Origin of the sequence: Anaerococcus lactolyticus S7-1-13, assembly GCF_000758765.1 — a bacterium.
GTDB lineage: Bacteria > Bacillota > Clostridia > Tissierellales > Peptoniphilaceae > Anaerococcus > Anaerococcus lactolyticus.
Window position 1 is genome coordinate 1 of the sequence record NZ_JRMW01000041.1, and the last position, 57671, is coordinate 57671.

A 57671-nucleotide genomic window follows, 5' to 3' on the forward strand; every position below is an offset into this window, starting at 1 on the left:
ATAGTTTTTTTGAGTCTTTTTGACGTATCCTTCTTCATCTTTATCGAAGACAAAATGCTTATAAACTCATTAAAATGCAGGATTTCTAAGTTTACATCTTTTGTATCAACGCTATAGCCTCCAAATGTCTTGAATTAGGGAATTGATCATAGATTTCGTAATCTTTTATTTCATATCCCTTTTCTATAAAGGTTTTTAAATTTTCCATTTGGGTTTTTGGATTGCAGGAGATGTAGACAAACTTTTTGCAGTCTATGTTTAGGATTTTTTCTAGAGATGCTGGGCTAATTCCAGCTCTTGGTGGGTCTAGAACTACAACATCATACTTATTTCCAACTTTTTCAATCTCTTCAAGAACATCCCCACACAAAAAGTTTACATTATCAAGACCATTTATTCTTGCATTTTCTTTTGCTTTTTCTACCGCTTCCTCTACTATTTCTATGCCTGTTGCGCTCTTTGCAACACTTGCCATCAATTGTGTAATGGTGCCTGTTCCCGAATAAAGATCAAGAACATCCATAGTCTTATCAATTTCTGCCAAGTCAAAGGCTTTTTGGTAGAGTTTTTCTGCAGTAAATACATTAGGTTGGAAGAAGGAAAATGGTGATATCCTAAATTGAAGACCCATCATCTCTTCTGTGATGTATTCTTTGCCATAGATTAGTTTGATTTTTTCTGGTATTACTGCATCTGCTACAGAATCATTTAGGACGTGGTAGACTGAAAATATTCTGCCGTCCAAATCTATATCTAATAACATATTTAAAAACAATCTAAGTCTTGTGTCGTCAAATGTAGAATCACTTGTAGTTACCAAAATCACCATGATTTGGTCAGTATGCATGGCTTTTCTAATGACAAGATGCCTTAATAGCCCTTCCTTAGCCATTTTGTGGTAGAAGTCTGTTTCTTTTTCCCTAAAATATTCCTGTACCTTAGACCTTATAGTATTAAAGTCAGAATCCACAATATTGCAATTCTTACAATCAACTATTTCATAAAATCTTCTTTTTCTATGGAGGCCTAAAACAAGAGGTCCACCCTTAATCGAATCACCAAAGGTGTATTCCATCTTATTTCTAAATCCACTTGTTATCGGTGACCTATTTATGCTTATGTCATTATTATATTCAATACCGTTATCTTTAAATAGGTCTTTTATCATGCCGTGTTTAAGCATAAGTTCGGTTTCATAGGCAAGTTTTTGGTAAGCACAACCACCACAAATTGCTGCTTGTGGACAAAATTCCCTAGCGTTTTCAAGCTTTGATTCTTCAAGGAGTTCTATGTATTTTGCTTTTATCCTATCCTTGTTTTTCTTGCCTGCCTTAACTCTTACAGTTTGCCCCAAGAGTCCACCTTTAAATTCAACTTTTCTATCATTATCATCAAAACCAATCGAAATATTTGGATATTTCATCTGAGTGATTTTTATATCTTTAGTCGGTCTTTTCTTCATCTATACTCCAAAATTTATTTATAATTTGTTCAAATTCTTGTTTATTATTAACCATTACTTGATTTGTCCAATGTTTAGGGAAAAGATTAATATATTTTTGCCAAGAATACCTATCATCTAAAAGATAGATTATTCCCCTATCTTCTTCCCCTCTTATAACCCTGCCAGCAGCCTGAAATACCTTATTTAGGCCAGGATAGGTATAGGAATAGTCAAATCCATTGTAACCTTCTTTGTCAAAATGATACTTAATCAAATCTCTTTCCTTTGACACACCAGGCATTCCAACTGAGATAATCATAGACCCAATAAGTCTATCACCGATTAGATCAACGCCTTCAGAAAAAATCCCACCAAGAACAAGAAAACCGACCTTGTTAGATTCGTAGGTAAATTCATTTAGAAATTCGCTCCTAGATTCGCCTGTCATAATTCTTTCTTGATTAAGTATATCATTAGTAAAGTTATCCCTGTAATATTCTGCCACATCTTCCATATAAGAATATGATGGAAAAAATATAAAATAATTACCTTTTTTGCAAGTAACAAATTCGTTAATAGCTTCTGCTACCAAGGCAAGGTTTCTATTTCTATCCCTATACCTAGTGGATAAATTTTTCTTCAAAATCAAAAGATGATCCTGATTAAAAGGCATTTCTAATCTCAATTTTAGTGATTCTTCTCCTGCCAAAGCCTTCACAAAATAAGTCATAGGCGATAGGGTTGCCGAGAAAAATATAGCAGACCTAGCGAGTTTGTATTTATTTTTAAGTACTTCCCTCGGATCAACACACTTTATCTCAAAGCTTCTCTCCATACTTTCTGAGTCATAAGAAATCACATTATAAAAACCCTCAGTAAAATAATCTGAGATTTTCAAATACTTATTTATTTCAAAGTAAAGGTCAAGAACTAAATCATAAGCATCATGGTCAATTTTTTCTACCAAAAATCTCTCCATTATTTTGCTTAAAGATAATAAGTCCTTATCTAAAGCGTCTATATAGTCACTTGTAAAATGATACTCCCTTTTGCTGATTTCACCCAGCTTATAAAAATCATCGACAATTTGTCCTAACTTTTTTCTTAACTTTTTATCCTTCTTTTCATCTAAAAGTTCAATTAATGATGTGAATGTGGTATCTTTAAAAGAATAGGAATACATATCCCTAGTTCTATCTAAAAGGTTGTGAGCTTCATCTATCAAAAATACATAGGAATCTATAACTTCCTCAAAAAACCTCTTCAAAAATACATTTGGATCAAAAACATAGTTATAATCACAAATAATAAAATCTGAATAAAGGCTTATATCAAGCTCAAATTCCAAGGGACAAACCATATACTTTTTCGCATACTCAACAATTATATCATAATCTATGATATTTTCATTCTCTAAAATATCTTTTAATGCATCATTAACCCTATCGAAGTGACCCTTAGCATAAGGACAATCGACAGGGTTGCATGATACTTCTTCATTTAAGCAAATTTTTTCCTTACTTGTTATGTGGAGAGCTTTTACAAAAAGTCCCTTATTTTTAAGAAGATTAAGAGTTTTTAAAGCTTCGTTGGCTATGGTGTTCTTGCTTGTAAGATAAAAAACCTTGTCTGTCAGACTCTCTGACATGGATTTTATAGTAGGAAATATTGCAGAAATTGTCTTTCCTATCCCCGTAGGCGCATCCACAAATAAATTTTTCTCATCCAAAATTGCAGTATAAACTGCCACAGCCATCTTCCTCTGGCCTTTCCTATAAGATTTATATGGGAAATCCAAGTCTTTTATAGATATATCTCTTTTTTCTTTATTAGTTGCCAAAATTTTTGAGAATATTATATATTCATCCAACAGCTTAAAATAAAACTCATTAAGCTCTTCAAAAGTAAAAGATTTTTCGAATATCCTTGCCTTGTAATCATCCACCGACACATAAGTTAAAGAAATAATCATCTGACCTTGCGACTTATCTAGAGCATAAAAATAAGCATAGCACATAGCCTGAGCCCAATGGAGTTTGTTATCACCGTCTAAATCATCGAGTTTTCTTGATGTAGACTTAATCTCATCTATTAAGTAAATTCCATCTTTTTTGCCAAGCCCATCTGCCCTACCTTCAACCTCAAAAACTACATCCTTATAGGAAGTGGTATTCTTAAGTTTATATTCTTTTTTATAAGTCTTATCATACTTAGCTTGAATTTTTTGATGGGCCCTGATACCTTCTATCATCCTGGTATTGTCCCTAAACCTGTTATCAATATCACCAGACCTCATTACAAATTCAATTAAGTTTCTAACAGATGTCCTTATTTTCATAACTTCTCCTAGGTTTATTATACTCCTTTGGGTATAAATTAAGAAAGGAGATAAAGATGAACCAAACAATTAAAAATCAATTAAATCACAGGACAATTAGAGAATTTACTGGTGAAATAATAGACGAGCCTACAATAAAAACCCTACTTGATGTAGTTAACATGTCTGCATCATCAAATGGCATGCAAAATATGTCGATAATTAGGGTTACCAATTCAGAAATAAAGAAAAAATTAGCAGAAAATGGTAACCAGGCCTACATGGCAAGGGCGACAGAACTTTGGATTTTCATTGTAGATTTAAAAAGAAACTACGAAATAGCTAGGGAATTAGGACTAGAAAATGATACAATGATAAGCTTTGATAAATTTATCCAAGGCTTTACTGACGCAATTATAGCAGCCCAAAATTTGACAATAGCAGTTGAATCTTTGGGTCTTGGAGCGAATTATTTTGGCAATATCCATAACGGTACAAAGAAAGTTATCGAAATATTAAAGATGCCAAAATTAACATATCCTGCTGTTGGGGTCGGTTTTGGAGTTCCAAACCAAAATCCACAAATAAAACCAAGACTTGATATAAACTTAAAAACTTTCGAAAATTCCTATAAGATTTATGATTCTTACCTCGATTTAATCAAAGAATACGATGAGGAAATGACAACCTATTATGATCTAAGAGATTCTGGTAGAAAAAGTGAATCCTTTTCTAGCCAAATCCCTAAAAAGCAAGGAAGTATTGTAAAAAATAGAAATAAAATGTTTAAAACCCTTATGGATCAAGGCTTCAATATAAATCCGGATTAAAATTTTGAAATTTTCCTCAAATAGTTTATAATTAACATATCAGAGTAGATAAAGAGCGATTAGTGCTGGAAAATGGGTTGTTGTTTCCAGACGAAACTTCCGATTCTTTATCGCAACCGCTGACCTCTGATAGAAAGGGGAAAAAATGAATAAAAAAATTAGTGTTGATTCACTCGTGAAGGCTGCAATGCTTACAGCTTTATCAATTATCTTTTCAAGATTTTTTGGTATTTTCATCACACCTTCAATTAAGTTTTCTTTTGGCCACTTGCCATTAATGCTAGCAGGTATTATCCTAGGCCCACTTCCTGGTGCCCTTGCTGGACTTGCTGCTGACTTAATAGGTGTTGCTATAAACGCTGGAGGCACACCACACTTTGGATTTACCTTGGTATCTGTTTTGACTGGTCTAATTCCAGGACTTATTACAGTATATGGTAAAAGAAAAAATATTTCTTTGAAGGTGCAAATAGGCCTTATGGTATTTTTTGTATTTTATATCTGCCATATGTTCTTAAATACACTATGGTTAAGCCAGCTATTTAACAATCCTTATAAAGTTATGTTAGCCACACGTTTTATAAAAGTTTTAATAGACGGAATCATAAACTACATCTTGTTGTATTTTATAGTAACTAAACTTGTACCAAAAATAAAATAAATATTTTAAAATAGGCGAGGAATAAATCCTCGCCTTTTTCAAGTGTTTATAATTTAAAGAGTAATAAATTTAATACCATATTTAAAATAATAAAAATGGGACTATAATTCTATTTTTGACCAACTATTGCAACATAAGATCCCTTATCATAGCCTTCTTGGGCTTCTTCTACATAATCATCAGAATAAGCAGGATCTGTGGTTAGGGTTTGATAAAATTTAAAATCTTTAAAACCAACCTTTTTAAGTACATCACGTTTATGTGGAGTTGTTGTCATGACTGTATTTGTAACAAGTTCAATTGGGTATGGTGATTTTGGTAAAATTCCCTCAAAATTTGCTAAATCAAAAGTTTTTGCATGAGCTGCAAATTGATAAAGGATACCGAAGGAACTTTCCTTAGGAACATCTATTACGACAATGTGTCCACCTGGTTTTAGGGCTTTGTAAACAGTCTTGTAGGCGCTTTCCAAATCTTCTATATAAGTTGATGAACCATTTAGGTAAATGCAATCATAGTATTCATCTTCTAATTTTGCATCCTCAATTATTCCAATTTTTACATTTAATCCTCTTTTTTCAGCTATTTCAGCCATATCTTTTGAAGGTTCCAAACCATCAGTGATTGTAAGCCCCCTATCTTTTAAAGAAACTTCGAATAAACCACTTCCACAACCTACTGAAAGAGATTTTTCTGTGTTGACACTTTTAAGAGCCATTTCTACAACATTTAACTCTGTTAAATACATATTTTCATTTTCCATAAACCATTGATCGTACTTATTGGCTAATCCGTCAAATTTTGCTTTCATCTTATTCTCCTAATTTCGAAATTTTTTTAATTAAAAAACTCTTTTTTCTTATATTCGGAAAAAAGAGTTGAAATCGCTTTTTATTTCCCTACGAAACTACTAAGTTTATCAGGTTAGCGGGTATAATCTCAGCACTTGGCACCCCGAATACAAAAGAGATATTTAATTGTTAATTATATTATATCAGCTTTATGGAAAATTTAAAGTAAAAACGGGTATGATTTAGGTATTGGAGGACTTATGAAATTTATTGACTACTTATATGAACAAACAAGAGACATCTGGCAAGACCTTTATAACCACCCCTTCATAGAGGGTTTAATAAGGGGTGACCTTGAAATATCAAGATTCAAATACTATCTTGAAGAAGACTACATTTACCTATGGGAGCACGTGAAGATTTTTGCCATAGGTCTTGCAAAGACTAATAATAAGGAAATAATCAGAAAGTTTGCCTATCTCATAAACAATTGTATGGAAAATGAAATGGCAATCCACCGTGGCCTTATGAAAGATTTTGACATAGATATAAAAGAAATCGAAAATCGACAAGCAAACCTAACCAACCTTTCCTATTCAAATTACAGAATATCCCAATCCATACTAGGTGGTTATGAAGAAATATTAATGGTGCTTATGGCTTGTGATCTGGGGTATGTCAATATTTTTAGGCACATAGACAGGGTTAATCCTCAAGCCAAAAACCACGAAGTTTACGGGAAATTTATAACAGGATACCTTGATCCGGTTTATCTTTCATATGTAGATGGGACAGTTAATGAAATCAATGAACTCAGCAAAGAAATGACAAAAGAAAAAATGGATGCTTTAATAGAAATTTTTAAAAATTGTTTAACTTATGAGCTTAAATTTTGGGATATGGTCTATAATAAGGGCGATTTATTTTAAAAAAGAGTGATGCGAAGAATAGTTTTTTTATTCTTAAGCATCACCTTTTAAATTAAAATTAATTTTCTGCCATAAATTTATTTATACAATCTACAACTTCTTTCTTAAATGAGTCATCACCTGCGTAACCAACTACCAAGTGGCCATGCTCCTTTACTTTTCCAACAACCATCAGGTTTCTATAGAGTTTATTCTCACCTGTACCAAGATATCTCATATCTGTGATTATCCCGATAATCATCCTTGGAAAATCTATTCCATGGTCTAATTCAAGTTCTCTCATAACGCCATGGGCCATAATCTCAGCTGCTACTCCATCATCGATTGTTAATCCGTCAAGATTTGCAATTAAGATATTAGCTTCCTTAAGATGAGCAGTATCAGCCTGAGATATTTTTATATCAGTAATTATCGCATCGTTATTTTTCTTATCGTTTATATCTGCATTTCTTTGTGGAACATAAAGTTCAAGCGATGTATTATTTTCTATATATTGGGCCAAATCTTCTGTCCACCTAAACATTGCATCATTAAAAAAATGACTAGCTACGTATCCTTTCATTTATTCTCCTTAAAAACTTCTTCCAGCACCGCCACCACCAGATGAACCTCCACCACCCGAAAATCCTCCACCGAAGCCACCGGATGAACCTCCTCCAAAGCTAGAGCCACCCCAAGATGACCATCCCGGACCAAATCTTGGATAGGTGTAACGTCTTCTTCTGAAGCCGCCCCCACCTCCTCCACCAAAGTAATTATTTCTATTTATAATTGATGAGACTATTATAAAAATAATTAACAAGATGAATATTGTCTTAAGTGATAAGCCATCTTCTGAATTTTCATTCGATAGGTTGTTTTGGTAACTTGTATAATCTTTTTCTAGTTTTACATCATATTCTGCTGCTATTTCGCCAACAACAGCGTTAAATCCTTCATTAAGGGCTTGGGAGTAAGCTCCATCCCTAAGCCTATCAAGCATAAAATTATCGATTATTCTACCAATTTTACCATCATTCAGCCTACCTTCTATACCATAGCCTGTAATGATATTTATTTGGTTATGACCCTTTTGCTTAGACATCGATAGCAAAATCAGAACACCATTGTCTTTTTCCTGATCTCCTATCTTCCAAGCATTAAAAATTTCTGTGCCATAATAATTACCTTCAAGATCATCTGGATTAGGTAATGTCATTACCACAACTTGGCTTCCTGTCTTATCCTCTAACTGCTTATTAGTTTTGTTGATATTTTCCTTGGTGGCTTCATCTAGAAGATTCAATTTATCGAGGTAATAATTATCCGTTGGTGACGGTATGCTTGCGTATGTCTTGGATTGAAAAAGGCAGAAAAAAATTATTAGTAATAGCCAAAGCTTTTTGAATCTTGCCTTTCCCATAATAACTCCTTAGTCTTTTCTAGTAATAATCTTAATTGCCAAAGTTTACCTTTGGTGCTTCTTGTGCACTTGCATCTGCCTTGAAGTATTCAGCTGGTTTATAACCTGTGAATTTCGCTATTAAATTAGTTGGAAATCTCCTAATATCAGTATTATAAACTTGGACAGCCTCGTTGTAGTTCTTTCTTTCTGTAGATATCCTATTTTCACTTCCTGCTAATTCATCCATTAATTGGACAAATTGACTATCAGCTTTTAGGTCTGGATAAGCTTCTACAACAACATTAATATCGCCAATAGCTCTTGTAAGTTGGTCGTTTGCCTCTGCAAGTTCTTTTGGATTTGTTGCATTTTGAACTCCAGCTCTGGCATTGGTCACCTTTGTTAGGGTGTCTGCTTCATGGTCAGTGTAACCCTTTACTGTGTTTACAAGATTTGGTATTAAATCTGCTCTTCTTTGAACAACGTTTTGTACCTGGGCATAAGCTTGATTTACATTCTCATTACTGCCTGCAAGTCTATTATAGGTTGGTACAATCATCAATAAGCCAATTACAATAACAGCTATTATTGCAATAAGTATCCCTGCTGCACCTGATCTTTTATTTTGATTTATCATTTCTTCCTCCTAATTTATCTTTATCTATTTATACCCATTTAAAATGACTACTTCATTATTTTCCAAAGATTTCTTTACATCAATTACTCTTTGATTAGAAGATCCTCGAAATTTAAGGCTTAAATCTTTTAATTCTTCAATAAATTCTCCATCAACTAGGACATCAATTTCTTCAAGAATTTCCCTAGCTAATGAAATATTAACTAAATCATCATAGACAAAACCGGAATAAACCCAAATTGACTTACTGACTTCTTTTTTTATATTCCTAAGGGCTTGTAAAAGACCAACGGGATTTTCAAATGGCTCTCCTCCAAGTACTGTAAGCCCCTCTACTTGATTGAGTTTTAGGTAAGAAATCACTTCTTTTTCAGCCTCTTCATCCCATTTTTTGCCATGATTAAAATCCATATAGTCAGTATTAAAACAATTTGGGCAATTTCTATCACAACCTGTGAGGAAAAAAGTGGTCCTGATACCAGGACCATTTGCTACATCATATTTTCTTATTTGTGCATAGTTCATATATGGAGCACTCTTGCTTTTATTTCCTTAGTTCTTCCTTCATTCCAGAAATTTTCACCAAGGTAACCACAAGTTCTTCTTACAACTGTGAGAGTTGCCCTATCGTGGTTGCCACAATTTGGACAATACCATTGGTTGTTATCATCAAGAAGAATCTCACCATCATAACCACAATTGCCACAATAATCGCTCTTAGTATTAAACTCAGCATATTGAATGTGGTCGTAAATATACTCAATCATAGTTAGAACTGCTTCAATATTGTTAGTCATATTTGGAATTTCCGCATAGGAAATACATCCACCTGTAGATAATTTTTGGAATTCTGATTCGAAGTCAAACTTATCAAATACAGAAATATTCTCCCTAACATCTACATGGAAGGAATTTGTGTAATATCCCTTGTCTGTAACATCTTTTATATCGCCAAATCTTTCCCTATCTATAGATGCAAACCTATGGGTTAAGCTCTCAGCAGGTGTGCCGTAAACAGCAAATGCAATACCGTATTCTTCTGACCATTCCTTTTTCTTGTCATTTAACATTTCCATAATTTTCATGGCAAAGTCATGGCCCCTCTTTGTAGTATGGCTTTCTCCTATAGTTAATTTTGTGGCCTCATATATTCCAATGTAGCCAATTGTAACTGTAGCATAGCCATTTTCTAACAGTGGTTTTATTGATTCATGCTTTTTAAGTCTTGCGATAGCACCGTGTTGGAAGTGGATTGGAGAAGAATCGCTTGTAACCTTGGCAAGGTGATCATATCTCAGAATCCCTACCCTTTTTACAAGGTCAAGTCTTTTTTCTAATATTTCAAAGAATAATTTTTCATCTCCGTGTGCCAAAATTCCAATTTGTGGAAGGTTGATTGTACAAACTCCCATATTAAACCTACCGTCAAACTTGTATTCTCCATACTTATCTTTGTAAGGTGGAAGGAAAGCCCTGCAGCCCATTGGAGCAAACACATTGCCTTCGTAGTTTTCACGCATCTTTTTAGCTGATATATAATCAGGATACATTCTTTTTGCAGTACACTTAGCTGCAAGACTAGTTAGGTCGAAATATTTAGAATCTGGATTTATATTGTTTTCATCAAGAACATAAATCAACTTTGGAAAAGCTGGTGTTACATATACGCCTTGATCGTTTTTGATACCTTGGATTCTTTGTTTTAAGATTTCTTTAATAATCTCAACAGTTTGATCAAGGTAAGGATCGTTTTCATCAGTGTGCATGAAAAGTGTAACAAAAGGTGATTGACCATTTGAAGTCATTAAGGTATTTATTTGATATTGGATGGTTTGGATACCGCTTTCCAAATCTCTTTGGGTAAGGGCATCTGCCATCTTTTTGGCTTGGTCATCGTCTTTTAAAATTTCACTTGCGAGTTTTAAATTCTTTTCGAAAGACTTTTCTAAGTAAGGACTTAGGCACGCAATATTAATAGATTGTCCACCGTATTGGTTTGATGCAATCTGAGCTATAATTTGAGTCATTACATTGCATGCTACCTGGAAAGATTTTGGTGATTCAATCATCTTTTCATTTACAACTGTTCCATTATCAAGCATATCTTTCATATCTACCAAACAGCAATTGAAAATTGGTTGGATTAGATAATCAAGATCGTGGATGTGAATAGCACCTGAATCATGGGCTTCCACTAAATCTAGTGGGATAAGCTTTCTTTTTGCAATATCCTTAGCTACCTCACCTGCTATTAGATCCCTCTGAGTTGAAGCAATGATTGGATTTTTATTTGAGTTTTCATCCATTACATCTATGTTAGTTTGATTTAAAAGACCGATTATTTCATCGTCAGATGTATTTTGCTCACGTTTATAAGCCTGAACTGACTTATATGACTCGTAGGATTTAGCTGTAGCAGGATTTTTTCTATCTATTAGTTTATAGTAGACTAAATCTTCGATTTCATAGATAGAGATTTCTCTTTTATTTTTAGATCTCTCCTCGATTTCACTAGCTATTTCTGCTGCCTGACCTTCCACATAAATACCACTTGGGGAGTGCATGGCTTTTTCAATAGCTATGGTAATCTTATCTTTATTAAAATCGACTTTAGTCCCATCTCTTTTAATAACCTGTAACATTTTTACCTCCGAAATTACACTATAATCATACCATATTTCTTTTCTAAAGTAAAATAAATTATACTATATATAGTGGTCTATTTTCTCGTTTTACTACATATAGTATAAAATCGCACAAAATAGCCAAAACAAAAACGGAGCAATCTATTAAATTACTCCGTTATTAATTCTACTTATCTATTCTTAGCTATTTAGTTTTAAACTCTAATTGATTATCAACAAGGTCAAGAATTGCTGTATCCCTATCAGCTACTTTTCCTTCAATAATTAACTTACCAAGTTTTGTTTCTACATTCCTTTGTAGGTATCTCTTAACAGGTCTAGCACCATATTCTACATCATAAGAATTGGCTAGAATATATTCCTTAGCTGCTGGTGTAATCTCTAGTTTGATATCCCTATCAGCTAGTCTCTTCCTAATATTATCAATTTGTAGGTCAATGATTTTATAAACTTGATCGCTTGTAAGTGGTGTGAACATTACAATATCATCAATCCTATTTAAGAATTCTGGTTTAAATGAACGTCTTAGGACTTCATCTACTTTCTTTTGATTTTCTTCTTTGATTGTACCATCTTTATTTAGACCATCTATCAAGAATTCTGAACCGATATTTGATGTCATAATGATTATAGTATTTTTAAAATCAACAGTCCTACCTTGACTATCTGTCAATCTTCCATCATCTAATACTTGTAACAAAATATTAAATACATCTGGGTGAGCCTTTTCGATTTCATCAAAAAGAATAACTGAATATGGTTTTCTACGAACTGCCTCTGTTAATTGGCCGCCTTCTTCGTAGCCAACATAACCTGGAGCGGCACCGATTAGTCTGGATACAGAATATTTTTCCATATATTCACTCATATCTATCCTAATCATATTATGTTCATCATCAAACATCGCTTCTGTTAATGTCTTTGCAAGCTCTGTCTTACCAACACCTGTTGGACCTAAGAAGATAAAGGAACCTATAGGTCTGTTTTGTTCTTTTAATCCTGACCTAGCTCTAATTATCGCATCAGAAACGGCCTTAATTGCTTCATCCTGGCCTATTACCCTTTCGTGTAAAGTCTCACCAAGGTGGAGAATCTTTGTCCTTTCTGTTTCAACCAATTTTGAAACTGGAATATTTGTCCAACTAGATACAACATCTGCCACATCTTCATCTGTCACTTCCTCTTTGATGGAAGATTCGTCATTATTAGTTGAACTAGCTTCTTTTAATTTATTTTCAAGCTCAGCTAGCTTGCCGTACTTTAATTCGGAAAGTTTTTCAAAATCATAGTTTCTTTCTGCTTGGTCGATTTCTACCTTAACCTTGTCTATCTCTTCCTTGATTGATTTTACATCATCAATAGCAGATTTTTGTTCTTTCCATTTTAGGAAATCCTCATTAAAGGTATCTGAAAGATCTGCTAGTTCTTTTTCAAGATCAGCTAGTCTCTTCTTAGAATAATCATCTTCCTCTTTTTTAAGGGCTGTAATTTCTATTTGAAGTTGAAGAAGCTTTCTCTTTTGCTCATCAAGATAGGCTGGCATAGTATCAATTTCAGTCCTTACAGTTGCGCAAGCCTCATCCATAAGATCTATCGCCTTATCTGGCAAAAACCTATCAGAAATATACCTATCAGATAATTCTGCTGCAGCTATTACTGCCGAATCTTGAATTCTAATGCCGTGGAAGATTTCATATTTTTCCTTAATACCTCTTAGGATTGAAATTGTATCTTCAACACTTGGCTCTTCTACCATTACCTTCTGGAACCTTCTCTCAAGAGCTCCATCTTTTTCGATATATTCCCTGTACTCATTTAAGGTTGTTGCACCGATTACCTTGATTTCTCCCCTAGCAAGCATTGGTTTCATAATATTTGATGCATCCATAGCACCTTCGGACTTGCCAGCACCTACAATAGTGTGGATTTCATCGATAAACATTATAATTTGACCATCAGATTTTTTGACTTCTTCAATTACTGCCTTTAGTCTTTCTTCAAATTGTCCCCTATATTTCGCACCTGCAACTAAAGCACCCATATCAAGGGAGAAAATTCTCCTGCCTTGTAGAGGTTCTGGCACATCGTTATTTACAATTCTTTGAGCAAGACCTTCTACAATTGCTGTTTTACCAACACCTGGCTGACCAATCAAAACTGGGTTATTTTTCTTACGACGAGATAGGATCCTTAAAGCATTTCTAATTTCTGCATCCCTACCGATAACTGGGTCAATTTTTCCATCCCTTGCCTCTTGTGTTAAGTCTCTGCCGAATTTTTCAAGTGGGTTTGAAGTTTCTTCCGGATTATCAGTAGTAACTTTTTGACCATTTCTGACTTTTAAGACATAGTCTTTGAAAACCTTATAAGAAATGTTAAATTCCTTATTGATTGGTGACATTTCAGTATTTTCCTTAAGTAAGGAAAGAAAGATGTGTTCCACAGAAATGAAGGAATCTCCCATAGCATCTGCCTCATCTTCAGCCTTTAAAAATATCCTTTGAAAGACTTGAGATGGGTAAGTATTAGCATTACCTGATTGTTTTGGCAAATTTTCTACCTTATCTTCAATTTTCTTTTTATAAGCATTTACATCTACTCCCATTTTGGATAGGACCATTGATACATAGGAGCTTGGGCTATCGACTAAGCTTAGGGCTAAGTGAAATTCATTTACTTCTGGGTTAGCATCTTTAATTGCCATTGAATTTGCGTTATTGATAGCTTCGATTGATTTTTGTGTTAATTTGTTGTTGTCCATATTATCCCTCGATTTCTTTTAGTTTTTTGTATAATTCTACTTGTTCTTCGTTTAGGTCTGGATTTTCTATCAAAACTTCTAGGATTAAATCTCCTGTCTGATTTTTCCTATCAGTATAACCAAGATTCTTAAGTCTAATTTTCTTATTAGAAGTGATTTTCTCTGGAATTGTTACTAAGATATTGCCTTTTATGGTTGATATTTTTTTCTTTGTCCCAAAATAAGCATCCCAAGGACTAATCTTTACTTTTTTAATAAAGTCAATTCCATCTAGTTTTAAATCTTCTGTTTCTTTTATCTTTACACAGACATATATATCAGCATTTAATCCGTATTTGGAGCCATCAATTTTAATCTTGTTTCTATTCTTAATTCCCTCTGGAATATTAACTTCTATATCTTTTATACCGGCTTCAGTTTTTACGGAAATTTTTCTTGTTGTACCCTTGATAGCTTCGTCGATTGAAATACTAACTTCAGTATCTAGTTTAGTCTTTGCTTTTTTACTAAATCCACTTCCAAATCCTTGATTAAAACCTCCAAAGCCTTGAGCTTTTCTTGAAGAAGTATTTCCAAAGCCGCCAAAAAGTGTATCAAAAAAGTCTGAAAAACCTGAACCATTTGAACTTGTATATGTGTAAGAGCCATTACCGAAGTTAGAAAAATCAAAACCAAAATCTCTTGGGTCAAAATTTTGTCCACCAGAGAAGTTCGCATTAGCACCAAAGGTGTCATACTTGTTTCTCTTTTCTGGATCTGATAGAACCTCGTAAGCCTCATTTATTTCTGTAAATTTTTTATTTGCACTTTCATCATCTGGATGAAGGTCTGGGTGGTATTTTTTTGCTAGCTTCCTATAAGCTTTTTTTATTTCATTAGCACTAGCTTTTTTATCAACTCCTAGTACTTCATAATAATCCCTATATTGCATATCTACCTCCATCTTATTTCTTTGACCATCTCTGACCTTAATAGTACTATACGTTGTCCTACGACCATTTCAAGTGTAATTTTAAACTATTTAATGCAAATATTTATTTTTTTATCTATGTAAGGGCTCGTAAATTCAAGCATTTAAAAAGAGATTTCAATTTGAAATCTCTTTGTTTTTAGTTTAATGATCGTATTCAACTATAGATATAACATCATAGTCCTTTAGAACTTCCCTGCCCTTTAGAGATGTTAGTTCAATTAAAAATTCAAAGCATACTACATCTCCGCCTATAGCTTCCACTAGTTTAGCAGCAGCCTTTGCAGACCCACCTGTAGCTATAAGGTCATCGATAATTACAACCTTATCACCCTTTTTAAGGGCATCTCTATGAATTTCTAACTCATTTGTACCATATTCTAAATCATAGCTAACTTTTTCAATTTCACCAGGTAGTTTCCCAGGTTTTCTTATTGGAATGAACCCCTTGTTTAATCTATCAGCTAGGGGTGCACCAAAGATTAGGCCTCTAGATTCAACACCTGCTATATAATCAAAGTCATAGCCTTGAAGTTTTTGCTCTAATAAGTCTATGGTTTCTCTAAAACCATCCTTATTTTTTAATAGGGTTGTTATATCCTTAAAGGATATGCCCTTTTCCGGGTAATCTTCTATTACTCTTATTAATGATTTAATATCCATATCTCCTCCATCTTATACATATCTATTATACCCATTTCCTAATTTCTTAAAAATGAATTTAAGTAAGTAGTCCTTATATTTTCTATTGACTCTGGATAAATTTTATAATATGAGATGCCTCCCATATTAAAACCCTCACCCTCAAGCCTTACCGAATTTAATTTTGATGAATCGACTGATTTAAATTTCATGGCAAGTGATGATAGTTCTTTAAGACTCATGTTTGTTTTAATATATGGTTTCATAGCCTGATAAACTTTAGGTAGTTTTGGCAAATTTTCTATCTTGCTGGATTCTTTTATGAATTGCTTTAGAAAATCCTGTTGGGTATTAATCCTTCCAAGATCAGCATTTTGATAGCCTTTCCTAAATCTTACATAACTAAGCACTTGATCTCCTGTCATCTTGTGGACTCCCGGGCTTATACCCATAGCAGCACCGACTTTATCGCTTACATCTACATCCATACCACCAAGTGCATCAATTCCCTTAATAACAGCTTCAAAAGATATGACCATGTATTTATCCAAGTTAATGCCTAAGAAATTCCTAACAACATCCATAGTTAAATCAATCCCACCATAAGAGTGGGCTGCATTAATCTTATCCATTTTTCCGTTTATAGATACATAGGAATCTCTTGGAATAGAAATCATATCTACCGAATTATCTTTACTATTAGCCTTAATAAGCATGAGGGTATCTGTCCTTGTCCCTGTATCTTCACCAGTTGAATCAACACCTGCAAGCAAAATTAAAGACTCATCTTTTTGCCCTACTATATCAGCTAAAGGATTATCAATATTTTGGCCCTTAAAAAAACCTAATAAAAGAAAACCAGCTGCAAATACAACAACAAAAAGCAAAAATATAATTATTGATTTTATTATTCTAATAAATTTATTTTCCATTTTATCACCTAGACTTATCATACACCCAAAAGAATAATTTACCTTACAAAATTTTTAAGTTAAGCTATAATATTAGTGGAGGACATATGTTAAATAAAATTATTGACGATTACCTTAAAGAAAATTACTATCCCTTCCACATGCCAGGTCACAAGAGGTCAAAGCTTTTAAATCCAAAACTTGGCTACGGAAGAGATTTTACAGAAATAGATGGGCTTGATAACCTAAATGACCCCAAAGAAGTTTTTGTCGAAATGGAAAAGAAAATTGCAGAAATATACGCTGTAAAAGATGCGATAATTTCTACAAATGGGTCTACTACTGGAATCTTAGTTAGCATTAGAGCCATAAGCCAAAATAATAAAAATATCCTAATCCAAAGGTCATCCCACAAGGCAGTTTACAATGCTTGCCTAATTAATAAGTTAAAAGTCGACTACCTTGGCGTAAAGACAAATGATATCGGAGCTATAGTCGATATTTCTTTTGAAGACTTAGAAGATAAATTAAAAAATAAAACCTACTCGGCTGTTGTGGTGACTTCACCATCTTATGAGGGATATATTTTAGATATAGAAAAAATTTACAATATATGTAAAAAATACAAAGCAAAACTAATTTTAGATATGGCGCACGGGTCTCACTTATTTTTAACAGGAGCATATAAAAATGCCTTTGATATAGCCATAACTTCCTTTCATAAAAACCTACCGGCCCTCACTCCAGGAGCTGCAGTTTTAGTTAACGATGACACTATGATAAAAGATTTGAGGTTTGCCATGGCCATCTTTCAAACTTCATCTCCTTCCTACCTAATTTTACAATCAATTGCTTATATTTTTGAAAATATAAGTGAATTAGAAAATTTGAATCAAGAATTAAAGCCTAGACTTAGAGATCTTTATAAAATAAAATTAAAAAACTTAAGCTTATATGATTCAACCAATAAAGACAGGTCAAAAATATTAATTTCAACTAAAAATACTAATATAAATGGAAAAACCCTAGGAGACTTATTAAAAAAGGAAAAAATCGAAATAGAAATGACCTACCCTTCCTATGCTTTATTAATAGCAAGTATATATGATACTGTTGAGGGCTTTATAAGGCTTAAAAATGCCCTAATAAAAATTGATGAGACCATAAACAAATCTGAAAATTCTTTCAAATTTACCTACCACAACCCTAAAAAAGTTTACGACCTATATGAGGCCATAGATAAGCAAGCAAAATTAATTGATATGAAAAATTCTATAGGAAGAGTCGCTAGTAATTTTACCTACGCCTACCCACCTGGAATTCCAATCCTAGCGCCTGGGGAGCTTATCGATTCTAAGGTCTTAGAGAATATGGAAAACCTACAAAAAAACAATATAAAGCTAAATCTTGATGGTACTTCTATTGCAGTCTTGATTGACAAAATGGATGAAAACTGTTAATATATTAGTTGAATAAGAAATTCTTATCGATAAGGAGATTTTAATATGAAAAGAATACTTACACTTAACACAAGAAATCTTCACAAGAGCCAAAAAGATGGTGGTTGCGGCGAATGCCAAACATCTTGCCAATCTGCTTGTAAAACATCTTGCGGAGTTGCCAACCAAGAATGTGTTAGCAAAAAAGAAAATAAATAGGAAGATCTCTATTTAATGACTTACTTACATTTATGTAGGTAAGTTTTTTCTATTTAATACTTTTATAATCCTAGTAGATAAGTATAATATTAAGGATTTTACATATGAAGGAGATTTTATGATACACCAATATAAAGCTAAGGGTTTTAATATTGTTTTAGACATATACAGTGGGTCGGTTCACTTAGTTGATGACGTTACCTACGATATTATTGAAAATTATAAGAATATAGAAATTGAAGAACTTAAAACCAACATAAAAAATAAATACAACCTAGGCGATAAGGAGCTTAAGGCAGCTTTTGATGAGGTTTGTGACTTAATTTCTACAGGTCAACTTTTCACCGAAGATAATTTTAAGGACCTGGCTATAGATGTTACAAAAAGACCAACCAATATCAAGGCGCTTTGCCTAAATGTTGCCCACACCTGTAACTTCACTTGCGATTACTGTTTTGCCAAGGGTGGAAAGTACCATGGACCAGATGCAATCATGACTAAGGAAGTTGCCAAAAGAGCAATTGACTTTTTACTAGAAAATTCTGGTAGACATCACAACCTCGACATTGACTTTTTCGGTGGTGAACCTTTAATGAATCTTGGCGTTGTAAAATATACAGTTGATTACGCAAGAAGCAAGGAAGAAGAATTTAATAAACACTTTAACTTCACCCTAACTACAAATGGCCTCCTATTAAATGACGATACTATCGATTATTTGAATGAAAATATGAAAAATGTTGTATTATCCCTAGATGGCAGAAAAGATAAGCACGACCACTTTAGAAAAACTCTCGCAGGTACTGGTTCTTTTGACCTAATCGTTCCAAAATTTCAAAAGTTAGTCGAAAAACGTGGCGATAAGGAATACTACATGAGAGGTACCTATACAGCAAACAACTTAGACTTTACAGAAGATATCAAAACCTACCTAGACCTTGGTTTCAAACGTACTTCGCTTGAGCCAGTTGTAGGCAGCTCTGATAATGAATACGCCCTAAAGGAAGAACATCTTCCTATTCTTTTTGACCAATACGAAAAACTTGCAGATATGATGATGGAAGCAATAGACAAAGACGATAAATTTATCTTCTACCACTATATGATTGACCTTGAAAATGGTCCTTGCATCCACAAGAGGCTATCAGGCTGTGGGTCAGGAACAGAATACATGGCAGTAACTCCAACTGGAGACCTCTACCCTTGCCACCAATTTGTAGGTAACGATGAGTTTAAAATAGGAAATATTTTTGAAGGAGTGAAAAATAAAGACCTTGTAAACCAATTTAAGACCTGCAATTGCTATTCAAAATCAGAATGTAGGGAATGTTGGGCAAGCATGTACTGTTCTGGAGGCTGTGCAGCAAATAACTACAATGCTACAGGCGATTTAAACCACACCCACGATTATTCATGCAAGCTATTTAGAAAAAGAATCGAAATGGCTCTTGCAATCAAAATATATGAATTTATGAAGGAAAATGAAGCCTGTCAAGCATAAAAATAAGCCAGGAAATCAAATGATTTCTTGGCTTTTATAGTACCCTTCTTTCAGATGCTAGGGTTAGGATCTTTATATCTTTTACATTCGCTTTTTCTAAAACTTTTATAATCTCTAATGAAGTATTGCCAGTCGTAACAAGATCATCTATTATCAAAACCGATTTTCCAGTCAGATCTTTGTCCAATTTAAAAGCACCTATTAGATTTTTAGACCTATCTTCCTTACCTAAATCATGCTGAGCCTTGGTATCCTTAATTTTTGAAAATCCATCAAGATAAACTGGTCCTATTTTTTCGATAAAATCATCAGTAATCATCCTAATATGGTCAAATCCCCTATGTAGTAAAGTTTTTCTTGAAGATGGAGCAGGCAAAATATAATCTACATCAAAAATATTTTTCTCTATCCCATAGTTGTAAATCATCTTTGAGAATAATTTTGAAAATTCCGTCTTTCTTTCAAACTTATAAAGACCGATAACTCTTTTGAAAAATTCATTGTAAAAGTAAATAGAATAACAATCATAATCTCCAACTAGAAATTTATTATCTACATAGTCTAATTTATCAAAACAATCCCTACAAAGTCCATACTTATAGATGTATTCGCTCTTGCAAAAGATGCAGGTATTTTTATCTAAAAATAAATAATTAATCAGCAAGGATTTTCTCCATTTCACTTATCCAATAAGAAAGATTTGAATTTCTGTCATTTGACCTATTGTTGTCAACCATTTTTTTTATATTACGCTTATCCCCTAGCAAAATAACAAGCTTTTTTGCTCTAGTCACAGCAGTGTAAAGTAGGTTTCTGGTTAATAGCATAGGTGCAACTTGCATCATTGGAATGATTACACACTTAAACTCAGAGCCTTGCGACTTATGAACCGTGATAGCATAGGATAAATCTAAGTCTTTTACATCTTCTTTTTTGTACTTAACTATTTTCCCATCATCAAATTCTACCTTGATACTCTCCTCATTTGTATCAATATTAATTATGATACCAATATCACCATTATAAACCCCATCATCATTTGCAACGTTGTTTACGGCCTTTAAATCATAGTTATTTCTTATTTGCATAACCTTATCATGAAGTTTAAAGAGCCTGTCGTTTATCTTTAGAAATAATTTTTCTTTATTTATGACTTCTTGGATAGATTTATTAATTGAATCTACTCCCCAACTTGTCTTTCTTGATAAGGCAAGAACTTCTATATCCTTTACAGGGTCAAACTTATAAAATTTTGGCAACCTATCCTTTATCAAACCCAATAAATCTTTGTTAAAGTCTTCTCCACTTGTATCTATAAAGAAAAAATCCTTATTCGGTTGATTCAATACCGGGTATTTGCCTTCGTTTATCCTGTGGGCATTTATTATAATATTTGACTCTCCTGCCTGCCTAAAAATTTTTTTAAGTCTAATTGATTTTGCAGGCGAATCTAGAATATCAGATAAAACATTTCCAGGACCCACAGATGGTAGCTGATCACTATCTCCAACTAAGATTAGAGCTGTAGATTCTCCAACAGCATCTAGTAAATTTTTCATAAGGAAAATATCAACCATGCTCATTTCATCTACTATTATGTAGTCTTTTTCAATTGGATTTTCTTCATTATATTCAGCTATTGGCATATCTGGCCTAATACCCACTAGCCTATGGATAGTGTTAGCTTCGCTGTCAGTAGCTTCTTGCATACGCTTAGCAGCCCTGCCTGTTGGTGCAGCTAGGGCAAAGGATAAACCATTTTTTTCTAGGATAGTTGTAATAGCGTTTATTATTGTAGTTTTACCTGTGCCTGGCCCTCCTGTTATAACTAAAAGCATATTGGCAAAAGCACCTTCAATCGCTTCTTTTTGCTCATCAGAATAAGCCCTTAAATCTTCATTTATTTCTACATCGAAAATATAAGCTTCACTTATTTTTTTTGCAAGCGACATTGCAACAGATTTTTCAGCCTTGTAAAGACTTCTGGAATAAACGTAAGATTTGCCCTCAATTTCTACAAGTTCCAGTTTTCCAGATAATAAATCTTCTTGGATTTGATCTTCTATTAAATTTTTATCAGCTTTTAAAAGTTTAGATGCTTCATCAATGAGGTATGACATCTCAAGGCTAGTGTGACCGTTAAAATCGGCCTCGTTTTCAATTACATAAGTAAGACCAGCTGATATCCTAAAGGCAGAATTTATCTCCATTTGCATGTTTCTAGCTAAACTATCTGCCATTGTAAAACCGATTCCTTTAATATCTTCTATTAGTTTATAAGGATTGGATTTAACAATATCAACTGTATTTTCACCATACTTATTATAAATTTTCATCGCTAAGTTATAAGAAATTCTAAGACCTTGGAGAAATTCCAAACTCCTCCTTGAATCTCTTGTTTCTTCTGCAGATAATTTTATATCTCCTAACTTCTTTCTACCTATGCCCTCAACCTTCAAAAGTTTATCAGGATTTTTATATAAAACATCTAAAGACTCATTGCCAAAAACAGCATAAATTGCCTCAGCCGTCTTCTTGCCTACCCCTCTGATATTACCACTAGAAAGATATTTTATTATAGATTCTTTGTCGGAAGGTTTTTTAAGTCTAACGTTTTTTACATTTATTTGCTCACCATATTTATAATGGTAGGTAAATTCACCTTCAACTTCTATCCTGTCGCCTTCATTAAAAAAGGGCATAATTCCAACAATAGTTATATCAGAATCAAGAGTTTCAAGCGTCATTACGCTATATCCACTCTTATCATTCCTATACCTAATGTTAGTTACTATGCCTTCTAATTTCATTATTAATCTACCGTTACTCTCTTTATATCGGCACCAAGCTTGGTCAATTTATCAACTAGGTTTGAATATCCCCTATCTATGTGATATATATCAAAGACTCTTGTTGTACCCTTAGCAACAAGACCTGCCATAACAAGGGCAGCGCCAGCTCTAAGGTCGGTTGCTCTTACATCTGCACCATGAAGTTGTTTAACACCTGCTATAGTTGCCCTATTACCAGATGTAGCTATTACAGCTCCCATTTTCATAAGTTCTTCAACATGCATAAACCTATTTTCAAAAACAGTTTCTTGAATCCTACTTTCTCCCTCACAGACTGTCATAAGAGCCATGAATTGCGCCTGAGCATCTGTTGGAAAACCTGGATATGGGAGAGTTTGAATATTAGTTGACTTTAGTCTTTTTGGAGCCTTGACTATTATCTTATCCTCATCCTCAATTTCTTCTACATCAACACCCATTTCTACAAGTTTTGCTATAACAGGTCTGATATGAGAACCGATAACATTATTTATTAGAACATCTCCCCTAGTCATAGCTGCAGCTGTCATATAGGTAGCTGCCTCTATCCTATCAGGAATAATAGTGTGGCGAGTACCAGTAAGTTTTTCTACACCTTCGATTACAATTGTAGATGTTCCTGCACCCTTAATATTTGCTCCCATCTTTGAAAGGAAAGATGCAAGATCGACTATCTCTGGTTCTTTTGCAGCATTTTCTAAGGTTGTCTTTCCCTTTGCTAGGCAAGCAGCCATCATTATATTTTGAGTAGCACCAACAGATGGAAAATCTAAGTATATCTCTGTACCTACAAGACCATTCTTTGCAACGATGGCAATTTCATCATCATTTACAGTATTTACTGCTCCTAGGGCTTCGAAGCCTTTTAAATGAAGGTCGATTGGACGGCTTCCAATATTACAACCTCCTGGTGCCTTGGTATGGGCAGCATGAAATCTTGATAAAAGTGGACCCATAACTACAAAGGACGCTCTCATTTTATCCATTAGTTCATAAGGTGTTTCACAAGTGTTTATACCTGCGGAATTAATACTTAAAGTGTTTTGATCTAGGTATTTAACCTCACTGCCTAAATGCTTTAAGACTTCCACCATTATTTCTACGTCCTTAAGCTCAGGAACTCCATCTAATATTATCTCTTCTGTACCTAAAACACAGGCAGCAAGAATAGGAAGTGCTGAATTTTTCGCACCCGATATGCTCACCTCACCCTTGAGAGGTCCATTAGATTTAATAATTAAAATTTCTTTTTTCGCCATTTCTATTCCTTACTTAGTTCCAAACAATCTATCGCCAGCATCTCCTAGGCCTGGAACAATATAACCATTCTCATTTAATCTTTCATCTAGTTGAGAAATATAAATCTTAACATCTGGGTGCTTTTCTTCAAGTAGTTTAAAAGCTTCAGGAGCTGCTATAATTGACAATAATTTTATAGACTTGCATCCATATTCCTTTAACCTATCTATAGCATCGCATGCAGAACCACCTGTAGCAAGCATAGGATCAACAACTAGGATATCTCTATTTTCAACATCACTAGGAAGTTTACAATAATATTCTACTGGTTGAAGGGTTTCTTCATTTCTATACATACCAATATGACCAATTTTGGCTGCTGGCAAAACTTCAAGTACACCATCTACCATGCCAAGACCAGCTCTTAATATTGGAACTATACCAATCTTCTTACCTGTAAGCCTGTAGCCTGTTGTCTTTGCAACTGGTGTTTCTACATCATATTCTTCAAGTTCTAGGTCTTTTGTTGCTTCATAGGCAAGCATCATAGCTATTTCGGTTACCAAAGACCTAAATTCATTTGAGCCCGTGTTTTTATCTCTAAGAATTGAAATTTTATGTTTGATTACTGGATGGTCTAATACTGTTACGTTTTTCATATCTACTCCTATTATATAAAATTTACATCATTTGCTGCTGCTTTTTTCATCCTATTCATTATACTCTTACCCAAATGTTTTTCCTTAACACCTTCTGCAAGTATTAAATCAACTCCGAGTCTGTCCATTTCCCTCAAAGATGAAAATAAAACGTGACTCATAGTTGATAAATCTTTTCTTGATCCCAAGGAAATATAAGGATAAGAATTAAACTTCTCTTTATCTTCTTCAAATGCTAATATACCGACTTTTTTGCCATCAGACTTATATTTTTCTGCCTCGCTTAGTAAATGTGTAGGTACATCTTCTCCAATAAAAACCCTAAGTTTCGCCTTGGGCGCATAGTGCTTGTATTTTTGTCCAGGCGATTTCGGGATTTTTGATGAATCAACTAAACTATCATCAAGCCTCATGTCGCTGAGTATATCTTTTAGAAACTCATAGGTATAAAAACCCGGTCTTAGGATTATAGGTTCATCTCCTGATAAGTCAATAACAGTTGATTCAATACCTATATTTGATTCGCCACCATCTATTATTACTGGAATAATACCATCCATGTCCTGGTAAACATCTCTTGCCTTAGTTGGCGAAGGTCTCCCAGAAATATTAGCAGATGGTGCTGCTATCGGTGTATCTGCTTCTGTAATCAAAGCTCTTGCTATTTGATCCGATGGAAACCTTATTGCCACAGTATCTCCTCCAGCTGTTACTGCATCTGGAATCAAATCCGATTTTTTGAAAATCAAAGTCATTGGTCCTGGCCAAAGTTCAAATAATTTCCTATGTTTATCGGTAATTTCCTCTACTAAATTATCTAACATAGATATATGGGAAATATGTAAGATTAGAGGATTATCGATAGGTCTCCCCTTAGCTTTAAAGATTTTTCGACAAGCTTCATCATTTAGTCCATCTGCACCTAACCCATAGACTGTTTCTGTTGGAAAGGCAACAAGCTGGCCACTTTTTATAAAATTTGCAGCTTTTTTTATAGCATCTGTATCAATATTTTCTCTGTCAATTTTTAAAATTTCAGTTTTCATTTAACCTTCTTAATCTACTATATTGTATGTTGGATCTGCATGAAGGGTGAGGATAACACCAGTTTCTTTCCTAATCTTTTTTTCTATACGGTCTATTTCTTTATGAAGCTCTGCAACTGTAAGGTTACCTGGAACTTCTACATGGCAAGACCCAGCTATATGCCCCTTACCATATTGGTGAATATCTAGGTGGTGGAAACCTATTATATAATCTCCACTTAAGAGAATCTCTGAAATTTTCTTTTCTATCTCTTCATCAATTCTTTCTCCCAGAAGGTATCTAACAGTTTCGTTAAATAAATCTATGCCAGGTTTGGTTACGAAAAATGCTACAACAACCCCCATAGCTGCATCTAGGTTGAAATTAACATACCTTTGCAAGAAAACACCTAATATAATAGCAGTAGTAGAAATTATATCATTTCTTGCGTCAAGCAAAACCCCCAAATTTAAATCTGATTCTAAATCTCTGTAGAGTTTTGTGTTTAAAAGATAAATATATACCTTAAGCAATATGCCAGCGAAAAGTATGACAAAAGATAAAAGACTAAGTCCATTAGGATTTGGGTCATTAAAACTTTTTGCAGAATTAATAAATAAATTTATACCTACATATATAATCACTATAGATACTAAAAGCGCCATTATATATTCAACTCTTCCGTGACCGAAAGGATGTTCCTCGTCTGCTGGTTTTTTTGAAAAACTAGCACCAAATAGGGACATGATTGACACGACCGAATCTGAAAGGTTGTTAAAGGCATCATTTAAAATCGCTGTGGACCTAGTATATATTCCCAAAAATATTTTCGATAAGAATAGGAGAATATTCATACCTATCCCCATGATAGAAGATAGACTTATTAAATTGAGTCTAACATCAGGATTATCAATATTTTTATAATCTTTTACAAATTTTTTTGCTAAAAAATTAAACAATTATTCTTCCTTGCCTACTTTTTCAAGTTTTCTTGTTTGATCTTCCGCTATTAGAGAATTAATCATATCTTCTATATCTCCATTTAGAAAATCATCTAGCTGGTAAATTGTTTTATTGATTCTATGGTCGGTAATTCTTCCTTGTGGGAAGTTGTAGGTCCTAATTCTTTCAGACCTATCACCAGTTCCAACTTGGCTCTTTCTGTTGTCAGCTATTTCCTTATTTCTCTTTTGCTCTTCAAGTTCATATAGCCTTGCCCTAAGAACTCTCATAGCCTTTTCCTTATTTTTTATCTGACTTTTTTCATCTTGGATAGCTACTACAAGGCCTGTAGGGATGTGAGTAAGTCTTACTGCTGAGTCTGTGGTATTTACAGACTGACCACCATTACCTGAAGACCTATAAACATCTGTCCTTATATCATTAGGATCTATGTGAAGCTCAACTTCATCAACTTCTGGTAGAACTGCAACAGTTGCAGTTGATGTATGGATTCTTCCACCAGACTCTGTCTCAGGCACCCTCTGAACCCTATGCACACCAGATTCATACTTTAATTTAGAATAAGCGCCTTCGCCTCTTACAACAAAGGTAGCATCTTTTATACCACCAACACCTTGGGTATTAACTTCTATTTCTTCTGTCTTAAAGCCAGCCTTATCAGCATACATGTTATACATCCTATAAAGATCACCTGCAAAAAGACCTGCCTCATCTCCACCAGCTCCTGGTCTAATTTCAACGATAACGTCTTTTTCATCATTAGGGTCTTTTGGGATAAGAAGAATTTGCATTTCATCCTTCAACACTTCTAATTTATCCTTATTTTCCTCAATCTCATCTTTTAGCATTTGGATCATATCTTGATCATCAGCTTCATTTATGAGCTCTTGGTTTTCAGCTATAGTATCTTCAGCATTTTTTATTTCTTCATATTTCTCAACGACAGGTTTTAAGGAATTATATTCCTTAGACACCTTCCTAAACTGATCCATGTCAGCTAAAACTGCTGGGTCAGCGAGTTTCGCTTCTAACTGTTTGTAATTTTCTCTAACATGTTCTAAATTTTCAAACATAATTTATCCTTTCTGTGCAATAATAAACCTATCAAAATCATTAAAATCTTTTATATTTTCTATATTCACAAAGCCTTGGTTTACTAGAAGCTTATTTAATATATCTTTTTGATTGTAACCTATCTCGAAAACAAGATGACCTTCTTCACAAAGATAGGCACTTGCATTTTTTATAATTTCCCTATAAAAATCCAAACCATCTTCGCCCCCGTAAAGAGCTGATTTAGGCTCAAAGTATAGTTCTTTTGCGAGAGCTTCATAATCTTTTTTATCAATATAAGGCGGATTTGAAATAATCAAATCATAAGTTCCACTTATATCTTTAAACAAGTCAGATTTTATAAAATCGACATTTTTTATTCCTGTAAAAACTTTATTTTCCCTTGCAAGACTTAGGGCCCTATCTTCAATATCAGAGCCAATAACAAAAGAATTTTCAATATTTTTTGCCAAGGCTAAGGCGATGGCACCTGTGCCAGTGCCTATATCTAAAATCTTTTCCTTTTTCATCGGAGATTTTATTAGGTAATCAACGATAATCTCTGTCTCAAATCTTGGTATCAAGGCTCTTTCGTCCACCTTCAATCTAAGATCATAAAACTCCCACTGGCCTATTGCATACTGGAGTGGATAAGAGACCTTTCTCTTATTTATTATATCATTTAATCGCTGATTTTGCTCGCTATTTAATTCTAAATTTTGATTCATCAGAATATAAGACTTGCTCTTGCCCAAAATATAAGTAAGGGCTATAAGGCTTGTATCATAATCTATTTTTAAAAAGTCTGATATTTTCATTATTTTACACAAAAATAAGGTAAGTTGCCTTACCTTATTATCTTTAATACTATTATTTTCTACCGTATTTCTTGTTAAATCTTTCTACCTTACCACCACGTTCAGCAGTTCTTTGTTTACCAGAGTAGAATGGGTGACAATTATTGCAAACTTCTACTTTGATTTCTTCTTCTGTTGAACCTACAGTAAACTCGTTGCCGCAAGACATGCAAGTTACTTTGGCTTGGTGATATTCTGGATGTAATTCTTTATTCATAATTCACCTCTATTTTCCATTTCAATAAGCAATATAAATTATACCAGCTGTGATATTAAAATCAAGTTATTTAAGTGATGAATTTATAAGTTCTACAAATTGTTTATTAGACTTAGTCCTTTTCATCCAATCTATAAGCTCAACTATTGACTCGGTGTTGTTTAACTCCGATTTCCTAAGTTTATAAACTGCTTCCATCTCTTCGTTAGAAAGAAGAAGGTCATCACGTCTTGTAGATGACTTTTCGATATTGATTGCTGGGAAAATTCTCCTGTTTGATAGACGTCTATCAAGGTGAACTTCCATGTTTCCAGTTCCCTTAAATTCCTCAAATATCATATCATCCATCCTTGAGCCTGTGTCGACTAGGGCTGTGGCAAGTATTGTAAGTGATCCGCCATTTTCAATATTTCTTGCTGCGCCAAAAAATTGTTTAGGTCCAACTAGGGCGAGTGGGTCAAGACCACCTGAAAGGGTCCTGCCTGATTGAGGAGTCATAATATTGTAGGCCCTTGCAAGTCTTGTTAGAGAATCCAAAAGTATTACCACGTCTTTTTTCTCTTCTACAAATCTCTTGGCTCTTTCAAGAACCATTTCAGCAATGTCAATATGGTTTTGTGGTGGCATATCAAAGGTTGATGCGGCAACTTCTGTGCGCATTAAAACATTTTCCGGATCCCTATATTCATTTACAAATCTAATAAAATCTGTTACTTCTTCCGGTCTTTCATCTATTAAAAGGACAATTATCTTTAGGTCATCATAATTTTTTTCAAGTGACCTTTCTATATCCTTAATCAAAGTTGTCTTTCCTGCCTTAGGTTGAGATACAATCAGCCCCCTTTGACCACGACCTATAGGGCTTATTACATCGATAATCCTTCCCGAAATATTTTTAGGGTCAGTTTCAACATTTATCCTTTCATTTGGATAAATAGGTGTCAAATCTTCAAACAAGTCCCTATTGAACGCATCTGCTGGCTTAATTCCATTTACAGTTGATACAAAAATAAGAGGAGAAAATTTATCCTTGTCGTGTTTTTCTCTGGCTATTCCTTCAATAAAATCTCCAGTTTTTAACCTAAACATTTTTATTTGCTTAGGTGGTACATAAATATCATCATCACCTGATTCATAAAGTTGAGTTCTCAAAAAACCAAAGCCATCTGGTAGGATTTCAAGAATTCCATCACAATCAAATTTTGCACCAAGATCATTTTCTCTAGCTTCTTTGCTTTCTTCGTCCTTGTTTTTTTCTTCTTCTTCTATAAGTTTTATTAATTCGTCTTTTCTATATTTGCTAATAGAATCTATCCCAAGATTTTTAGCAATTTCTCTTAAGTCGACTAATTTTTTATCTTTTAAATTATCCATATTTTTGTACAATAAAGGGGCCCTTAAGCCCCCAATTAAATCTTTATTATTTAGCGCTATTTTCGCAACCGAACATGTCCATCTTCTCTTCTACTAAAGCTTGAACTGCATTTGTTCCTGGAAGAAGAAGTTTTCTTGGGTCAAAGCCCTTGCCTTGTTGGTCTTTTCCTTCTTCAATATATTCTCTGGTTGCCTTAGCAAAAGCGATTTGGCATTCTGTATTTACGTTAATTTTAGAAACGCCTAGGCTGATAGCTTTCTTGATTTGATCATCAGGAATACCTGTACCACCATGGAGTACTAATGGCATTTTTACTGCTTCAGAAATTTCTTTTAGTCTATCAAAGTTTAGACCTTGCCAATCAGCTGGATATACACCGTGGATGTTACCAATACCTGCTGCTAGGAAGTCAATTCCACAAGCTGCAAGATTTTTACATTCTTCAACGTCTGCAAGTTCACCAGCAGATGCTACACCGTCTTCTTCTCCACCGATGCCACCAACTTCACCTTCAACAGATATACCTTTTTCATGAGCAAGTCTTACGATTTCTTTTGTTTTTTCTAGGTTTTCTTCGATTGGGAAATGAGAACCATCAAACATTACAGAAGTATAACCTGCTTCGATACAAGCCTTTGCACCTTCATAAGTACCATGATCTAAGTGAATTGCAACTGGAACAGTGATTCCTAGTGCGTCATGTAGATTCTTTACAAGATTTGCAACAGTTTTGAAGCCACCCATGTATTTTGCTGCACCTTCACTTGATGAAATTATAACAGCAGTCTTTTTTGCTTCAGCAGCAAGTAGAATTGCCTTAGTCCATTCTAGGTTGTTGGTGTTAAAGTGTCCAATTGCATAGCCATTTTCATAGGCTAGGTCTAACATTTCTTTTGCATTAACTAACATATTATCTCCTCCGGGCAGTGCCCTATTTAATTCTATACTCTATATCATACCCATTCAGGGCTTAATCTTCCAAATCTTTTTGGATATTTTCGCAAACTAGGTTGATAGCTTCATTTGCATCTATATTTTTATTTTCCATTTCTGCCCTGGTTGAATATTCTACTATTGAATCCTTGGCATCTTTTCCAACTGTAATCCTATATGGAATACCAATTAGATCCCTATCATTAAATTTAACGCCTGGACGCTCTTTCCTATCATCAAGAACAACATCTATTCTTCTTGCCTTTAACTTTTTGTAAATATCCTCTGCAAGCTTAGCTTGATCTTCGTCATTTGGCTTAATTAAGGTAATAATGACTTCAAATGGAGCGACACTTGTTGGCCAGATAATGCCTTTATCATCATGATATTGCTCTACAATAGCTGATATTGACCTTGAAATACCTATACCATAAGAACCCATTTCAAAGTATTTAGAAACACCGTTTTGGTCTAAGAAAGTTGCATCTAAGGCTTTTGAGTATTTAGTTCCAAGTTGGAAAATATTTCCTACTTCAATACCTCTTGCAGATTTATAAGTTCCTGACCCATCAAAAGCTTGGTCGCCCTCTTTGGCTAAGATTAAATCTTCGGCTATTTCTCCTTCAAAGTCTCTGCCATAATTTGCATTTATATAATGATAGCCAGGCTTGTTGGCGCCCACTACCAGGTTATTTATCTTTGTTAGTGACTCGTCTACTATTACCCTAGCATCTTCTATACCGATTGGTCCAGTATAACCAGCTGGTGCCTTAGTATGTTTTTCAATTGTCTCATCATCAGACATTTCAATTTCGTGCTCTGGGACTTGTAGATAAGATATAAGCTTTGCCATATTTAGTTCCCTATCACCTGGAATAAATACAAATACTGGCTCGCCTTGCACAATAAGGTCAATTGCCTTAGCACATCTTTTAGCCTCGGTATTTAAAAATGTTGATACATCTTCTATGGTTTTTTTATCTGTAGTTTCTACAAGTTCGATATTTTTTAATTCTTCTTCAAGTGGGCTTATGAAAGACCTTGCTTTTTCGTCTGTGTAGGCAGAATTACTATTTTCTGTATAAAGAATTACTCCCTCACCAGATTCTGAAAGGGCAATAAATTCGTGAGATTTATGACCACCCATAGCACCTGTATCACCTTCAACAATTTTATAGTCAAGTTTCATCTTATCAAAGGCATACTCATAAGATTCCCACATATTCATATAGGCTTTCTCAAGACCTGCTTGGTCTTCATCAAAGGTGTAGGCATCTTTCATCAAGAAATCCCTAGACCTATTTATACCAAACCTTGGTCTCTTTTCGTCCCTAAACTTATCTACTATTTGGTAAAGATTTACTGGTAGTTGTTTATAAGAATTTAATTCATCTTTTATTAAGTCTACGAAAGCTTCTTCTGCTGTTGGTCCAAGGGCATATTCTCTTTCGTGCCTATCCTTTAATTTAAACATTTCAGGTCCAAAAGTCTCCCATCTGGTTGACTTATCCCAGATTTGTCTTGGTTGAAGGATTGAAGTAGCAACTTCAATAGCCCCATAGCTATCCATAGCATCTCTTACAATAGCTTCGATTTTATTTAAAACTTTTTTGCCAAGTGGCAAAAATGAATAAATACCAGATGCTTGTTGTCTAATAAAAGCACCTCTTACAAGTAATTTGTGACTAGCTGTTTCTGCATCAACCGGATCTTCTCTTAGGGTTGGCATATAATAGTTCGATAATCTCATTAGTTTTCACTCCTCATTGAAAGACCAATTCTTTCTTTCTTCTTATCTATTTCTATAATTCTAACACTTACCACCTGTGAATTTGTTAATTCATCGTGTGGATTTTTTACAAACTTATCAGAAATTTCTGATACGTGGACCAAGCCGTCTATTCCAACACCAATATCCACGAAGGCACCAAAATCAGTTATATTTCTGACCTTGCCCTTAAGGACCATTCCTACTTTTAGGTCGTCAATACCCATTATTTCTTTCTTGGTTAGGACTTCTGGGTTATCTTCTCTAGGATCACGTCCTGGTTTTTTTAACTCAGCAATTATATCCTTTAAGGTAGGGATTCCTACTTCTAATTCTTCCGCAACTTTTTCTATATCTATTTTATCCAAATCCAAATCTTGAATCTTTTTTGCTATCTTATAGGACTCAGGATGGACCGCTGTATTGTCTAAGATTTCGGGCGATGATGGAAACCTTAGAAATCCTGCTGCAAGTTCGTAGGTTTTTTTGCCAAGGCCCTTAACATCTAACAAGTCCTTCCTATATACTAATTTGCCTTCTTTGAAATCTTCTTCGATTCTTTTAGCAAGATTTTGATTAAGACCTGATACATATGATAGAAGTTTATAAGAAGCATTGTTTATTGCAACACCTACTTCATTTACAGCATCTTCTACAACCTTAGAAAGCTCTTCGTCAAGCTTCTTGCTATCAAGATCGTGTTGATATTGACCAACGCCTATGTGTTTTGGCTCAATTTTTACAAGTTCAGCCATAGGATCTTGCAGGCGCCTTGCCATTGAAATTGCCCCTCTAATTGTTACATCAAGATCTGGAAATTCTTCTTCACCCAAACTTGATGCAGAATATACACTAGCACCAGCCTCATTAACTATGGCATAAGAAACTCCATCAACTTCCTTAATTAGCTTATCAACTACAAGCTCTGTTTCTCTAGAAGCTGTTGCATTTCCTAAAGCAATCAAGGTTACACCGTATTTTTTTATCAATGCTTTTAGTGTTGCTATAGCTTCCTTTTCTTTTTTGTGGGGTTCTACAGGATATATTACTGCTTGGTCTAAGTATTTTCCGTTTTTATCTACAACTGCCACCTTACAACCTGTCCTAAAACCTGGGTCAAGGCCCATAACTACCTGACCCTTTAACGGTCTTTGGAGCAAGTAAGGTTTTAAGTTGTTTCCAAAAACTCTTATCGACTCATCACTAGCTTCTTCTGTAAGTTTATTGCGAAGCTCTGTCGTAATTGATGGAACCATGAGTCTCTTATAAGCATCATCTATTGTAAGTTCAACAAGTTCTTTTTGATAAGGATTAAAGTCCCTATCTTGGCTAACAAGCTTGTAAATTAAGCTTTTGTTGTAGGCGTCTGAAAATTCTATTTTGACATTAAGTACATCTTCCTTTTCGGCCCTATTTATAGCTAGAATCTGGAAGGACTTAAGGTCTTTAAGTTTCTTAGAAAAATCATGGTAGGATTCGTATAAGCTATCCTCTTCTGCCTTAAGGCTTGTTATCAAAGATGCTCTTAATAAACCATCACGCCTAATAATATTTCTTACATCAATTGTATTTGCAATATCTTCAGCAAGGATATCAAGAGATCTAGCTATCACGTCTTTCTCATCATCAAGGCCTTCTTTTATGTAGGATGTAGCAGCTTGTAGGGCTTCATCTTCACTAGATATTTCTGTAAGAAGTTTGTTTAAAAATTCTTCCAACCCTAATTCCCTTGCTATATCTGCCCTAGTCTTTCTCCTAGACTTGTATGGAGCATAAATATCCTCAAGGATGGTAAGAGAATTACTAGCAAGGATTTTTTCCCTTAGTTCATCTGTCAATTGGCCCTTTTCGTCAATCAGTTTTATAATTTCTTCTTGTCTTTTTTCTATATTACGAAGTCTACTAAGATTTTTTTCAATTTCTCTTATCTCAACATCGGTTAGATTTCCTGTAACTTCCTTCCTATATCTTGCTATAAAGGCAACAGTTGAGCCTTCATCCAGGAGTTTAATTACATTTTTGATTCTTTCTTCATTAATATTTAATTCTTTTGATAAAATTTCTATAATTTTCATAATTTCCTTAAAATAAAATAACTTTCAATAAGTAAATAACTATTAAGTGAGCCGGATAAAATCCATAAAAATACCACCTATTATAGCTACCTCTTTTGCCATTATATAAAAGAATAAGGGGTATTGATAGGTAGACAATATAAGGTATTGTAAGCTCCATGCCTGTAAAGTTTGCCTCAAAAGCAAATCCAATAAGAATAGCTAGACCTGTTAATAGCCTGTTATCTTTGGCAAAATAAAGTAAAGCAATGGCGAAAATCGCATATGCATCATAGTCAGTCATAAACAATCTCGCAATAAAAGATATAGCTAAAAATATTATAATACCACCACACAATTTCAAAGTATTATTGATGTGGCTACTTTGTATCATCTCCCAAATATATACCATAAGGGCTCCTAAAAATAGGGAGAAAAAAACATTTTGACTATAAATATTAAAAAAGCTATCCTCAAAAGCCAAGTCAAAGGGAATTTCTGAAATCAAAGCAAAAATTAAAAGTCTCTTTAAATATTTTTCTTTATTTTCACTTAGAATAATTCCTTGAACTACCATAAAACAAAAAAGTGGCATGGATATACGGCCTATGAGAGTAAAAAGGTCAGCTAATTTTACACAGTCAAATCCATAAAGAAAACCTGACTGGGCAAGGTGGCTTAGAAACATAGCCCCACAGGCTATAATTTTTAAATCTTCACTTGTAAAATGTTCTCGGCTAGTCTGCCAAACATATTTAAAATTTCGTTTATCAATCATCTAGTAATTCCCCTTGATAAAATTAATCTTATATCTAGGAAAATTCATAGAAATCTCTCTTCCAGTTTGACTTTTAGCGCCCTCTTTTTCCATATCTACTATTTGGCTCGGGTCAAAAAATACTAGCTTAAAATCTTCATTAAGCCTTGATATAATAGTAAGTTCAAACTTGTAAACTTCTCTTTCGACTCCATATGCAATCAAAAGATCCATAAACCTACCATAGTCGTAATCATTGTAATCGTCAAAACTTAAGGTGATTTTATAATCGTGGTCCTCATTAACATGAAAATTCGCCTTCTTACTTGTATAAGAATGCTCATCTCCTGTCTTCAAATTGATTAAAGCAATCTTAGTAATATTTGGATTTGACTCCTCAACCAGCTTGATTACGTCTTTATCAGTCAAGTCTTTCTCAATATTCTTAAGCATTTTAATATTTTTAACATCTTTATTAATATCTGAAATAGATATCGGATTGATTACTTTTTTATTAGAAGGCTCGTGATTCTTGCTAATATTATTAGACTCTCCATGATTTTTTATATTTTTTCTTAATATCCTTCCATGATTAATGCTAGTCTTATCATCAGAATCATAAAGGTAGGCCTTAATATCTTCAAAATCCATATTATCATTAATTCTCAGACTCTCCTTTTCGCTCAAGTATAGGTAGGTAGAATAAAGCGTCCTAAATGCCATATATAAGAATGAAAGGCTTGTGAAGAGCGATACAATATTTTTTGGTATAAAAGAATTAAAGTTAATAACATTTATGATTAGCATAATAAAAAATGGACGAATACCTGTGAAAGTCATAAAATTTTTAAGGCTTGACTGTTCTTCATCATCATATTTTTTACTAAGCTTAACAAGCATAAGTGTAACCCTAATTAAAAAATTAATAAAGCCAACAATATAAAGGCCTGTTATCAGCTTATAAGCTAAAGGAAACTGGTCATAAATCCCAAACGGTAGAGATTTTATTGTATAATCGATAAGAAAGGTAGTTGCTAATAAAAATAATCCTGACTTCCTAAAAGTTTTTGAGATAATAAAAAATAAAAATAAAACCACAAAAACTGCTATAGCATAACCTATGATTGGGTAATTTAATATTAAATTGTAAATTTGATTTATTAATATTTCTATCTCCATAACATCTCCATTATATAATTATATCAAATTCCTTGATTTTAACAATATTATTTTAATATATTTTAACTATTAAGCCAAAAGAAAAAACTCTTAACCCAGCCTATGGATTAAGAGATATTTTGTAAAATCAAAATTTTTTTTACATAAATCCTATATATTTTTTCAATATTAATTGGTTTAATCATTAAGTCTTTAAAATAAATTTATTATTAATAGCTTGACTTTCACTAAAAGAAAATTTTCTTCATATTTTATAACCTATATCAATATAGGCGACACCTTAACCCTAACCTTAGTGGATAATCCCTGTGGGTAACTTTTATTCTATCTAAATCAATTGTTCATTTTCTTTACCAGTTAGATTTTCTTTTTCTAAATCTAGCAAATTTTGAAAATAAAAAGACTCCCGAAGGAGCCTTTGTCTTTATGTAATTAAATTATTCTTGGTCTATTGCTTCTACTGGGCAAACTGCTGAGCATGAACCACAATCTATACAAGCATTAGCATCTATTTCATAAGCTGCATCACCTTGTGAGATTGCTCCAACTGGGCATTCACCTTCGCATGAACCACAAGAAATACATGTATTTTCATCTATTTTATATGCCATAATTTCCTCCTATAATTGTTATATGATAAGTATACAACTATATACAGCTTTTGTCAAACATTTTTATAGTTTTATACTTAATTATGGCAAATAATGATTATTTATACAAATTAATAATGATTATCAATTACATTTGACCAAGTCAGATGCCTTATAGTATTCCTCAATCTCTACATCATCTTCTGTCTTAACTCTTACCTTGCAGGCTTCTTTTACAAAATCATTTGTAAGTACGATTCCTACCCCATCTACAGTTTCCACTCTCGTTCCAGGTTTTGGCATATATTTTTTGGCCCTAAGATAGTTATCTTCTTCGAATGATAGGCAACACATAAGCCTTCCACAAACACCAGAAATCTTTGCAGGATCCAAGGTAATGCCTTGATCTTTTGCCATTTTTATTGATAAGGGCGAAAAGTCTGTCATAAACCTAGAACAACAAGACTTCTGTCCGCAAGTACCATGAAAGCCTTTAAGTTTTGCGTGATCTCTAACACCAATTTGTCTTAATTCTATCCTATTTTTAAAAATTGAGGCTAAGTCCTTAACAAGCGACCTAAAATCAACCCTATTATCAGCAGTGAAATAAAAAGTGATCTTTGACCTATCAAAACTATATTCACTGTCAACTATTTTCATTTGTAATTTATACGAATAGGCTTTCTCTTGGGCAATTTTTATCGCTTCATTCGCATCTTCTAAATTTAGCCTGTATGTTTCTAAATCTATTTCTGTAGCCTTTCTTATAACTGGTGAAAGAGTTTTATCAAACTTTTTTTCATCTATTTCTATATTAGCAAGGGCTACTTCTGCTAGCTCCAAACCGTTTGAGCTTTCAACTATCACCCTATCCTTAAAATTCAGAATTAAATTGTTGGCGGAAAAATAATAAATCTTGCCCGCCCCTTTAAATCTTATTCCAACAACGTTCATTAACTATGCCTACCTTCTCTATATATGTTCAAAAATATATTATCAACACTCAATTCGAAATTTACATTATTCTTGAAAGACCCATATATCTGTTCAAATTTTGCTAGGAGCTTCTCAATTTTAGTCAGGTCTAACTTGCTAAGGCTTTCAATATTGTAAGCATAAGTCGAATTACCAATCTTAGCTAAATATTTATTATCAACGATGTCTGACAATATTTTTATCAAAGCCTCCATAAAACTAGCCTTGTCTTCCTTAAAATTTAGCAAAAAATCCCTCTCCTTATAAAAGGTAGATAAGTCACCGTCATAAACTTTGGCGAAAATTTCAGACAACCTGTCCATATCAACATTAAGGTTTGTATTTACTGTGTTTAGTGAAATAAGCTGACATCTTGACCTTATAGTTGGGATGATCTTCCCCCTATTATCGACAGTAAAGATTATAAGACTATAGGATTTTAATTCTTCAAGGCTTTTTAGCATAGCATTGGACGCTTCTTGCCTTAAATTTTGAGCATTTTGAATAATATAGATTTTAATTTTATTATTAATCGGTCTTATTACCATGTCTTTGATAAGACTTCTAATAGTGCCGATGTCGATTATATCCTTATCTATTATTTCTAAATCTGGATTTATATCTATGTTTCCTGTAAATCCATAAGATGCAAATACTTTCTTCGCAAAGTCTTTTGCATATTCGAGGTTATAAGCTAGGTCCTCTCCTTCAATTATATAAGCATTAGATAAGCTATTATTTTTTAGCTGATTATCTAATATACTCATAGTTGTATATATCGTTCTACATCAATTATAAAAATAGTAGCCCCACCCACACTTATTTCTATAGGTACTGTTGAGCTTATTAGCGAACTTTCGCCAGTTGGATTTATAATTGTTGTGGTTGTATTTCTCTTCTTACAATTTTTTTCAATTAAGGCTAGAGCATCATCAAGTTTAGCTTCTTCAACACCTATCAAAAGTGTAGTGTTTCCCTTCTTTAAGAAACCACCTGAGGTAGATAACTTGGTTATCCTGTACCCTTCTTCAGTAAGAGCATCAATTAAAAAATTCACATCTGCATCTTGTACTATAGCAACCAATAACTTCATCTCAATCCTCCAATAATTGGTATATAATGTTTATTACATCTTCTGTCAAATCTTCTATAGATTTTCTTGCATCTACCTTTTTGATTTCGTCTTTATAAAGATCTGCCATCTTCATATAGCCATCAAATATAGTTTTATGAAAAGAAAAATCTTCATTTTCTAACCTATCTGGTAAAAAATTGGCTCTTTTCCTCTCAAGTGCTGTTTTATAATCTATATTAAAAAATAAAGTCAAATCGGGTTTAAGTCCGCCTGTAGCAAAATCATTTATTGTTTTGATATTGTCAACTCCCAAGGCTCTGCCTAGACCTTGGTATAAAAGAGATGACATCACAAACCTATCGCAAATAACAATCTTGCCTTCCTTAAGGTCTGGGGTTATTTTTTCTGCTACAAGTTGGGCCCTAGATGATGCAAACAAAAGCGCTTCTGTCTTGGCATCCATCATGTAATTATCGTTATCTATTATTATAGACCTTATCTTTTCTGAAATGGATGTGCCACCCGGCTCCCTATAATAAGAAATTGAATAATCTTTATTTTCTAGTAACTCTTTAACTTTTTTTATTATTGTGGTTTTTCCAGACCCATCTGGTCCTTCAAAAACTATAAATTTTCCATTCATAATATCATTATACTATAAAGTTGCAAATTAAGTCTAGCTATTAGTAAGTTTAAAATAAGCAATAAAAAAACCATTGTCCTCATATAAGACCAATGGCTTTAAATATTATTCTGCGTCTTCTTCGTCTGCTTCAGTTTCGTTAACTGTTGGTACATCTGCTGCACTTGCTGCTTCAGCATCTTCATCAACAACTACTTCTTCAGAAACTTCTTGTAATGAGCAAACAACTTCATCTTCTTCTACAAGTATTGTGATGTTTTCGTTTGATGCTATGTCAAGATCTGCTACAGTTTTATTATCACCGATTTGTAACTCTTTAACATCAATTTCAGCTGTTTGTGGGATGTATTTTGGTAGACATTCTACTTCTACATTTTCAAGATTTTGTACTAGTACTCCATTAACTTCATTCATATCATCTCTGTTAAGTAGAACTACTGGTACAGTAACTCTGATTGCTTGATTTTGATCGATTGCTTGGAAATCAACATGTAAAAATTGGTTTTTATATGGATGACTAGCGAATTCCTTTATAAGAACTTCCTTGCCTTCACCGTTGATATCTAATGTAATAATAGTAGATGTTCCAGCTTGTCTAAGTACTTTTTCAAAATCTCTAGCTGTAAATTGAACATTTACATTTTCTTGATTTTTAGCATAGATAACTCCTGGAATAAGTTCATTTTTTCTAATTTTTTTAACTTGATTTTTACCAGTAGCTTCTCTTTTTTCTGCTTGTAAAACTATTTTAGCCATTTTGCCTCCTTATTTATTCATACTTGCTAATTATACCTCATCCTTGCCTTATTTACAATATCTATTAAATTAAATATTTTTAGATTTTAATTGATTAAATGTAATTTTTGTAATAGAATAATATGAAGAGATAATTGAAGGAGAAGTAAGGAGATTATAATGGCAAGAAAAGGAAAATTTGGAACTGTTGATATTACCGTTCTTGGTAATGAATTAAGACTTGGCGATAAGGCACCTGACTTTAAAGCTGATAAAATGGATTTAACACCATATAATTTTTATGATGAAGAAGAAAATAAGATTAAAATATTGTCTGTAGTACCTTCTCTAGATACTGATGTTTGTGAACTACAAACAAAGATGTTTCAAAAAGCTACTGATTCATTTTCAGATAATGTAGTTGTTGTCACAGTATCAAACGATCTTCCCTTTGCCCAACTTAGGTTTAAGGCTAATAAGAAAACTGATAAAATAAAGTTTGTTTCTGACTATAACCAAAGAGATTTCTCTAGTAAATATGGAACACTTATTGAAGAATTAAAACTATTGAACCGCTCAGTTTTCGTTGTTGATAAGGATAATACTATCAAGTACGTTCAATATTTAGAGCAAAATACAGACCTTCCTGAGTATGAGGAAGCAATAAAAATTGCTAGGGACCTTGATAGATAAAATGGATATGAAAAATCCCTCCACATGGGGGGATTTTTGCTTTTTTTAAATGATATTTATTTTGTAATCAAAAATTCTTCGTATTTTTCCCTATCATAGACTACATCCAACTCACCTATGAAGTTTGAATACTTGTCTGGATAGCAGAATGATTGTTTAAACCTATATAGGCCATCATTTGTATCAAGACTAAAAGTGCCCCCTAGGTCCAGATAATCAAAACCATTCTTGACTGCCCACTTTATTTCTTCCCAAATCATATTATAATTTGGCATTTTATTTCTCATTTCATTTGAGCTTGCAGCATATAGATAATATACTTTATTACCATACGGGATTAATAATGATGCTGATAGTGGTTTATCTTCAAAATAAGATACAAATATTTGACCACCTAAGTAATCTATTAGTCTTTGATAATAATCCTTTGGTCTATGGCCTATACCTTGCCTTTCAGCCATGATTTTTGTAAGGTCATAAAAAATATCTAGACTTTCATCATCTGTTTTACAAATAGTTTCAATTCCAGCTCTAATAGATTTTCTGACATTATACCTGCCTTTTGATGAAAAACTTTCAAAAATCGCTTCTTCATCATGGCTTGTTATATCAATTATCATATTATACCTAGGCTGAGTAAAAGAATGTGTATCTATTCCTACCGACCTAAAATCGTAACCCATTTTCCTATAATCATAAACTAATTTCTCATCAAAATTAAGCTCTGGGTCCATCCTTAGAAGAAAGGCACCATACTTATCCTTAAGTGGTTCAGCTTCCTTGATTAAAGCCTCAACAAGCTTTATATCTCTAAAGTCACATACAGGTCCCCTTGGAGCGTATAAAAAATGTTTGCCATTGGTATTCTTGATACCTATCACAGACATTGCAGCTATTATTTGTTTGTTTTCTTCTATATAAACATAATCATGAGTCCAATTATTTTTTATTTGTGACCAATTAGTATCTTGCATTGGTCTTGAAAATTCAGAATTTCTTACAAAATCATTATATCTTTTTAATTCTTGGTCATTATTTACTATAGGCATTAATGCATAAGTCCTTCCACTAAAGTTATTGTTGTAATCGATCCAATACCATTTTTGCTTCCTAAGTATTTAACATCAAGGTCCGAAATCGAATCAATATTTATATCACCTATTATCTTACCATTTTTGTAAGAAGTTCCCACATCAATTATCAAAGTGCCCTTGCTAAAAAAAGACCTATCGTAATATTCAGCTTTTCCTATAGCAGATATAAATATATCGGCATTTCTAATATAGTCTTTAGGATTTTTTGTCACACTGTTTATAATTGTTACGCTAGCTCTTTTGGAAGCCAAATACATGGCAAGTGGCCTACCTATAATATTGGTATTGTTAGCTATAACTATATTTTTACCCCTATAGTCAACTTGCTCACTATCCATAAAATTTACGACAGCCCTAACTGTAGCAGGTAAGGCTTCTTTATTACCTTCAAAAATCCTACCAAGACTTTTGTAAGTAAATGAGTCTAAGTCCTTAAGGATAATTTTCTCCTTCAAAAGACACAAGTCCTCACCATCACCAAAGGGCGCGAGCATGATAAAACCATCATTTATATCAAACGAATTTATAAAATCTAAAATTTCCTCTTGACTTTCCTTAGTAAATACCTTATCTATAAAATCAATGCCAAAATCCATACATCTTTTTATAATTACTTGCTTATAGTGGTTTACTTCTTCATTTGGATTCTTGCTTAAAAGTAGAATTTTGTTTTTAAACTCGTAGTTTTCTAGTCTTTCTATTATTTCTCTTCTTAAATTTGTTGTATTTAATAATTCCATAATTTTCCTACTAAAAAACGCCCTAAGCTTTTGCCATGGGCGTCATATTTATAAAATTAGTATATTCTTCTCGCACCTCTAAAGGCTGTTTGGAATGAACCGTTAAAAATATTATCATACCTAACACCTGTTTGTGGAGTAGATGCGTGAATGAATGATCCGTCTGATCCAGTTATCATACCAACGTGGTCGATTCCACCACCACCGAATGAGAAGAATACAAGGTCTCCTGGTTTTAGATTATTAGTATCTACAGCATAACCGTTATTAAATTGAGCCTGTGAGCTATGTGGTAGGTTAACACCAACTTGTTTATAAGCATATGATGTTAGACCTGAGCAATCGAAACCAACATTAGGATCTGATGCACCCCATACATAAGCAGAACCTACAAATTGGCTAGCAACATTAACAGCACCTTGGCCACCTTGACCAGCTTGAGCATTTGTGCTTACAGCTTGTTGTTGAACAACTTTTTCAACTTGTTTAACAGTTTGTTTAACTTGTTGTTTTTGAGCTTCTTTTGCTCTAGCTTCTTCAGCTTTTCTTGCTTCTTCAGCTAATCTAGCCTCTTCAGCAGCTTTAGCTTCTTTTGCTTTTATAGCTTCAGCTTCTGCTCTCTTAGCTTCTTGTTCTGCGTTAATTTTATTAACTAAATCTTGTGGATAATAGTTTGTTAGGTAGTCTACGCTAACATAACCTTCATTAGTAACAAACCAGTTACCTTCAGCATGACCTACTAGCTTATCTCCAGCCTTTATAGTTCTAACTATGTTAGATGTAGATGTGGCATCTTTTGATGCTCTTATATATAAGCTTGGTGTATTTACAAATTTGTTAGAAATTACTGGTGCTTCTTTGGCAACTGCTTTTGGGGAAGCTTGAGCTTGTTCAGTAGTTTCTTGATATGTAGTAGCATCATCTATTTTCTTGTTATCATAGCTAACTACATCCTTAACTTCTGCTTGAGCCTTTTCTTCAATTAGGTCATCAAGGTTTTTAGAATCATATTTAACAACTCCATCTAAATCTTGCTTATTATAAGCAACAACCTCTTGGGCCTTTTCTATTTGTGGCTTTACTAGAGTTTTAGCTGTTTTTTCTATGATTATATCTTTTTTAATCTCTTGGCTAGCTTTTTTTGAGTTTCTCTTGCTGCCAGCGATTTTTGTATTTTTAACTTCTTTTGTATAGTTAGACTTAACGAAAGAATATGAAGAATCAACTTCTTTATTCTCCTCAGTAATTAATGAATTTGTATGTTTATCATTTTCTAAATCTGTTACAGTAGTAGCATAAGCTGTTGCAACTGCCGCTGATGCAGCTATAACTGTTAATGCTGCTCCTATATTTTTTTTACTCATTTTAAATTACTCCTCCATAATTGTCATGAATTGTAAATCTTTTCTTGTCTATTGTTTTTGAAATCTAAATTAATTTTATATCTTTTTAACAAAAAAGTCAATAATTAGTTACAAAAAAATTACACTTATCGGAGGGTTTTTATATATATTAGAGTTTCGCCAAAAATCTTCCCAATATATATAAACAATTACCCGAATAAATGTAATTTAAAATACAATTAATTATAATTTTGTAACTAATTGTGTAGCAATTATGTAAAGAGTAAACCTATAAGCCGTGTTCTGTCGTGGATAATCATCTATCTAGACTTACTATTGCTAGCAAGTTCAAGCGAACTACCATTTCCGGACTGGGCCGAGCAAGCCTCCTAATGTCCATTTTGTTCTTGCACCGGATGGGGTTTACATAGCCTGCCTATCACTAGGACAGCTGGTGAGCTCTTACCTCACCATTCCAACCTTACCAAATTTGGCGGTATACTTTCTGTTGCACTTGCCTGAGGATCACTCCTACTTGACGTTATCAAGCATCCTTGCTCTGTGGTGCACGGACTTTCCTCGTTGCTATTGCCCCGCGATTATCTGATTTACTCCCTAGTTAAGATACCCCTTTTTATTGTAAATGTAAAATTAAATAAAATGTCTAAACCTATCTGTTTTAGAAAACGTATAAACTTCTTGTCCAATTATCTGTTCTATTTCTTTGGCTAGCTTGTAGATAATGTGGTTCTCACTTGCAAAATGCCCTACATCAGCGATAATTATGCCCTTATTAGCCATATCCATTGCTTCATGATACTTTACATCTCCTGTTATTATTAGGTCACAGGATAGGTTTAGAGCGTCTTGTATAAGAAAAGATCCTGCTCCACCACAAAGAGCAACTTTTTCAATCATTTTCTCACAATTACCATAAACAACAATTCCACTAGCTTCCAATTTTTCTTTTACATCTTCTAAAAATTTATGGCAAGGTTTCCTATCGATGTAGCCATATCTTCCAAGTCCAAGTTCTTTGCCTGCTTCTAGGCTTTTAACATCCCTAAGTCCTAAAATATTGGCTAAATTATCATTGACTCCACCCTTTGCTATATCTAAATTTGTATGAAAAGCATAAACTGTAAGGTCATTTTTAATGCATCTTTTAAGTCTATTGTAAAAACCATCCCTAAAATCAATTGAATTTGTTGGATTAAATAGATATGGATGGTGAGTAATGATTAAATTTGCATTAGCTTCTCCAATGGCGTAATCTATGGACTCTTCTTCTAGGTCTAAAGATAAGACTACTCCCTTTAATTCCTCATCTGGGTTTCCCACTTGTAGGCCAGAATTATCCCATTCTTCTTGTAGATCAAAAGGATATTTTTCTTCTAGTTTCTTTATTAGTTCACGAATTCGCATCTTTCTTCCACCTTTCTTATAGCTAATAGCCTGTCAGATATTTTTTTAATAGCCATTTCATCCTGAGATTTTTTCTTGATTTCTTCTAAAAATCCTTGGTTCTTTTTCTTATCTATGGCTAATTTTTCTTTTAATAAATCACTTCTATTTTCTATATCAGTTAAACCGTAGTAATGTTCTTCAAAGGTTAGAGTTTGTTTTTTACCATAAAAAACTTTTAAAATATCATAATACTTTCTATTTTCATAGGATAAAAAATCTTTTTCTATAAAAAATCCCTTTTCATTTAAAAAATGTCTTAGTTCATAAGTGTTCACATTAGATGCAAGGACCATGTAATCAAGATTTTTGGCAAAGTCTAAGCTTCCTTCGATTATTTCTATTATGGTATTAGCTCCCATGCCAGCAATTATGGCTACTTGGTTAGGTTCACTTTTAAGACCTTTAAAACCATCAGTGACCTTAGTTTTTATTATCATTTTTAATTCATCATCTAATCTGTCAACGAGTTTTTGTAGACTAGGCTTTGAAATATCTGTAGCTGTTATGTCGCTAGAAATTTTGTTTTTTGCCAAATATAAAGGAACCAATCCATGATCGGTTCCTACATCTATAATTTTTTTATCTGAATCTAAGATATTAATAATATCTAATAATCTTTTCTTATCTTCCATCTATAAAAAATCTTTCAATAATTCACTTTTGTTAGGAGATTTTAATTTTCTTAAGGCCTTAGCCTCAATTTGTCTAATCCTCTCCCTAGTTACATCAAATTCTTTACCAACTTCTTCGAGGGTGCGTGGAGTACCGTCAATTAAGCCAAACCTTAATTGTAGGACACGTTTCTCCCTAGCCCCTAGGCATGATAAAACATCATTGAGTTGTTCTCTTAACATAGTATAGTTAGCAGCTTCTCCTGGATCTATAGCAGTATCGTCTTCTATAAAATCTCCCAAGTGGCTGTCATCTTCTTCTCCAATTGGAGTTTCTAAACTTACAGGCTCTTGAGCGATCTTTCTTATCTCAGAGACTTTTTCAACCTCAATACCCATGATATCTGCAATTTCTTCATTTGATGGATCTCTTCCCAGGTCTTGAACAAGTTGCCTTTGGATGCGAACTAACTTGTTTATTGTTTCTACCATATGAACTGGTATTCTAATAGTCCTAGCTTGATCAGCTATGGCACGAGTTATGGCTTGTCTAATCCACCAAGTAGCATAAGTTGAAAATTTAAAACCCCTATTGTAGTCGTACTTGTCAACAGCCTTCATAAGACCCATATTACCCTCTTGGATTAAGTCCAAAAAGCTCATTCCACGACCAACATATTTTTTTGCAATTGAAACAACGAGCCTTAGATTAGTTTCGGCGAGTTTTTCCTTAGCTCTTTGTGATTTTAATACATCAACCTTAAGTTTTTTAAGTTCGTCCTCATTAAATTCTTCCCTATTTAACATTTTCAAAGACATATTTCTCTGATCTATTATATATGAAAGATAAGAAGCCTCATCATCAGATAAGATTTTCCTATTTCTGATAGATTCTGCAAATTCAAAAGTCTTCAAAAGATTATCAATAATCATCTGATCATTAGTCTTTATAGCATCCTTATTAGCAGCCTTCTTCAAGAGGTCATTAAAAGAAGAATAAACCATGCTGACTACTTCATCATTCTCGATGATATTTAACATATGATCAAAGGAATCGAATAAATCACAAAGGATATTGGCGTCCTTTCTAGATAAATCATCATCATCTATAGAATTTTGAGCAATATTACAAATTATTATCTTCGCATTTAACTGGTCCAATTGATCCTTATCAAGGTCATCTTCCATAATTTGTTTGAAGAGAGCTCCCATGTTTATAAGACCTTCAAGGTCTTTGATTGTATCTTCACTTAACTTTCTATCATCAAGTAGAGAGCTGTTCGCTTCTTCTAATACCCTAGCTAAGTCTCCAAAGAAAACATCATTTGCCAGTTTATTTTTGTTTTGTTTGCTAAACTTATAACCGTGTAAAGATTTATGTGCAATCTCGCCAGTTTCCATGCGTCTAGCGAGAATAATCTCTTCTGTAGCAGTAAGCAAGTCTACCTTACCAATTTCTTTAAGATACATCTTTACTGGGTCATCAAGTTTAATGCCGACTAGGTTATCTACGGTCTTATCTATTTCTTTTTCTAATTCTTTTTCGTCAATCTCTTCTTCTTGCTCTTCTTCTTCGATGTCATCTTCAATTTCTTCTTCTTGGTCGAGCTCAGTTTCCGATCTCTCAACAATTTCTATCCCAGAACTTGCGATTCTAGCAAGAATTAGCTTTTGACTCTCTTTATCCATATCTTTAAAATCATCGAAATCAAAAATTTGGCTATAAGTAATCATACCATCTTGACTCTCGCTTAAAGATTCAAACTCTTCGATAATCTCATTTAGAACATCATCTTCGAGCAATTTATTATCATCGCTGTTCATCATCTCTCCCCTTACTATTTATAGGACTCCTTCTAAGGTTATTTCTCTTTTGAATCCTTTCATATAGGTTTATCTTATCTCTTAACTCACTAACTAAAATTGGATTATTATCATCCATTACATAGTCAAGCATATATCTATAGTCACTATCAGCTTTATTAAACTTATCAACTTCTTTATTTATAAGGAAATCTCTAAAATTTTTAGCCTTGGGACTAGTCAAATACTTATCAAAATAATCAGAGTTTTCTTTATAATCTTCCTGCTGATTAAAGATAAGTCTTAATATTTCAAGTTCATGAGCGTTTATATCAGTCTTTTTTTCTTCAACAACTATATTTGGCTCAGGAAAATTATCTTTATATATTTTATCTTTATGATGTTTGTTATTATACTTTGAAATAGCACCTTTTAAAGTCTGTTTATCAATATCAAAGAGGTTTGAAACCTTGTTAATAAAAATTTCCCTAGTCAAATCTTGATTAATAGAAGCTAAAAAACCAATAAATTGATTAAGTTTTTCAAGTTTTTCATTTTCACTAGCTTGAGAATAGCCATCCAAAATTTGCTCGTAAGTGTAGTTATACTCATCAACAGCTTCATTAATTTTATTTTCAAAAGCCTCTTTGCCATATTTTTTTACATACTCATCAGGATCAAGACCCTCACCTAGCTGTATTATACTTACCCCAATTTCAGCTTCTTTAAATATTTCTATAGCTCTTTTTGTAGCTTTTATACCAGCAGAATCTGAATCATAACAAATATAAATATTATCAGCATATCTTTTTGCTAGTTTTGCTTGCTCAACAGTTAGGGCTGTACCAAGGCTTGCAACTGCAAGGTCAATTCCATTATTATTTAAAGCGATGACATCCATATATCCTTCTACAAGGATCAAATCACGCTTAGATTGCTTCTTAAAAATATTTAAGCCATAAAGATTAAATCTTTTTTTAAATACATCTGATTCAGGTGAATTTAGGTACTTAGGCATGGTATTATCAATTGACCTTCCGCCAAAACCTATTATCCTCCCATAAGTATCAATGATTGGAAAAATAATTCGATTTCTGTACTTGTCATAAAATTTGCCATTTTTAGATTTAGCTATTAGCCCAAGTTCAAAAAGGTCATCTTCATTTATATTTTTTGATTTTGCAAAAGATAGCAAATCATCCCAACTATCTTTGGCATAGCCCAACATAAATGTATTTACAATATTACTCCTAAGCCCTCTCTTAAGAAGGTAGTCTTGAGGTGCCTTAGTTGTAAGTAAATTTTTATAAAAATACATCATTATTTCTTTATTTATTTCATAAAGCCTAACTTTCTTCTGATTAACTTCAGGATTTTCAGTAAAAACTATATTTATACCAGCCTTATGAGCTAAATATTTAAGGCTTTCTGGATAGGACAAGCCTTCTTTTTGCATTATAAAAGAAACAACGTCTCCACCTGCTCCGCACCCGAAACAGTGAAATAATTGTTTCTTCTTATCTACTGTAAAAGATGGGGTTTTCTCATTATGAAAAGGACATAGACCCTTATAAGATGAACCTGCCTTCTTAAGGTCGACATATTCACCAATTATATCTACTATGTCTGAATTTTCTTTTATTTGATTAATCATGTCATCTGATATTAAACTCATCTTCTCACCTAATAAAATTATACTTTTCTTGTAATTTTAATCAATTAACCCCAGCTTAAAACAAAAATCAAAAAATATTTCCTATCTTTATTAAAAAAAATATATATTTTCTTATAATAATTAGAAAAATATTTCAAATAATGTCTTATTATTGTTAAAATTTTTCCTGAAATATAGTATAATATATGTATAATTATAATTACGATACAATATAAAGTTTAGCAATAATACAGAGGCTTAAAAAATGGAAAAAAATAATGAACAAATTATAGAAGAAGAAAATAGTCTAAATAATCTCGAAATAAAAATTCTCGATGCTCAAAAAAATATTAATGATTCAAAAATTTCAAGCAGAATTCAATTTCATCCTTTTACATATTTTTATTACCTAGATGAAGGATTTGGAAGACTTACTATAGAAAACGACAATATCGAAGTTAATACTGGCGACCTTATAATTATTAATTCAAATGTAGGCCATACTCTTCACCTAGATAAAAGTATTTCTAATGTTAAATACTTAGGTTTTGGTATAGAAAGTGTTTCTATAGCAGGGCTTGACGATGACGAATCTAAATCAATCAACTATTTTCATATAGATAATAGAAATAAGGCTTTAAGATTTGAAGATTATTTTGAAGATATCCACAGGGAATACAAAAGTAATGATATCTTTGCCAGATCGCTTGCAAATGCAACTGCCACAACTTTAGTTATCAATCTTCTTAGAAAATACAGAAAAGATATAACAATCAAACGTGACAAGAAGGTTAATAGGCAGATCGACTATATTAAATCATACATTGATTCAAATTACAGTGAGGATATAAAACTCGAAGACCTTTCTGCTATGGCCTACATGAATAAGTTCCACCTTATTTCTGAATTTAAACAGTCATATAGGATTACACCAATCGAATATTTAATTCTTAAAAGAATAGAAATTGCGAAGAGTTTGCTAATTTCAACTAACCACTCTATGGAAGAAATATCTGCTATGGTAGGTTTTAATTCCCAATCATACTTTAACCAAGTTTTTAAAAAGAAAGCCGGACAAACTCCTTCTCAATTTAGAAGAAAACATAGGCTATAAAATTTTACCACCTAAGCTTAGGTGGTTTTTTTTTGTACAAAAAAACAGGGAATTTGACCTGAACCCCAAAATCCGGAATATGGATGGAGGGGTTCAGGTAAATTTCCCTGTTTTAATAATCAACACCCTCTGTATAGGTGCTATTTGAATTCCAAATCAAATATTCTCTTTGACCAGACTCATATATCGCATCAATTTGAGCTTGGACAGCATCTGCGTCATATACCATCCAATTTCCGTCACCCAGCCAAGATGCAGTAAAATCCTGAATCCATGGACGTGATTGTGGACTATGATCTAGAGACTTAAATATTGCTTGTTCTTCCTTAAGATATCTTTTAACAAGTTCATAAGGTTCTAAGTCGGGTTTTTCTATGTCAAAAGAATACGCTCCCCAGTGAGAAGGATAAATCATTGAACTCATTATATCTGCCTCGTTGGATATTTCTGAAAAATCTTGTCCAATACCACTAGCCCTGCCTGCTTGAAGGGCATAGCCAAATACATCCACAGACACTGGTAACCCATAGGCTGAGATAGATTCTCTGGCCTTCCTAACAAATCCTGTTATTGCAGCAACCCTCTTATCCCCCTCTGCCATTGGCTTATTTTCATATTCACCCCTTGAATAGGAAAGGGTATCTCCAAAAGTTTCAAAACCTTCAGCAAACCTTACATAGTCATATTGGATTTCATCAAAACCTGCCTCAGCAGCAAGCTCGCCTATCTCAATATTATAATCTTGGACTTCTTTTAGGAAAGGATTGACAAAAACCTCCCCGTTAGCATTCGCCCACAAACTTCCATTTTCTCTTTTAAATCCCCACTCAGGATGAAGTTTTGTGATGACTGAATCTTTAAAGGTAGTAATCCTAGCTATAACATAAATCCCCCTAGCATGAAGGTCTGTAATAAGAGTTTTTGCGTTAAGCAATTTACTATTTGCATATTTAACTTCTTCGTTATCAGTATTAAAATTTACAGTAACATTGCCCCAGTCGTCCTTAACATCAATAACAACCGTATTTAAATTAGAATTTTCAATTAGACTAATTATCTTATTATAAACTTCAGGATTATTTACTAAACCAGAGTTGAGATATAAACCCCTAACGCCGTCTTTTGGATAATACTTACTCTTCTTATCCTCAAATGATAGGAGTCTTGATGTGTCATAATCCATATTGTAATCATCTGGCGTAATACCTATTTCGTAAGGCACTCCTATTTTCTTTTTTGAAGATTTCTTTTTCTTAGATATTTTTTTCTCGATATTTTCGCTACTCTCAAGAGCCTGCTGTAACTTTTCTTTTTCAGCTAGCTTATCCTTTTTAGCACAAGCCGTAAAAACAAGCATTAAAATCAGAAAAATACTAAGAAAAGTTTTTTTCTTTAACATAGCTTCTCCTAAACAAAAAAGCGAGCCAGGCCCGCTTTTTTAAATTTAATAAGATTCTTTGAAAGATGATTCTTTCTTATAAAAATAATTTATTATTATTTTAAAATCTATTTTCCAGAAGAAGCTTCGCTCCTTCTAGACATTTGCTGGACTATCTATTGATTGTCTCAGTTCTACGAGATTTTCCCGTTGTTTTTTGAACTATTTTACGATTTTTGTTACAACGCCTGATGCTACTGTTCTACCACCTTCACGTACAGCGAATCTTAGTCCTTCTTCTAGGGCGATTGGCTTTTGAAGTGTGATTTTGAATGTTGCGTTGTCTCCTGGCATTACCATTTCTACTCCGTCTTCTAGTTGGATGTCACCTGTTACATCTGTTGTTCTGAAGAAGAATTGTGGTCTGTAGCCTGAGAAGAATGGGGTATGACGTCCACCTTCTTCTTTGGTTAGTACGTATACTTGTCCTTCGAATTCTGTGTGTGGGTGTACGCTACCTGGTTTTGCTAGTACTTGTCCTCTTGAGATTTCGTTTCTTTGAACACCTCTTAGTAGTACTCCTACGTTGTCGCCTGATTCTGCTTGGTCTAGTGATTTGTGGAACATTTCTACACCTGTTACTACGGCTTGAGATGTTTTTTCTGTTAGACCTACGATTTCTACTGTGTCGCCTACTTTTAGAGTTCCTTTTTCTACTCTTCCTGTTGCTACTGTTCCACGGCCTGAGATTGTCATTACGTCTTCTACTGGCATTAGGAATGGTTGGTCGTTGTCTCTTTCTGGGATGTCGAAGTATTCATCTACTGCGTCCATTAGGGCTAGGATTTTGTCTGACCATGGGCCTTCTCCGCCTTCTTGGAGTGATTTTAGTGCTGATCCTACGATTACTGGGCAGTTGTCGCCGTCGAAGTCGTATTCGTTTAGTAGGTCTCTTACTTCCATTTCTACTAGTTCGATTAGTTCTGGGTCATCTACTTGGTCTTCTTTGTTTAAGAATACTGCGATTTTTGGTATACCTACCTGTCTTGCTAGTAGGATGTGTTCTCTTGTTTGTGGCATTGGACCGTCTGCTGCAGATACTACGATGATTGCGCCGTCCATTTGTGCTGCACCTGTGATCATGTTTTTAACGTAGTCAGCGTGGCCTGGAGCGTCGATGTGTGCGTAGTGTCTTTTTTGTGTTTCGTATTCTACTACAGATGTGTTGATTGTGATTCCACGTTCTCTTTCTTCTGGAGCTTTATCGATGTGTTCGTAATCGATGTATTCACCTGTGCCGTATTTTTTGTTTAGAGCTTGGGTGATTGCTGCTGTTGTTGTTGTTTTACCGTGGTCTACGTGGCCGATTGTACCAATATTAATATGTGGTTTGCTTCTTTCAAATGTTTGTTTGCTCATTTTATTCTCCTATATTAATTATTTGTTAATTACTTCATCTCTTATAGATGCTGGAACTTCTGCGTAATGGTCAAAGCTCATTGAGTATGTTGCTCTACCTTGAGTCTTACTTCTTAGGTCTGTTGCGTATCCGAACATTTCAGATAATGGAATGAATGCGTCTAGGACGTGGATTCCGTCTTTTGGATTCATGCCGTCTATCTTTCCTCTTCTTGATGATACGTCGCCCATTACATCTCCAAGATACTCGTCTGGAGTTGTGATTTCAACTTTTTCAATTGGTTCTAGTAGGACTGGTCCTGCTTTTTGTACAGCATTCTTAAATCCGATTGAACCTGCAACGTGGAAGGCAACTTCTGATGAGTCGACTTCGTGGTAAGATCCGTCAAATAGTGTTACGTGAACGTCTACCATTGGATAGCCACCAAGTACGCCTGCTGCTGCGGCTTCCTTAACACCTTCTTCAACTGGTCTGATGTATTCTTTTGGTACTGCACCACCGACGATTTTGGATTCGAATGTGATTCCTGATCCTTCTTCGCCTGGTTCAACCCTAAGCATAACATCACCGTATTGTCCAGAACCACCTGATTGTCTTACAAACTTACCTTGAGCTTCAGCTTCTTTAGTAATTGATTCTCTGTAAGCTACTTGTGGGTTACCGATGTTTGCTTCTACTTTGAATTCTCTTAGAAGTCTGTCTACGATAATTTCAAGGTGAAGCTCGCCCATTCCTGAGATAATTGTTTGACCTGTTTCTTCATCTGATCTTGTTTGGAAGGTTGGATCTTCTTCTGCAAGTTTTTGAAGTCCGATAATCATCTTATCTTGGGATGCTCTTGTTTTTGGTTCGATAGCTACTGAGATTACTGGATCTGGGAATTCCATTTGTTCTAGGATAATTTGATTATCTTGCTCACATAGGGAATCACCTGTTGTTGTATCTTTAAGACCTAATAAAGCTACGATATCCCCTGCATAACCTTTTGGAATTTCTTCTTGCTTATTAGAGTGCATTTGCATGATACGTCCAACTCTTTCTCTCTTGCCTTTTGTAGCGTTGTAGATATAAGAACCAGATTCGATTGTACCTGAGTAGATTCTAACGTAGATTAACTTACCTACATATGGGTCAGTTACGACCTTGAATGCTAGAGCTGCTGTTGGCTCATCATCTCCAGGGTGTCTTTCAATTACAACATCTGGGTCTTTAGGGTCAACACCTTCTATAGCTGGTACATCTACTGGGCTTGGCATGTAGTCAACAATTGCATCTAGTAGTGGTTGTACTCCCTTGTTCTTGTAGGCAGAACCTAGTAGACATGGGAATATTTTTTGTTCTATAGTTGCTTTTCTGATTGCTGTTTTGATTTCATCTTCAGTTACTGCTTCACCTTCTAGGTATTTCATCATGATTGTATCATCAACTTCTGATAATTCTTCAAGAAGGTTGTTTCTGTATTCTTCAGCTAAGTCTTTAAGGTCTGCTGGGATTTCAGAATATTTTGGATGTGCTCCAAGGTCTTCAGATGAATATGTTACTGCTTGCATGGTTACAAGGTCTACAGCACCTTCAAAAGTTTGCTCAGCTCCTATTGGAATTTCAAGTGGAACTGCGTTTGCTTTTAGTTTATCTTTGATTGTATCAACTGCCATGAAGAAATCTGCACCTGTAGCATCCATTTTGTTGATAAAACAAATTCTTGGGATGTTGTACTTGTCAGCTTGTCTCCAAACAGTTTCTGATTGTGGTTCTACACCACTTTTAGCATCGAATAGGGCTACTGCTGAGTCTAGTACCCTTAGAGATCTTTCAACCTCTACAGTAAAGTCAACGTGGCCTGGTGTATCGATAATATTAATTCTATGGTTTTTCCAGAATGCTGTTGTTGCAGCAGATCCTATTGTGATACCACGTTCTTTTTCTTGTTCCATGGAATCCATTACTGCTGTTCCATCGTGGGTATCTCCGATTTTATAAATTTTACCAGTGTAATATAGGATTCTTTCTGTACAAGTAGTTTTACCTGCGTCTATGTGGGCCATAATTCCTATATTTCTGGTATCTTTAAGTGCAACCTGTCTAGGCATCTATCCCCCTAACTAATATCTAAAGTGAGCGAAAGCCTTATTAGCTTCTGCTGCCCTATGCATCTCTTCTTTTCTTCTTACTGCGGCACCCGCATTGTTAGATGCATCGATAATTTCTTTAGAAAGTCTTTCAACCATAGTTTTTTCGCCTCTAAGACGAGCGAAATTTACTAACCATCTAAGGGCTAGTGTTTGTCTTCTTTCTGGTCTAACTTCCATTGGTACTTGGTAGTTTGCACCACCGATTCTTCTTGCCTTAACTTCTAGAGTTGGCATAATATTTTCCATCGCTTGGTGGAAAACTTCTATAGCGTCTTCGCCTTTGGTCTCTTGTACTATATCAAAAGCTTCATAAACTATTTTTGTAGCAAGGCCTTTTTTGCCATCTAGCATAACATTGTTGATAAGTTTTGTTACTACTCTATCGTTATACTTAGCATCAGGCATTACCTCTCTTTTTGGTATATGTCCTTTTCTTGACACTTTTCTTCCCTCCTTTACCAATTATGTGTAATATCTTGAGTACTCGATCTTAATCGTTAAGTGTGCACATATACCTTTTATATAAATAGGCACATTATGCACTTATTTCAACTAATTACTAGCCTCTTTTTGCTCCGTATTTAGATCTTCCTTGTTTTCTTCCATCAACACCTGCTGTATCTAATGTACCTCTGATGATATGGTATCTAACACCTGGAAGGTCCTTTACCCTACCACCTCTGATTAGTACAACACTGTGTTCTTGAAGGTTGTGTCCAATTCCTGGAATGTAAGAAAGCACTTCAGCACCATTTGTAAGTCTAACTCTGGCAATCTTTCTTAAAGCTGAGTTTGGCTTTTTAGGTGTAACTGTTCTAACTGATGTACAAACCCCACGTTTTTGTGGTGATTGGTTAGGAGTTATTCTACTCTTAAGAGTATTGTAGTTATAACCTAAAGCTGGTGTATCTGATTTAGATTTTTCACTCTTTCTACCTTTTCTAACAAGTTGATTAATTGTTGGCATAATGCACCTCCTATTCTTTAAAATTTAATAAATTGGCAACTTCTGCCAATCCTTAACTATCTTACACGCTTAACCCCTACTTGTCAAGTAAATTACTCTATCTATTATAGATTGTAAGGTTTATTTTAATTTATAAAAGCAATCTCCATCCTAATGAAAAAACAAAATCATAAAACTCGTCAGACAATAATTTTTATACAAAATATCAAAAAAAATTATAAACATCAATAAAGATTGGGTATAAT

53 protein-coding genes, 1 other RNA gene and 1 riboswitch are annotated in these 57671 nt (G+C 33.8%); of the genes, 8 read left to right on the forward strand and 46 right to left on the reverse strand.

Going from position 1 to position 57671, the window contains the following annotated elements:
* Positions 1 to 91: 91 nt before the first annotated feature.
* Both rlmD and HMPREF1630_RS07655 read right to left on the reverse strand, forming a co-directional pair.
* Complete coding sequence (gene rlmD / locus HMPREF1630_RS07650) at positions 92 to 1462, reverse strand: 23S rRNA (uracil(1939)-C(5))-methyltransferase RlmD (RefSeq protein ID WP_037328535.1); 1371 nt, start codon at positions 1460 to 1462, stop codon at positions 92 to 94.
* A complete protein-coding gene (locus HMPREF1630_RS07655; protein ID WP_037328537.1) occupies positions 1443 to 3782 on the reverse strand; it encodes an ATP-dependent DNA helicase in 2340 nt (779 codons plus the stop codon). Before HMPREF1630_RS07655 ends, rlmD begins: the two co-directional genes overlap by 20 nt.
* A gap of 56 nt (positions 3783 to 3838) precedes the next feature.
* Between HMPREF1630_RS07655 and HMPREF1630_RS07660 the strand changes: the two genes are divergently transcribed.
* Together HMPREF1630_RS07660 and HMPREF1630_RS07665 are read left to right on the forward strand one after the other, a co-directional pair.
* Positions 3839 to 4591 (forward strand): nitroreductase family protein, encoded by a 753-nt coding sequence (locus HMPREF1630_RS07660; RefSeq protein WP_037328539.1) that lies wholly within the window; start codon positions 3839 to 3841, stop codon positions 4589 to 4591.
* Between the two features lie 38 nt (positions 4592 to 4629).
* Positions 4630 to 4715, forward strand: a riboswitch (THF riboswitch).
* Positions 4716 to 4736: 21 nt separating this feature from the next.
* Positions 4737 to 5252: a folate family ECF transporter S component gene (locus HMPREF1630_RS07665; RefSeq protein ID WP_037328541.1), complete on the forward strand. Its 516-nt coding sequence runs from the start codon at positions 4737 to 4739 to the stop codon at positions 5250 to 5252.
* A 109-nt stretch (positions 5253 to 5361) separates the two neighbouring features.
* On the opposite strand, the gene HMPREF1630_RS07670 is transcribed toward HMPREF1630_RS07665, so the two are convergent.
* Positions 5362 to 6063 (reverse strand): class I SAM-dependent DNA methyltransferase, encoded by a 702-nt coding sequence (locus HMPREF1630_RS07670; RefSeq protein ID WP_037328543.1) that lies wholly within the window; start codon positions 6061 to 6063, stop codon positions 5362 to 5364.
* Positions 6064 to 6303: 240 nt separating this feature from the next.
* Between HMPREF1630_RS07670 and tenA the strand changes: the two genes are divergently transcribed.
* Complete coding sequence (gene tenA / locus HMPREF1630_RS07675; RefSeq protein WP_037328545.1) at positions 6304 to 6972, forward strand: thiaminase II; 669 nt, start codon at positions 6304 to 6306, stop codon at positions 6970 to 6972.
* 58 nt (positions 6973 to 7030) lie between these two features.
* Here the strand turns inward: tenA and HMPREF1630_RS07680 are convergent, their stop codons facing one another.
* The 9 genes from HMPREF1630_RS07680 to HMPREF1630_RS07720 form a co-directional block, all read right to left on the reverse strand.
* A complete protein-coding gene (locus tag HMPREF1630_RS07680; protein ID WP_004828887.1) occupies positions 7031 to 7534 on the reverse strand; it encodes a nucleoside 2-deoxyribosyltransferase in 504 nt (167 codons plus the stop codon).
* 9 nt (positions 7535 to 7543) lie between these two features.
* Complete coding sequence (locus HMPREF1630_RS07685) at positions 7544 to 8374, reverse strand: TPM domain-containing protein (protein WP_037328546.1); 831 nt, start codon at positions 8372 to 8374, stop codon at positions 7544 to 7546.
* Between the two features lie 31 nt (positions 8375 to 8405).
* Positions 8406 to 8993 (reverse strand): LemA family protein, encoded by a 588-nt coding sequence (locus HMPREF1630_RS07690; protein ID WP_037328548.1) that lies wholly within the window; start codon positions 8991 to 8993, stop codon positions 8406 to 8408.
* A 24-nt stretch (positions 8994 to 9017) separates the two neighbouring features.
* On the reverse strand, positions 9018 to 9518 hold the full coding sequence (gene nrdG / locus HMPREF1630_RS07695; protein ID WP_004828882.1) for an anaerobic ribonucleoside-triphosphate reductase activating protein: 501 nt from the start codon (positions 9516 to 9518) through the stop codon (positions 9018 to 9020).
* Positions 9515 to 11635, reverse strand: a complete 2121-nt coding sequence (gene nrdD, locus HMPREF1630_RS07700; RefSeq protein ID WP_037328551.1) for an anaerobic ribonucleoside-triphosphate reductase — start codon at positions 11633 to 11635, stop codon at positions 9515 to 9517. Before nrdD ends, nrdG begins: the two co-directional genes overlap by 4 nt.
* A gap of 187 nt (positions 11636 to 11822) precedes the next feature.
* On the reverse strand, positions 11823 to 14399 hold the full coding sequence (clpB, locus tag HMPREF1630_RS07705; RefSeq protein WP_037328553.1) for an ATP-dependent chaperone ClpB: 2577 nt from the start codon (positions 14397 to 14399) through the stop codon (positions 11823 to 11825).
* Between the two features lies 1 nt (position 14400).
* Positions 14401 to 15330 carry a J domain-containing protein gene (locus tag HMPREF1630_RS07710; protein WP_037328555.1) on the reverse strand — a complete coding sequence of 310 codons (930 nt, stop codon included), beginning with the start codon at positions 15328 to 15330 and terminating at the stop codon, positions 14401 to 14403.
* 183 nt (positions 15331 to 15513) lie between these two features.
* Positions 15514 to 16032 carry an adenine phosphoribosyltransferase gene (locus HMPREF1630_RS07715; RefSeq protein WP_004828873.1) on the reverse strand — a complete coding sequence of 173 codons (519 nt, stop codon included), beginning with the start codon at positions 16030 to 16032 and terminating at the stop codon, positions 15514 to 15516.
* 38 nt (positions 16033 to 16070) lie between these two features.
* Positions 16071 to 16943 carry an LCP family protein gene (locus tag HMPREF1630_RS07720; RefSeq protein ID WP_037328557.1) on the reverse strand — a complete coding sequence of 291 codons (873 nt, stop codon included), beginning with the start codon at positions 16941 to 16943 and terminating at the stop codon, positions 16071 to 16073.
* Between the two features lie 86 nt (positions 16944 to 17029).
* Between HMPREF1630_RS07720 and HMPREF1630_RS07725 the strand changes: the two genes are divergently transcribed.
* The 3 genes from HMPREF1630_RS07725 to scfB all read left to right on the forward strand — a co-directional run bounded on the left by HMPREF1630_RS07725 (position 17030) and on the right by scfB (position 20081).
* On the forward strand, positions 17030 to 18382 hold the full coding sequence (locus tag HMPREF1630_RS07725) for an aminotransferase class I/II-fold pyridoxal phosphate-dependent enzyme (RefSeq protein WP_037328559.1): 1353 nt from the start codon (positions 17030 to 17032) through the stop codon (positions 18380 to 18382).
* A gap of 45 nt (positions 18383 to 18427) precedes the next feature.
* A complete protein-coding gene (gene scfA / locus HMPREF1630_RS07730) occupies positions 18428 to 18580 on the forward strand; it encodes a six-cysteine ranthipeptide SCIFF (protein ID WP_004828870.1) in 153 nt (50 codons plus the stop codon).
* Positions 18581 to 18698: 118 nt separating this feature from the next.
* Positions 18699 to 20081, forward strand: a complete 1383-nt coding sequence (gene scfB, locus HMPREF1630_RS07735) for a thioether cross-link-forming SCIFF peptide maturase (protein WP_037328562.1) — start codon at positions 18699 to 18701, stop codon at positions 20079 to 20081.
* Positions 20082 to 20115: 34 nt separating this feature from the next.
* On the opposite strand, the gene HMPREF1630_RS07740 is transcribed toward scfB, so the two are convergent.
* The 21 genes from HMPREF1630_RS07740 to HMPREF1630_RS07840 all read right to left on the reverse strand — a co-directional run bounded on the left by HMPREF1630_RS07740 (position 20116) and on the right by HMPREF1630_RS07840 (position 41031).
* On the reverse strand, positions 20116 to 20745 hold the full coding sequence (locus tag HMPREF1630_RS07740; protein ID WP_037328564.1) for an amidophosphoribosyltransferase: 630 nt from the start codon (positions 20743 to 20745) through the stop codon (positions 20116 to 20118).
* A complete protein-coding gene (gene recD2, locus HMPREF1630_RS07745; RefSeq protein ID WP_037328565.1) occupies positions 20735 to 22891 on the reverse strand; it encodes an SF1B family DNA helicase RecD2 in 2157 nt (718 codons plus the stop codon). The genes HMPREF1630_RS07740 and recD2 overlap by 11 nt, the downstream gene beginning before the upstream one ends.
* A 2-nt stretch (positions 22892 to 22893) precedes the next feature.
* Positions 22894 to 24171: a UDP-N-acetylglucosamine 1-carboxyvinyltransferase gene (gene murA / locus HMPREF1630_RS07750; protein ID WP_037328566.1), complete on the reverse strand. Its 1278-nt coding sequence runs from the start codon at positions 24169 to 24171 to the stop codon at positions 22894 to 22896.
* 9 nt (positions 24172 to 24180) lie between these two features.
* Positions 24181 to 24810 carry a uracil phosphoribosyltransferase gene (gene upp / locus HMPREF1630_RS07755; protein WP_004828865.1) on the reverse strand — a complete coding sequence of 210 codons (630 nt, stop codon included), beginning with the start codon at positions 24808 to 24810 and terminating at the stop codon, positions 24181 to 24183.
* An 11-nt stretch (positions 24811 to 24821) separates the two neighbouring features.
* Positions 24822 to 25856 carry an L-threonylcarbamoyladenylate synthase gene (locus tag HMPREF1630_RS07760; protein ID WP_037328567.1) on the reverse strand — a complete coding sequence of 345 codons (1035 nt, stop codon included), beginning with the start codon at positions 25854 to 25856 and terminating at the stop codon, positions 24822 to 24824.
* 9 nt (positions 25857 to 25865) lie between these two features.
* Positions 25866 to 26795, reverse strand: a complete 930-nt coding sequence (locus tag HMPREF1630_RS07765) for a cation diffusion facilitator family transporter (protein ID WP_037328568.1) — start codon at positions 26793 to 26795, stop codon at positions 25866 to 25868.
* A complete protein-coding gene (prfA, locus tag HMPREF1630_RS07770) occupies positions 26796 to 27872 on the reverse strand; it encodes a peptide chain release factor 1 (RefSeq protein WP_004828862.1) in 1077 nt (358 codons plus the stop codon).
* A gap of 3 nt (positions 27873 to 27875) precedes the next feature.
* Positions 27876 to 28670, reverse strand: coding sequence for a peptide chain release factor N(5)-glutamine methyltransferase (gene prmC, locus HMPREF1630_RS07775; RefSeq protein ID WP_037328569.1), 795 nt, complete (start codon positions 28668 to 28670; stop codon positions 27876 to 27878).
* Positions 28671 to 28722: 52 nt separating this feature from the next.
* Positions 28723 to 28926 (reverse strand): 50S ribosomal protein L31, encoded by a 204-nt coding sequence (rpmE, locus tag HMPREF1630_RS07780; protein ID WP_004828860.1) that lies wholly within the window; start codon positions 28924 to 28926, stop codon positions 28723 to 28725.
* 66 nt (positions 28927 to 28992) lie between these two features.
* Positions 28993 to 30300: a transcription termination factor Rho gene (rho, locus tag HMPREF1630_RS07785; RefSeq protein ID WP_037328571.1), complete on the reverse strand. Its 1308-nt coding sequence runs from the start codon at positions 30298 to 30300 to the stop codon at positions 28993 to 28995.
* Positions 30301 to 30346: 46 nt separating this feature from the next.
* A complete protein-coding gene (gene fba / locus HMPREF1630_RS07790; RefSeq protein ID WP_004828858.1) occupies positions 30347 to 31210 on the reverse strand; it encodes a class II fructose-1,6-bisphosphate aldolase in 864 nt (287 codons plus the stop codon).
* 61 nt (positions 31211 to 31271) lie between these two features.
* The gene (locus HMPREF1630_RS07795) at positions 31272 to 32984 is read right to left on the reverse strand and encodes a proline--tRNA ligase (protein ID WP_037328572.1); all 1713 of its coding nucleotides are present in this window, start codon (positions 32982 to 32984) and stop codon (positions 31272 to 31274) included.
* Entirely contained in the window at positions 32984 to 35077 is a 2094-nt protein-coding gene (locus tag HMPREF1630_RS07800) for a Tex-like N-terminal domain-containing protein (protein ID WP_037328573.1), read from the reverse strand. Before HMPREF1630_RS07800 ends, HMPREF1630_RS07795 begins: the two co-directional genes overlap by 1 nt.
* 7 nt (positions 35078 to 35084) lie before the next feature.
* Positions 35085 to 35834 (reverse strand): TraX family protein, encoded by a 750-nt coding sequence (locus HMPREF1630_RS07805; RefSeq protein ID WP_052039410.1) that lies wholly within the window; start codon positions 35832 to 35834, stop codon positions 35085 to 35087.
* Entirely contained in the window at positions 35835 to 36992 is a 1158-nt protein-coding gene (locus HMPREF1630_RS07810) for a hypothetical protein (protein ID WP_037328574.1), read from the reverse strand.
* Between the two features lie 437 nt (positions 36993 to 37429).
* Positions 37430 to 37603 (reverse strand): indolepyruvate ferredoxin oxidoreductase subunit alpha, encoded by a 174-nt coding sequence (locus HMPREF1630_RS07815; RefSeq protein ID WP_004828853.1) that lies wholly within the window; start codon positions 37601 to 37603, stop codon positions 37430 to 37432.
* A gap of 123 nt (positions 37604 to 37726) precedes the next feature.
* Positions 37727 to 38536: a PSP1 domain-containing protein gene (locus tag HMPREF1630_RS07820; RefSeq protein ID WP_004828852.1), complete on the reverse strand. Its 810-nt coding sequence runs from the start codon at positions 38534 to 38536 to the stop codon at positions 37727 to 37729.
* The gene (locus HMPREF1630_RS07825) at positions 38536 to 39324 is read right to left on the reverse strand and encodes a DNA polymerase III subunit delta' (protein WP_037328575.1); all 789 of its coding nucleotides are present in this window, start codon (positions 39322 to 39324) and stop codon (positions 38536 to 38538) included. Before HMPREF1630_RS07825 ends, HMPREF1630_RS07820 begins: the two co-directional genes overlap by 1 nt.
* Positions 39321 to 39650, reverse strand: coding sequence for a cyclic-di-AMP receptor (locus HMPREF1630_RS07830; protein WP_004828850.1), 330 nt, complete (start codon positions 39648 to 39650; stop codon positions 39321 to 39323). Before HMPREF1630_RS07830 ends, HMPREF1630_RS07825 begins: the two co-directional genes overlap by 4 nt.
* A gap of 1 nt (position 39651) precedes the next feature.
* The gene (tmk, locus tag HMPREF1630_RS07835) at positions 39652 to 40275 is read right to left on the reverse strand and encodes a dTMP kinase (RefSeq protein WP_037328576.1); all 624 of its coding nucleotides are present in this window, start codon (positions 40273 to 40275) and stop codon (positions 39652 to 39654) included.
* 105 nt (positions 40276 to 40380) lie between these two features.
* Complete coding sequence (locus tag HMPREF1630_RS07840; protein WP_037328578.1) at positions 40381 to 41031, reverse strand: 50S ribosomal protein L25; 651 nt, start codon at positions 41029 to 41031, stop codon at positions 40381 to 40383.
* A gap of 159 nt (positions 41032 to 41190) precedes the next feature.
* Here HMPREF1630_RS07840 and tpx point away from each other — a divergent pair, with 159 nt between their 5' ends.
* A complete protein-coding gene (tpx, locus tag HMPREF1630_RS07845; RefSeq protein WP_037328580.1) occupies positions 41191 to 41703 on the forward strand; it encodes a thiol peroxidase in 513 nt (170 codons plus the stop codon).
* 56 nt (positions 41704 to 41759) lie between these two features.
* On the opposite strand, the gene HMPREF1630_RS09355 is transcribed toward tpx, so the two are convergent.
* The 8 genes from HMPREF1630_RS09355 to dnaG all read right to left on the reverse strand — a co-directional run bounded on the left by HMPREF1630_RS09355 (position 41760) and on the right by dnaG (position 50436).
* A complete protein-coding gene (locus HMPREF1630_RS09355; protein ID WP_081931891.1) occupies positions 41760 to 42752 on the reverse strand; it encodes a lipid II:glycine glycyltransferase FemX in 993 nt (330 codons plus the stop codon).
* Positions 42752 to 43537, reverse strand: a complete 786-nt coding sequence (locus HMPREF1630_RS07855) for a bifunctional 5,10-methylenetetrahydrofolate dehydrogenase/5,10-methenyltetrahydrofolate cyclohydrolase (protein WP_037328582.1) — start codon at positions 43535 to 43537, stop codon at positions 42752 to 42754. The genes HMPREF1630_RS09355 and HMPREF1630_RS07855 overlap by 1 nt, the downstream gene beginning before the upstream one ends.
* A gap of 56 nt (positions 43538 to 43593) precedes the next feature.
* A complete protein-coding gene (locus tag HMPREF1630_RS07860; RefSeq protein ID WP_037328583.1) occupies positions 43594 to 44901 on the reverse strand; it encodes a C40 family peptidase in 1308 nt (435 codons plus the stop codon).
* A gap of 255 nt (positions 44902 to 45156) precedes the next feature.
* Positions 45157 to 45495: RNase P RNA component class A (gene rnpB, locus HMPREF1630_RS09255), an RNA gene on the reverse strand.
* Positions 45496 to 45531: 36 nt separating this feature from the next.
* Entirely contained in the window at positions 45532 to 46305 is a 774-nt protein-coding gene (locus HMPREF1630_RS07865) for a Nif3-like dinuclear metal center hexameric protein (protein ID WP_037328584.1), read from the reverse strand.
* Positions 46287 to 46979 (reverse strand): tRNA (adenine(22)-N(1))-methyltransferase, encoded by a 693-nt coding sequence (locus HMPREF1630_RS07870; RefSeq protein WP_004828842.1) that lies wholly within the window; start codon positions 46977 to 46979, stop codon positions 46287 to 46289. Before HMPREF1630_RS07870 ends, HMPREF1630_RS07865 begins: the two co-directional genes overlap by 19 nt.
* Positions 46980 to 48782, reverse strand: a complete 1803-nt coding sequence (gene rpoD / locus HMPREF1630_RS09360) for an RNA polymerase sigma factor RpoD (RefSeq protein ID WP_197049879.1) — start codon at positions 48780 to 48782, stop codon at positions 46980 to 46982. It lies immediately after the preceding gene.
* Positions 48769 to 50436, reverse strand: a complete 1668-nt coding sequence (gene dnaG / locus HMPREF1630_RS07880) for a DNA primase (protein ID WP_037328586.1) — start codon at positions 50434 to 50436, stop codon at positions 48769 to 48771. Before dnaG ends, rpoD begins: the two co-directional genes overlap by 14 nt.
* Before the next feature lie 244 nt (positions 50437 to 50680).
* Here dnaG and HMPREF1630_RS07885 point away from each other — a divergent pair, with 244 nt between their 5' ends.
* Positions 50681 to 51529, forward strand: a complete 849-nt coding sequence (locus HMPREF1630_RS07885) for an AraC family transcriptional regulator (RefSeq protein WP_037328587.1) — start codon at positions 50681 to 50683, stop codon at positions 51527 to 51529.
* 112 nt (positions 51530 to 51641) lie between these two features.
* Here HMPREF1630_RS07885 and HMPREF1630_RS07890 read toward each other — a convergent pair whose 3' ends face one another.
* The 5 genes from HMPREF1630_RS07890 to rpsL form a co-directional block, all read right to left on the reverse strand.
* Positions 51642 to 52928, reverse strand: coding sequence for a putative glycoside hydrolase (locus tag HMPREF1630_RS07890; protein ID WP_037328589.1), 1287 nt, complete (start codon positions 52926 to 52928; stop codon positions 51642 to 51644).
* A 201-nt stretch (positions 52929 to 53129) separates the two neighbouring features.
* The gene (tuf, locus tag HMPREF1630_RS07895) at positions 53130 to 54326 is read right to left on the reverse strand and encodes an elongation factor Tu (RefSeq protein WP_037328590.1); all 1197 of its coding nucleotides are present in this window, start codon (positions 54324 to 54326) and stop codon (positions 53130 to 53132) included.
* Positions 54327 to 54344: 18 nt separating this feature from the next.
* Positions 54345 to 56417, reverse strand: a complete 2073-nt coding sequence (gene fusA / locus HMPREF1630_RS07900) for an elongation factor G (protein ID WP_004828288.1) — start codon at positions 56415 to 56417, stop codon at positions 54345 to 54347.
* Positions 56418 to 56429: 12 nt separating this feature from the next.
* Entirely contained in the window at positions 56430 to 56900 is a 471-nt protein-coding gene (gene rpsG / locus HMPREF1630_RS07905) for a 30S ribosomal protein S7 (RefSeq protein ID WP_037328592.1), read from the reverse strand.
* 118 nt (positions 56901 to 57018) lie between these two features.
* Positions 57019 to 57426 carry a 30S ribosomal protein S12 gene (rpsL, locus tag HMPREF1630_RS07910; protein WP_004828284.1) on the reverse strand — a complete coding sequence of 136 codons (408 nt, stop codon included), beginning with the start codon at positions 57424 to 57426 and terminating at the stop codon, positions 57019 to 57021.
* Between the last annotated feature and the right edge of the window lie 245 nt (positions 57427 to 57671).

What these genes read in the sequence shown, in the direction of transcription:
- HMPREF1630_RS07855 (WP_037328582.1), bottom strand. Translation starts at nt 43,537, where the DNA reads ATGGAATTATTAAATACAACAAATTTAAGAAGAGAAATAATAGAAAGA.
- fusA (WP_004828288.1), bottom strand. Translation starts at nt 56,417, where the DNA reads ATGCCTAGACAGGTTGCACTTAAAGATACCAGAAATATAGGAATTATG.
- HMPREF1630_RS07710 (WP_037328555.1), bottom strand. Translation starts at nt 15,330, where the DNA reads ATGCAATATAGGGATTATTATGAAGTACTAGGAGTTGATAAAAAAGCT.
- recD2 (WP_037328565.1), bottom strand. Translation starts at nt 22,891, where the DNA reads ATGAAATTAGAAGGCATAGTAACTAACATTAGGTATAGGAATGATAAG.
- HMPREF1630_RS07890 (WP_037328589.1), bottom strand. Translation starts at nt 52,928, where the DNA reads ATGTTAAAGAAAAAAACTTTTCTTAGTATTTTTCTGATTTTAATGCTT.
- HMPREF1630_RS07670 (WP_037328543.1), bottom strand. Translation starts at nt 6,063, where the DNA reads ATGAAAGCAAAATTTGACGGATTAGCCAATAAGTACGATCAATGGTTT.
- HMPREF1630_RS07830 (WP_004828850.1), bottom strand. Translation starts at nt 39,650, where the DNA reads ATGAAGTTATTGGTTGCTATAGTACAAGATGCAGATGTGAATTTTTTA.
- HMPREF1630_RS07685 (WP_037328546.1), bottom strand. Translation starts at nt 8,374, where the DNA reads ATGGGAAAGGCAAGATTCAAAAAGCTTTGGCTATTACTAATAATTTTT.
- HMPREF1630_RS07840 (WP_037328578.1), bottom strand. Translation starts at nt 41,031, where the DNA reads ATGGCTAAAATAGTTTTACAAGCAGAAAAAAGAGAAGCTACTGGTAAA.
- rpsL (WP_004828284.1), bottom strand. Translation starts at nt 57,426, where the DNA reads ATGCCAACAATTAATCAACTTGTTAGAAAAGGTAGAAAGAGTGAAAAA.
- prfA (WP_004828862.1), bottom strand. Translation starts at nt 27,872, where the DNA reads ATGTTTGAAAATTTAGAACATGTTAGAGAAAATTACAAACAGTTAGAA.
- HMPREF1630_RS07680 (WP_004828887.1), bottom strand. Translation starts at nt 7,534, where the DNA reads ATGAAAGGATACGTAGCTAGTCATTTTTTTAATGATGCAATGTTTAGG.
- HMPREF1630_RS07720 (WP_037328557.1), bottom strand. Translation starts at nt 16,943, where the DNA reads ATGGAAAATAAATTTATTAGAATAATAAAATCAATAATTATATTTTTG.
- HMPREF1630_RS07815 (WP_004828853.1), bottom strand. Translation starts at nt 37,603, where the DNA reads ATGGCATATAAAATAGATGAAAATACATGTATTTCTTGTGGTTCATGC.
- HMPREF1630_RS07715 (WP_004828873.1), bottom strand. Translation starts at nt 16,032, where the DNA reads ATGGATATTAAATCATTAATAAGAGTAATAGAAGATTACCCGGAAAAG.
- HMPREF1630_RS07885 (WP_037328587.1), top strand. Translation starts at nt 50,681, where the DNA reads ATGGAAAAAAATAATGAACAAATTATAGAAGAAGAAAATAGTCTAAAT.
- tmk (WP_037328576.1), bottom strand. Translation starts at nt 40,275, where the DNA reads ATGAATGGAAAATTTATAGTTTTTGAAGGACCAGATGGGTCTGGAAAA.
- HMPREF1630_RS07655 (WP_037328537.1), bottom strand. Translation starts at nt 3,782, where the DNA reads ATGAAAATAAGGACATCTGTTAGAAACTTAATTGAATTTGTAATGAGG.
- fba (WP_004828858.1), bottom strand. Translation starts at nt 31,210, where the DNA reads ATGTTAGTTAATGCAAAAGAAATGTTAGACCTAGCCTATGAAAATGGC.
- HMPREF1630_RS07760 (WP_037328567.1), bottom strand. Translation starts at nt 25,856, where the DNA reads ATGAAAACTGAAATTTTAAAAATTGACAGAGAAAATATTGATACAGAT.
- nrdG (WP_004828882.1), bottom strand. Translation starts at nt 9,518, where the DNA reads ATGAACTATGCACAAATAAGAAAATATGATGTAGCAAATGGTCCTGGT.
- HMPREF1630_RS07805 (WP_052039410.1), bottom strand. Translation starts at nt 35,834, where the DNA reads ATGATTGATAAACGAAATTTTAAATATGTTTGGCAGACTAGCCGAGAA.
- prmC (WP_037328569.1), bottom strand. Translation starts at nt 28,670, where the DNA reads ATGAAAATATCAGACTTTTTAAAAATAGATTATGATACAAGCCTTATA.
- rlmD (WP_037328535.1), bottom strand. Translation starts at nt 1,462, where the DNA reads ATGAAGAAAAGACCGACTAAAGATATAAAAATCACTCAGATGAAATAT.
- rpmE (WP_004828860.1), bottom strand. Translation starts at nt 28,926, where the DNA reads ATGAATAAAGAATTACATCCAGAATATCACCAAGCCAAAGTAACTTGC.
- upp (WP_004828865.1), bottom strand. Translation starts at nt 24,810, where the DNA reads ATGAAAAACGTAACAGTATTAGACCATCCAGTAATCAAACATAAAATT.
- HMPREF1630_RS07860 (WP_037328583.1), bottom strand. Translation starts at nt 44,901, where the DNA reads ATGAGTAAAAAAAATATAGGAGCAGCATTAACAGTTATAGCTGCATCA.
- nrdD (WP_037328551.1), bottom strand. Translation starts at nt 11,635, where the DNA reads ATGTTACAGGTTATTAAAAGAGATGGGACTAAAGTCGATTTTAATAAA.
- HMPREF1630_RS07660 (WP_037328539.1), top strand. Translation starts at nt 3,839, where the DNA reads ATGAACCAAACAATTAAAAATCAATTAAATCACAGGACAATTAGAGAA.
- HMPREF1630_RS07810 (WP_037328574.1), bottom strand. Translation starts at nt 36,992, where the DNA reads ATGGAGATAGAAATATTAATAAATCAAATTTACAATTTAATATTAAAT.
- HMPREF1630_RS07800 (WP_037328573.1), bottom strand. Translation starts at nt 35,077, where the DNA reads ATGAAAATTATAGAAATTTTATCAAAAGAATTAAATATTAATGAAGAA.
- HMPREF1630_RS07690 (WP_037328548.1), bottom strand. Translation starts at nt 8,993, where the DNA reads ATGATAAATCAAAATAAAAGATCAGGTGCAGCAGGGATACTTATTGCA.
- HMPREF1630_RS07870 (WP_004828842.1), bottom strand. Translation starts at nt 46,979, where the DNA reads ATGGAAGATAAGAAAAGATTATTAGATATTATTAATATCTTAGATTCA.
- clpB (WP_037328553.1), bottom strand. Translation starts at nt 14,399, where the DNA reads ATGGACAACAACAAATTAACACAAAAATCAATCGAAGCTATCAATAAC.
- dnaG (WP_037328586.1), bottom strand. Translation starts at nt 50,436, where the DNA reads ATGAGTTTAATATCAGATGACATGATTAATCAAATAAAAGAAAATTCA.
- scfB (WP_037328562.1), top strand. Translation starts at nt 18,699, where the DNA reads ATGATACACCAATATAAAGCTAAGGGTTTTAATATTGTTTTAGACATA.
- HMPREF1630_RS07825 (WP_037328575.1), bottom strand. Translation starts at nt 39,324, where the DNA reads ATGAGTATATTAGATAATCAGCTAAAAAATAATAGCTTATCTAATGCT.
- scfA (WP_004828870.1), top strand. Translation starts at nt 18,428, where the DNA reads ATGAAAAGAATACTTACACTTAACACAAGAAATCTTCACAAGAGCCAA.
- HMPREF1630_RS07665 (WP_037328541.1), top strand. Translation starts at nt 4,737, where the DNA reads ATGAATAAAAAAATTAGTGTTGATTCACTCGTGAAGGCTGCAATGCTT.
- HMPREF1630_RS07725 (WP_037328559.1), top strand. Translation starts at nt 17,030, where the DNA reads ATGTTAAATAAAATTATTGACGATTACCTTAAAGAAAATTACTATCCC.
- rpoD (WP_197049879.1), bottom strand. Translation starts at nt 48,782, where the DNA reads ATGAACAGCGATGATAATAAATTGCTCGAAGATGATGTTCTAAATGAG.
- rho (WP_037328571.1), bottom strand. Translation starts at nt 30,300, where the DNA reads ATGGATAATTTAAAAGATAAAAAATTAGTCGACTTAAGAGAAATTGCT.
- tenA (WP_037328545.1), top strand. Translation starts at nt 6,304, where the DNA reads ATGAAATTTATTGACTACTTATATGAACAAACAAGAGACATCTGGCAA.
- murA (WP_037328566.1), bottom strand. Translation starts at nt 24,171, where the DNA reads ATGGCGAAAAAAGAAATTTTAATTATTAAATCTAATGGACCTCTCAAG.
- HMPREF1630_RS07795 (WP_037328572.1), bottom strand. Translation starts at nt 32,984, where the DNA reads ATGAGATTATCGAACTATTATATGCCAACCCTAAGAGAAGATCCGGTT.
- HMPREF1630_RS07820 (WP_004828852.1), bottom strand. Translation starts at nt 38,536, where the DNA reads ATGAACGTTGTTGGAATAAGATTTAAAGGGGCGGGCAAGATTTATTAT.
- HMPREF1630_RS09355 (WP_081931891.1), bottom strand. Translation starts at nt 42,752, where the DNA reads ATGCCTATAGTAAATAATGACCAAGAATTAAAAAGATATAATGATTTT.
- tpx (WP_037328580.1), top strand. Translation starts at nt 41,191, where the DNA reads ATGGCAAGAAAAGGAAAATTTGGAACTGTTGATATTACCGTTCTTGGT.
- HMPREF1630_RS07865 (WP_037328584.1), bottom strand. Translation starts at nt 46,305, where the DNA reads ATGCGAATTCGTGAACTAATAAAGAAACTAGAAGAAAAATATCCTTTT.
- tuf (WP_037328590.1), bottom strand. Translation starts at nt 54,326, where the DNA reads ATGAGCAAACAAACATTTGAAAGAAGCAAACCACATATTAATATTGGT.